The sequence below is a fragment of the Leisingera sp. CC-HEC093 genome (assembly GCF_059429195.1).
The window spans coordinates 2,835,529-2,892,644 of record NZ_JCAIJR010000001.1 but is presented as its reverse complement, the minus strand read 5'-3'; the positions used below and the strand labels follow the sequence as shown (position 1 = coordinate 2,892,644).

At 64.1% G+C, this 57,116-nt stretch carries 51 protein-coding genes, 2 tRNA genes and 1 riboswitch (1 of these 54 running past the window's edge); of the genes, 24 read left to right on the top strand and 29 right to left on the bottom strand.

What is annotated here, in order from left to right:
* The 15 genes from AC5STB_RS14125 to AC5STB_RS14055 form a co-directional block, all read left to right on the top strand.
* Positions 1-327: the final stretch of a pseudouridine synthase gene (locus tag AC5STB_RS14125; RefSeq protein ID WP_495443445.1), read on the top strand. It extends 687 nt beyond the left edge of the window; only the last 327 of its 1,014 coding nucleotides appear in the window; the start codon falls outside the window, past its left edge; it ends in the stop codon at positions 325-327.
* A gap of 175 nt (positions 328-502) precedes the next feature.
* The gene (locus AC5STB_RS14120; protein WP_495443444.1) at positions 503-1,396 is read left to right on the top strand and encodes a 5-bromo-4-chloroindolyl phosphate hydrolysis family protein; all 894 of its coding nucleotides are present in this window, start codon (positions 503-505) and stop codon (positions 1,394-1,396) included.
* 18 nt (positions 1,397-1,414) lie between these two features.
* Positions 1,415-2,605 carry a toxic anion resistance protein gene (locus tag AC5STB_RS14115; RefSeq protein WP_495443443.1) on the top strand — a complete coding sequence of 397 codons (1,191 nt, stop codon included), beginning with the start codon at positions 1,415-1,417 and terminating at the stop codon, positions 2,603-2,605.
* Positions 2,606-2,688: 83 nt separating this feature from the next.
* A complete protein-coding gene (locus AC5STB_RS14110) occupies positions 2,689-3,552 on the top strand; it encodes a DUF2927 domain-containing protein (RefSeq protein ID WP_495443442.1) in 864 nt (287 codons plus the stop codon).
* A 24-nt stretch (positions 3,553-3,576) separates the two neighbouring features.
* Positions 3,577-4,758: an SPFH domain-containing protein gene (locus AC5STB_RS14105; RefSeq protein ID WP_495443441.1), complete on the top strand. Its 1,182-nt coding sequence runs from the start codon at positions 3,577-3,579 to the stop codon at positions 4,756-4,758.
* 76 nt (positions 4,759-4,834) lie between these two features.
* Complete coding sequence (locus AC5STB_RS14100) at positions 4,835-5,956, top strand: TFIIB-type zinc finger domain-containing protein (RefSeq protein WP_495444607.1); 1,122 nt, start codon at positions 4,835-4,837, stop codon at positions 5,954-5,956.
* Between the two features lie 206 nt (positions 5,957-6,162).
* Positions 6,163-6,609: a D-aminoacyl-tRNA deacylase gene (dtd, locus tag AC5STB_RS14095; protein WP_495443440.1), complete on the top strand. Its 447-nt coding sequence runs from the start codon at positions 6,163-6,165 to the stop codon at positions 6,607-6,609.
* Between the two features lie 427 nt (positions 6,610-7,036).
* Positions 7,037-8,620: an ABC transporter substrate-binding protein gene (locus AC5STB_RS14090; protein WP_495443439.1), complete on the top strand. Its 1,584-nt coding sequence runs from the start codon at positions 7,037-7,039 to the stop codon at positions 8,618-8,620.
* Position 8,621: 1 nt separating this feature from the next.
* Positions 8,622-9,578 carry an ABC transporter permease gene (locus AC5STB_RS14085; protein WP_495443438.1) on the top strand — a complete coding sequence of 319 codons (957 nt, stop codon included), beginning with the start codon at positions 8,622-8,624 and terminating at the stop codon, positions 9,576-9,578.
* Positions 9,575-10,390: an ABC transporter permease gene (locus AC5STB_RS14080; RefSeq protein ID WP_495443437.1), complete on the top strand. Its 816-nt coding sequence runs from the start codon at positions 9,575-9,577 to the stop codon at positions 10,388-10,390. Before AC5STB_RS14085 ends, AC5STB_RS14080 begins: the two co-directional genes overlap by 4 nt.
* Positions 10,387-12,024, top strand: a complete 1,638-nt coding sequence (locus AC5STB_RS14075) for an ABC transporter ATP-binding protein (RefSeq protein ID WP_495443436.1) — start codon at positions 10,387-10,389, stop codon at positions 12,022-12,024. The genes AC5STB_RS14080 and AC5STB_RS14075 overlap by 4 nt, the downstream gene beginning before the upstream one ends.
* A 215-nt stretch (positions 12,025-12,239) precedes the next feature.
* Complete coding sequence (locus tag AC5STB_RS14070) at positions 12,240-12,881, top strand: DUF1326 domain-containing protein (protein WP_495443435.1); 642 nt, start codon at positions 12,240-12,242, stop codon at positions 12,879-12,881.
* Between the two features lie 6 nt (positions 12,882-12,887).
* Positions 12,888-13,712: a DUF2182 domain-containing protein gene (locus AC5STB_RS14065; RefSeq protein ID WP_495443434.1), complete on the top strand. Its 825-nt coding sequence runs from the start codon at positions 12,888-12,890 to the stop codon at positions 13,710-13,712.
* 143 nt (positions 13,713-13,855) lie between these two features.
* Entirely contained in the window at positions 13,856-14,692 is an 837-nt protein-coding gene (locus AC5STB_RS14060; protein WP_495443433.1) for an alkaline phosphatase family protein, read from the top strand.
* Between the two features lie 65 nt (positions 14,693-14,757).
* Complete coding sequence (locus tag AC5STB_RS14055; RefSeq protein WP_495443432.1) at positions 14,758-15,315, top strand: DUF4453 domain-containing protein; 558 nt, start codon at positions 14,758-14,760, stop codon at positions 15,313-15,315.
* 6 nt (positions 15,316-15,321) lie between these two features.
* On the opposite strand, the gene AC5STB_RS14050 is transcribed toward AC5STB_RS14055, so the two are convergent.
* The 4 genes from AC5STB_RS14050 to AC5STB_RS14035 form a co-directional block, all read right to left on the bottom strand.
* Positions 15,322-16,248: an alpha/beta hydrolase gene (locus tag AC5STB_RS14050; RefSeq protein ID WP_495443431.1), complete on the bottom strand. Its 927-nt coding sequence runs from the start codon at positions 16,246-16,248 to the stop codon at positions 15,322-15,324.
* Between the two features lie 119 nt (positions 16,249-16,367).
* On the bottom strand, positions 16,368-18,257 hold the full coding sequence (locus AC5STB_RS14045) for an acyl-CoA synthetase (protein ID WP_495443430.1): 1,890 nt from the start codon (positions 18,255-18,257) through the stop codon (positions 16,368-16,370).
* A 232-nt stretch (positions 18,258-18,489) separates the two neighbouring features.
* Positions 18,490-20,289, bottom strand: coding sequence for an ABC transporter transmembrane domain-containing protein (locus AC5STB_RS14040; RefSeq protein WP_495443429.1), 1,800 nt, complete (start codon positions 20,287-20,289; stop codon positions 18,490-18,492).
* A gap of 165 nt (positions 20,290-20,454) precedes the next feature.
* Positions 20,455-20,528, bottom strand: a tRNA-Gly gene (locus AC5STB_RS14035).
* Between the two features lie 172 nt (positions 20,529-20,700).
* Between AC5STB_RS14035 and AC5STB_RS14030 the strand changes: the two genes are divergently transcribed.
* Both AC5STB_RS14030 and AC5STB_RS14025 read left to right on the top strand, forming a co-directional pair.
* Positions 20,701-21,414, top strand: coding sequence for a CbiX/SirB N-terminal domain-containing protein (locus tag AC5STB_RS14030; protein WP_495443428.1), 714 nt, complete (start codon positions 20,701-20,703; stop codon positions 21,412-21,414).
* A 105-nt stretch (positions 21,415-21,519) separates the two neighbouring features.
* A tRNA-Cys gene (locus AC5STB_RS14025) sits at positions 21,520-21,593 on the top strand.
* Positions 21,594-21,734: 141 nt separating this feature from the next.
* On the opposite strand, the gene AC5STB_RS14020 is transcribed toward AC5STB_RS14025, so the two are convergent.
* From AC5STB_RS14020 to AC5STB_RS13965, 12 genes are all read right to left on the bottom strand, one after another.
* Complete coding sequence (locus AC5STB_RS14020) at positions 21,735-23,348, bottom strand: AMP-binding protein (RefSeq protein WP_495443427.1); 1,614 nt, start codon at positions 23,346-23,348, stop codon at positions 21,735-21,737.
* 1 nt (position 23,349) lies between these two features.
* On the bottom strand, positions 23,350-24,510 hold the full coding sequence (locus AC5STB_RS14015; protein WP_495443426.1) for an acyl-CoA dehydrogenase family protein: 1,161 nt from the start codon (positions 24,508-24,510) through the stop codon (positions 23,350-23,352).
* 125 nt (positions 24,511-24,635) lie between these two features.
* Positions 24,636-25,442 carry an enoyl-CoA hydratase family protein gene (locus AC5STB_RS14010; protein WP_495443425.1) on the bottom strand — a complete coding sequence of 269 codons (807 nt, stop codon included), beginning with the start codon at positions 25,440-25,442 and terminating at the stop codon, positions 24,636-24,638.
* A complete protein-coding gene (locus AC5STB_RS14005; RefSeq protein ID WP_495443424.1) occupies positions 25,439-25,891 on the bottom strand; it encodes a MarR family winged helix-turn-helix transcriptional regulator in 453 nt (150 codons plus the stop codon). The genes AC5STB_RS14010 and AC5STB_RS14005 overlap by 4 nt, the downstream gene beginning before the upstream one ends.
* Positions 25,888-26,613, bottom strand: a complete 726-nt coding sequence (locus AC5STB_RS14000; protein WP_495443423.1) for an SDR family NAD(P)-dependent oxidoreductase — start codon at positions 26,611-26,613, stop codon at positions 25,888-25,890. Before AC5STB_RS14000 ends, AC5STB_RS14005 begins: the two co-directional genes overlap by 4 nt.
* On the bottom strand, positions 26,610-28,904 hold the full coding sequence (locus AC5STB_RS13995; protein WP_495443422.1) for a bifunctional salicylyl-CoA 5-hydroxylase/oxidoreductase: 2,295 nt from the start codon (positions 28,902-28,904) through the stop codon (positions 26,610-26,612). The genes AC5STB_RS14000 and AC5STB_RS13995 overlap by 4 nt, the downstream gene beginning before the upstream one ends.
* A 159-nt stretch (positions 28,905-29,063) precedes the next feature.
* Positions 29,064-31,304, bottom strand: coding sequence for a phosphoenolpyruvate--protein phosphotransferase (gene ptsP, locus AC5STB_RS13990; RefSeq protein WP_495443421.1), 2,241 nt, complete (start codon positions 31,302-31,304; stop codon positions 29,064-29,066).
* A gap of 271 nt (positions 31,305-31,575) precedes the next feature.
* Positions 31,576-32,814: an aspartate kinase gene (locus AC5STB_RS13985; protein ID WP_495443420.1), complete on the bottom strand. Its 1,239-nt coding sequence runs from the start codon at positions 32,812-32,814 to the stop codon at positions 31,576-31,578.
* 208 nt (positions 32,815-33,022) lie between these two features.
* On the bottom strand, positions 33,023-34,471 hold the full coding sequence (locus AC5STB_RS13980; protein WP_495443419.1) for a TrkH family potassium uptake protein: 1,449 nt from the start codon (positions 34,469-34,471) through the stop codon (positions 33,023-33,025).
* Positions 34,472-34,518: 47 nt separating this feature from the next.
* Entirely contained in the window at positions 34,519-35,424 is a 906-nt protein-coding gene (locus AC5STB_RS13975) for a hypothetical protein (RefSeq protein ID WP_495443418.1), read from the bottom strand.
* A 302-nt stretch (positions 35,425-35,726) separates the two neighbouring features.
* Positions 35,727-36,830, bottom strand: a complete 1,104-nt coding sequence (gene folE2 / locus AC5STB_RS13970) for a GTP cyclohydrolase FolE2 (RefSeq protein WP_495443417.1) — start codon at positions 36,828-36,830, stop codon at positions 35,727-35,729.
* Positions 36,831-36,941: 111 nt separating this feature from the next.
* A complete protein-coding gene (locus AC5STB_RS13965; protein ID WP_495443416.1) occupies positions 36,942-37,793 on the bottom strand; it encodes a LysR substrate-binding domain-containing protein in 852 nt (283 codons plus the stop codon).
* A gap of 110 nt (positions 37,794-37,903) precedes the next feature.
* Between AC5STB_RS13965 and AC5STB_RS13960 the strand changes: the two genes are divergently transcribed.
* On the top strand, positions 37,904-38,692 hold the full coding sequence (locus tag AC5STB_RS13960) for a HalD/BesD family halogenase (RefSeq protein ID WP_495443415.1): 789 nt from the start codon (positions 37,904-37,906) through the stop codon (positions 38,690-38,692).
* Between the two features lie 106 nt (positions 38,693-38,798).
* Here the strand turns inward: AC5STB_RS13960 and metZ are convergent, their stop codons facing one another.
* The 5 genes from metZ to AC5STB_RS13935 all read right to left on the bottom strand — a co-directional run bounded on the left by metZ (position 38,799) and on the right by AC5STB_RS13935 (position 43,920).
* Positions 38,799-39,989: an O-succinylhomoserine sulfhydrylase gene (gene metZ, locus AC5STB_RS13955; protein ID WP_495443414.1), complete on the bottom strand. Its 1,191-nt coding sequence runs from the start codon at positions 39,987-39,989 to the stop codon at positions 38,799-38,801.
* A gap of 61 nt (positions 39,990-40,050) precedes the next feature.
* Positions 40,051-40,129: riboswitch (SAM riboswitch) on the bottom strand.
* A 274-nt stretch (positions 40,130-40,403) separates the two neighbouring features.
* On the bottom strand, positions 40,404-41,015 hold the full coding sequence (locus AC5STB_RS13950) for an inner membrane-spanning protein YciB (protein WP_495443413.1): 612 nt from the start codon (positions 41,013-41,015) through the stop codon (positions 40,404-40,406).
* A gap of 30 nt (positions 41,016-41,045) precedes the next feature.
* Entirely contained in the window at positions 41,046-41,948 is a 903-nt protein-coding gene (locus AC5STB_RS13945) for an EamA family transporter (protein ID WP_495443412.1), read from the bottom strand.
* Between the two features lie 86 nt (positions 41,949-42,034).
* Positions 42,035-43,201, bottom strand: coding sequence for a signal recognition particle-docking protein FtsY (gene ftsY, locus AC5STB_RS13940; RefSeq protein WP_495443411.1), 1,167 nt, complete (start codon positions 43,199-43,201; stop codon positions 42,035-42,037).
* A 77-nt stretch (positions 43,202-43,278) separates the two neighbouring features.
* Complete coding sequence (locus AC5STB_RS13935) at positions 43,279-43,920, bottom strand: lysoplasmalogenase (protein WP_495443410.1); 642 nt, start codon at positions 43,918-43,920, stop codon at positions 43,279-43,281.
* Positions 43,921-44,052: 132 nt separating this feature from the next.
* Here AC5STB_RS13935 and AC5STB_RS13930 point away from each other — a divergent pair, with 132 nt between their 5' ends.
* Positions 44,053-44,448, top strand: coding sequence for a hypothetical protein (locus AC5STB_RS13930; protein ID WP_495443409.1), 396 nt, complete (start codon positions 44,053-44,055; stop codon positions 44,446-44,448).
* A 55-nt stretch (positions 44,449-44,503) separates the two neighbouring features.
* Here AC5STB_RS13930 and xseA read toward each other — a convergent pair whose 3' ends face one another.
* Complete coding sequence (gene xseA / locus AC5STB_RS13925; protein WP_495443408.1) at positions 44,504-45,997, bottom strand: exodeoxyribonuclease VII large subunit; 1,494 nt, start codon at positions 45,995-45,997, stop codon at positions 44,504-44,506.
* Positions 45,998-46,129: 132 nt separating this feature from the next.
* Between xseA and purD the strand changes: the two genes are divergently transcribed.
* Complete coding sequence (gene purD, locus AC5STB_RS13920; protein ID WP_495443407.1) at positions 46,130-47,395, top strand: phosphoribosylamine--glycine ligase; 1,266 nt, start codon at positions 46,130-46,132, stop codon at positions 47,393-47,395.
* A 123-nt stretch (positions 47,396-47,518) separates the two neighbouring features.
* Here the strand turns inward: purD and AC5STB_RS13915 are convergent, their stop codons facing one another.
* Together AC5STB_RS13915 and AC5STB_RS13910 are read right to left on the bottom strand one after the other, a co-directional pair.
* Positions 47,519-48,397, bottom strand: a complete 879-nt coding sequence (locus tag AC5STB_RS13915; protein WP_495443406.1) for an FG-GAP repeat domain-containing protein — start codon at positions 48,395-48,397, stop codon at positions 47,519-47,521.
* Positions 48,397-48,720, bottom strand: a complete 324-nt coding sequence (locus tag AC5STB_RS13910; RefSeq protein WP_421054053.1) for a 2Fe-2S iron-sulfur cluster-binding protein — start codon at positions 48,718-48,720, stop codon at positions 48,397-48,399. The genes AC5STB_RS13915 and AC5STB_RS13910 overlap by 1 nt, the downstream gene beginning before the upstream one ends.
* A 166-nt stretch (positions 48,721-48,886) precedes the next feature.
* Between AC5STB_RS13910 and AC5STB_RS13905 the strand changes: the two genes are divergently transcribed.
* From AC5STB_RS13905 to AC5STB_RS13890, 4 genes are all read left to right on the top strand, one after another.
* Positions 48,887-49,330: an OB-fold nucleic acid binding domain-containing protein gene (locus tag AC5STB_RS13905; protein ID WP_495443405.1), complete on the top strand. Its 444-nt coding sequence runs from the start codon at positions 48,887-48,889 to the stop codon at positions 49,328-49,330.
* Between the two features lie 74 nt (positions 49,331-49,404).
* Positions 49,405-49,944 (top strand): peptidoglycan-binding domain-containing protein, encoded by a 540-nt coding sequence (locus AC5STB_RS13900; protein ID WP_495443404.1) that lies wholly within the window; start codon positions 49,405-49,407, stop codon positions 49,942-49,944.
* An 88-nt stretch (positions 49,945-50,032) separates the two neighbouring features.
* Positions 50,033-50,701, top strand: a complete 669-nt coding sequence (locus tag AC5STB_RS13895; protein ID WP_495443403.1) for a Crp/Fnr family transcriptional regulator — start codon at positions 50,033-50,035, stop codon at positions 50,699-50,701.
* 315 nt (positions 50,702-51,016) lie between these two features.
* Positions 51,017-51,532 (top strand): class I SAM-dependent methyltransferase, encoded by a 516-nt coding sequence (locus AC5STB_RS13890; RefSeq protein WP_495443402.1) that lies wholly within the window; start codon positions 51,017-51,019, stop codon positions 51,530-51,532.
* Positions 51,533-51,602: 70 nt separating this feature from the next.
* Here AC5STB_RS13890 and AC5STB_RS13885 read toward each other — a convergent pair whose 3' ends face one another.
* The 5 genes from AC5STB_RS13885 to gor form a co-directional block, all read right to left on the bottom strand.
* Entirely contained in the window at positions 51,603-53,045 is a 1,443-nt protein-coding gene (locus AC5STB_RS13885) for a Do family serine endopeptidase (protein ID WP_495444606.1), read from the bottom strand.
* Positions 53,046-53,338: 293 nt separating this feature from the next.
* Positions 53,339-53,524: a DUF2065 family protein gene (locus tag AC5STB_RS13880; RefSeq protein WP_495444605.1), complete on the bottom strand. Its 186-nt coding sequence runs from the start codon at positions 53,522-53,524 to the stop codon at positions 53,339-53,341.
* Between the two features lie 8 nt (positions 53,525-53,532).
* Positions 53,533-54,414, bottom strand: a complete 882-nt coding sequence (hflC, locus tag AC5STB_RS13875) for a protease modulator HflC (RefSeq protein WP_495443401.1) — start codon at positions 54,412-54,414, stop codon at positions 53,533-53,535.
* The gene (gene hflK / locus AC5STB_RS13870; protein WP_495443400.1) at positions 54,414-55,571 is read right to left on the bottom strand and encodes an FtsH protease activity modulator HflK; all 1,158 of its coding nucleotides are present in this window, start codon (positions 55,569-55,571) and stop codon (positions 54,414-54,416) included. The genes hflC and hflK overlap by 1 nt, the downstream gene beginning before the upstream one ends.
* A gap of 81 nt (positions 55,572-55,652) precedes the next feature.
* A complete protein-coding gene (gor, locus tag AC5STB_RS13865) occupies positions 55,653-57,008 on the bottom strand; it encodes a glutathione-disulfide reductase (RefSeq protein WP_495443399.1) in 1,356 nt (451 codons plus the stop codon).
* Positions 57,009-57,116 lie beyond the last annotated feature (108 nt).

Genomic DNA, 57,116 nt, shown 5'->3' with positions numbered 1-57,116 from the left:
TTCAGCGTGAACCGCCTCTTGCGGGTGTCTTACGGGCCGTTTCAGCTGGGTGACCTGAAACCCGGCGCGGTTGAGGAGCTGCGCCCGCGCGTGGTGCGCGACCAGCTGGGTCTGGAACCGGAAGAGGAAACGCCCTCAGCCCGCCCCGCCCGCTCCCGCAGCGGCAAGCCGGCAGGCAGGCCGATGGGCAAGCCGGGCGGAAAACCGCCAGCAAAGACACAGGGAAAAACCGGCAAACCGGGGGGCAGAACCGCCGCACCGCGCCAGGAACGCCCCGCCGGACACGGTGGCGGCAAGCGCCCGATCGGCAAGAATCCCCGGCGCTGAGCCGATTCCCGCAGACTTCCCCCTAGCAACAACGGCCGCTATCCCCTAGATTTCCAATCAGTTAATCTATGCTGGCGGTTTTAGGGGGGCTTTCGCGTGCAAAAACTTGCCTATGCTGCCCTGTTGATCCTGATGTTCGGCCTCAGCACCGGCTGGATCGTGGGGGGCTGAACGCATGGCACAGCGTTACGGCGGCAAACACAGCCCCGGCAGCGAAGCCGGGCCGCACAACTCCGAACCGCAGCAGTCATACCGCAATGCCCAGGTGGACCCGGTCGGAGTGCGCGCCAACGTGTTGTTTGTGCCGCCCGCCATCCTGACATTGATGTCCTTGAACGACGGAGCCACCGGGCTGGCGCTGGGGCTGATCGGGGCAGGCCTGTGGACCGGCGGCGCCTTCCTGCTGCGCGAAGGACTGAAGGCCGAAGCAGCCTATGCCGCCCGCAAGGTGGCGCGCAAACCCGCCCTGCCCCGCAAGATCCTGGCGGCGCTGCTAACCGGCGGCGGCGCGGCGCTGGCGGCGTGGAAGGCCGAACCCGGCATCCTGATTGCCGCCGTTTACGGCACCGCGGCAGCGGGATTGCACATCACCGCCTTCGGCATCGACCCGCTGCGCGACAAGGGCGTTAAAGGGGTCGACGATTTCCAGCAGTCCCGGGTGGCCCGCGCGGTGGATGAAGCAGAGCAAAGCCTGGCCGCCATGAAGGATGCCGCCCTGCGCGCCCGCGACCGCAAGATTGAAGCGCGGGTGGAGCAGTTCCAGTCCGTCGCCCGCGAGCTGTTCCGCACGGTGGAGGAAGATCCGCGCGACCTGACCGCTGCACGAAAGTATCTGACCGTCTATTTGCAGGGCGCCCGCGATGCGACAGTGAAATTCGCCGACATCTATGCCCGCAGCCAGGACGCCCAGGCCCGCACCGATTACCTGGCGCTGCTGGACGATCTGGAACAGAATTTTGCCGCGCGCACCCGCAAGATGCTGGTGGAAGACCGCACGGATCTGACCATTGAAATTGATGTGCTGCGCGACCGTTTGCAGCGTGAAGGGGTCCATCTGGACCGCAACTGATTAGCGAGGAAGCCTTTCATGTCCGACTCCATCCAACAAAAGGCCGCTGAGGCCGAAGCCCTGGTCAAAGAGGTCGCCGCCATCGAGCTGCCCGAACCCGTGGCAGACGTGCAGCCGCTGGAACAGGCTGATGAACCGACCAGCGAGGCGATCCGGCTGCGGATGGACCAAATCGACATGGGCGAAACCAATTCGATTATCCATTTCGGCTCAGCCGCGCAGGAAGAGCTTCAGACCATCAGCCAGGCCATGCTCGCCGATGTGCGCAACAAGGATGTGGGACCTGCGGGCGATTCCTTGCGCAATATCGTGGCCGCGATCCGCGGGTTTTCGGTCTCAGAACTCGACGTCCGCCGCAAGCCGACCTTCTGGGAGCGGCTCCTGGGCAAAGCCACCCCGTTTGTGAAATTCACCGCACGGTATGAAACCGTGCAGGGGCAGATCGACAGGATCACCGATGACCTGCTTGGACATGAACATACACTGTTGAAGGACATCAAGTCGCTCGACCTTCTGTATGAAAAGACACTGCAATTCTACGATGAACTGGCGCTCTACATCGCGGCTGGCGAAGCCAAGCTGGCAGAATTGGACGGCACCGCGATCCCGGCCAAGGAGGCCGAGGTGCAGGCCGCGCCCGAAGATGACCAGGTGATGAAGGCGCAGGAACTGCGCGACCTGCGCGCCGCCCGCGATGATCTGGAACGCCGGGTGCATGACCTGAAGCTGACCCGCCAGGTCACCATGCAGTCGCTGCCCTCAATCCGGCTGGTGCAGGAGAACGACAAATCGCTGGTGACCAAAATCAACTCGACCCTGGTGAACACCGTGCCGCTGTGGGAGACGCAGCTGGCGCAGGCACTGACCATCCAGCGTTCGGCCCAGGCCGCCGCTGCAGTGCGCGACGCCAATGACCTGACGAACGAACTGCTGACTTCCAACGCCGCGAACCTGCGCCAGTCGAATGAAATGATCCGCCAGGAGATGGAGCGCGGCGTCTTTGATATCGAAGCGGTGAAACAGGCCAATGCGGATCTGATCGGCACCATTCAGGACAGCCTGCGGATCGCCGACGAAGGCAAGGCCAAACGCGCCGCCGCCGAATCCGAGCTGCAGAAGATGGAAGCCGAGCTGCGCGACACGCTGGCCGCCGCCAAGGCGCGCCGTGACGGGGTGGGCGACACTGCCGGCACTGCGGTCCCGGGCTGAAAAAGGTGGCGGGGTTGCACGCATTCAGATCCGTTTGCAAAGCCGGGGCGGCCCTTGCCGGGCTGGCTGCGCTCACGGCCTGCTTGCCCTTTGATCAGGCGGAATCGCTGGTGCCCAGGGCGCGTCCCGCGGTACCGCAGCCTGCGGTTTACAAACCTTCTGCCGACAGCGCCCAGTTAGCCTACTATTACAACGCCCTGCAGCGCGACCTGCTGACCCGCGGGCTGCTGCGCACGGATGGCGGTGGACCGGACACGCCTTATGACGCCGAGGATCTGGCCAGAAGCTTCGAGGAACTGGCCTTTTACGACGAATACGGCGGCTCGGGCATCTCCGGCGGCCTGGGCCGGTGGGCCGGGCCGGTCAGGATCGCGGCAGAATTCGGCCCCTCGGTGCCTGCCGGTCGGCGCGGGACCGACCGCGACACAGTCACCGGATACGCGGCGCGGCTGGCTCGGATCACCGGCCATTCCATCAGCACCGTCAGCGGCAGGGCCAATTTCCATGTGATCTTTGCCAGCCTTGACGACAGCGCCTTTGTCGCCGAGCGGGTGCGCGAACTGCTGCCCGCGATCAGTGCCCGCGACCTGTCGCTGCTGGCCGCACCGCCGCGCAGCTTTTACTGCCTGGTGGTGGCCGGCGGCCCGCAAAGCGATCCGCTGTCTTACACCCGCGGGGTGGCCCTGATCCGCGCCGAACACCCCGACCTCGTACGCAAAAGCTGCGTGCATGAGGAAGTGGCGCAAGGTTTGGGCCTCAGGAACGACAGCCCGCGCGCGCGCCCCTCGATCTTCAACGACGACGACGAATTTGCGCTGCTGACCAGCTTTGACGAAAAGCTGCTGCAGATGCTGTATGATCCAAGACTGAAAGCAGGGATGCGCCTGGAAGAGGCCCGCCCCCTGATCCGCATTCTCGCCCGCGAGGCGATGGGCCAGGAACTATAGGCCGCCAAAAGAAGAGGACCGCACATGGGTATTTTCGATTTTCTCAAAGGCGAATTCATTGATGTCATTCACTGGGTGGACGACACCCGCGACACCATGGTCTGGCGGTTCGAGCGCGAGGGGCATGAGATCAAATACGGCGCCAAGCTAACGGTGCGCGAGGGCCAAGCGGCTGTGTTCGTACACGAGGGCCAGCTGGCCGATGTGTTTACCCCCGGTCTCTACATGCTCGAGACCAACAACATGCCGGTCATGACCACACTGCAGCACTGGGACCATGCCTTCCAGTCGCCGTTCAAGTCGGAAATCTACTTTGTCGACACGACCCGGTTCAGCGACCTGAAGTGGGGCACCAAGAACCCGATCATCTGTCGCGATCCGGAGTTCGGACCGGTCCGGCTGCGCGCATATGGCACCTACACGATCAAGGTAGCCGACCCGGCGCGCTTCCTGTCTGAGATTGTCGGCACCGATGGTGAATTCACTATGGACGAGATCTCCTATCAGATCCGCAACATCATCGTGCAGGAGTTCAGCCGCGTCATCGCAAACTCCGGCATTCCAGTGCTGGACATGGCGGCCAATACCGCCGACTTGGGCAAGCTGGTGGCGGCAGAGATTTCCGGCACGCTGGCGGACTACGGCCTGATGATGCCGGAGCTTTACATCGAGAACATCTCGCTGCCCGCCGCGGTGGAGGAAGCCATGGACAAGCGCACGCAGATGGGCGTGCTGGGCGACCTCGGCCGCTACACGCAGTTTTCAGTGGCGGAGGCAATGACCGCCGCGGCCAAGACCCCGAACAGCGGCATGGGCGCCGGTATGGGAATGGGCATGGGAATGGCGATGGCGCAGCAGATGGGCCAGGCGCTGCAGGGAGGCGGGGCTTCTAAGGCAGCGGGTCAGCCGTCCGGGCCATGGGGCACGCGGCCCGAACCCGCTGCGCCGCAGCCGGCGGCGCCCGTGGCACCGCCCCCGCCGCCGGTGGAGCACGTCTGGCACATCGCGGTGGACGGGCAGACCTCCGGCCCCTTTTCCAAAGCGCGGATGGGCCGGATGGCCCAGGATGGTACCCTGACCCGCGAGACGCACGTCTGGACCCCCGGCCAGGACGGCTGGAAACGCGCGGGCGAGGTGATGGAGCTGGCACAGCTTTTCACTATCCTGCCGCCGCCTCCGCCACCGCCCGCACCGCCAGCCGGGTAACACCGCCGCAGGGCAGCCGGTAGCTGCCCCGTCCCTTCCCGACTGACACTGCCCGACAGGTTGCCTCCCCGTGACGATGCCCCCGCCGCCGACCGCTGAAACTGTGCCTGCTCCCGCCGGCGAAACCCACCGCTTCCCATGCGAGAACTGCGGTGCGGATTACACCTATGACCCGGCTTCCGGCACGCTGGTCTGCGGCCATTGCGGCCATAGCGAAAACATCCGCAGCGGCCCCTGGAAAGGCAGCGCCCTGCAAGAGCTGGATTTCCGCGCGGCAGCGGCCGAGCAGCTGCCGGAAGCCGAGATTGAGGTTACCCGGGTCTCCACCTGCCCCAACTGTGCCGCGCAGGTGGAATTCGATCCGGACACCCACGCCAAAGAATGCCCGTTCTGCGCCACGCCCGTGGTGACCGGCACCGGCGTGAACCGGCATATCAAACCCAAGGGCGTGCTGCCCTTTGTGATGGAAGAACGCGCAGCGCACAAGGCGATGACGGACTGGTTGGGCGGCCTGTGGTTCGCCCCCAATGGCCTCAGGGAGTACGCCCGCAAGGGGCGGCGGATGCAGGGCATCTATGTGCCCTATTGGACCTATGACGCCCAGACCCGCAGCTCCTATTCCGGCCAGCGCGGCACCGTTTATTATGTGACCGAGACCTTCCAGCAGGACGGCAAAACCAAGACCCGGCAGGTTGCCAAGGTGCGCTGGACGCCGGTCTCGGGCCGGGTGCAGCGGTTCTTCGACGACGTTCTGGTGCTGGCGTCCCAAAGCCTGCCCAAGCGATACACCGAAGCGCTGGAGCCCTGGGACCTGGCGCAGCTGGAACCCTATCAGCCGCAGTATCTGGCAGGGTTCCGGGCGGAGGCCTACACGGTGGATCTGGAGGCAGGCTTTGCCGAGGCCGGACGGAAAATGGACCGGGTGATTGAGCGCGACGTGCGGTTCGATATCGGCGGCGACCGCCAGCGAATTGCCCATATCGACACAAAGGTTTCCGAGGTGACGTTCAAGCACATCCTGCTGCCGGTCTGGCTTGCCGCCTATAAATACCGCGGCAAGACGTATCGGTTCGTGGTCAACGGCCAGTCCGGCCGGGTGCAGGGTGAGCGGCCATATTCGGCATTCAAGATTGCAGCCGCTGCGCTGGCCGCGGCGGCGGTAATCGCGGCCATCGCCTATTTTGCCGGACAGCGGTAGCAGCTATGCGCAGAGTAGGAGCTTGCAGGGTCCTGCCTCGCACTCCCGGCGGCTAGCGCAGGTAAACTTGCGCAGGCAAAACTGGAGCCAGTCTTCTTCTGGCTGTAAATATCCTGGGGTGAATTGGCCTGGGGCCAAGAGGGGCAAAGCCCTTTCTTCAGGCGCAAGTTTTCTACCAAGCCGCCGCTGATGTAAGGAGAAAATACATGCGGGCACTCATTCAACGGGTCAGCGAGGCCTCGGTCACAGTTGACGGCGAGGTAGCCGGTGAAACCGGCCCCGGTCTGCTCGTGCTGATCTGCGCAATGGCCGGCGACAGCGAGGCGCAAGCTGACCAGCTGGCCGCCAAGATTTCCAAGATGCGGATCTTCAAGGACGAGGCCGGAAAAATGAACCTTTCGGTTCTGGATACCGGCGGCAGCGTGCTGGTGGTCAGCCAGTTTACCCTGGCGGCCGACACCCGCCGCGGCAACCGGCCCGGTTTTTCCACTGCCGCTGCCCCGGCCGAGGGAGAGCGGCTGTACGAATATTTTGCCGCCCGGCTGGCCGCACTTGGTTTGAAAACTGCAAAAGGTCGGTTTGGCGCCGACATGAAAGTCCGGCTGCTGAATGACGGTCCGGTGACCATCTGGATGGACACTGAACAGGCGTGACCCGCCGGTTCCGCCGCCGGCTGCAAGCATGCAGTGAACCGGCATTGGAACAGGTCTTGCAGTCGGCGCGCGGCGGCGCAGACTGCAAGGAAAACGGCGCTTTTGACCCGCAAAACACCGATTCTGTCACATGGCGGGCCAGCCACCTCCTTGCGGGCGGCAGATTCATAAATTTTCCGTCACGCCACCGCATTTTTATTTCCTGTCGCTTTCCAGTGGTTTTTTTGTTTCACACAGGACATAGAACGCAAAAGCGGCACCTTTCCCCAAAAAGGCGACGCCCGTTGTTCGCGCCCTGCCCGCCTGTGCAGGCGGCTTACCCGGTGTTGCGCTAATAGGGCTTGCGAGTTAGCGGTAAATACGCAAATCTTAAATCGTCAATCAAAAAAACAGGTGCCTCAGCGCCGTAATCAATCGGGAGAACTCAATGAACCGACATATGCAGTATCTGGCCACCCAGGCCGCGGCAGGAAAACTGTCGCGCCGCGACTTCCTGGGCAAGGCCGCCGCACTGGGCTTTACCGCCGTGTCCGCCAACCTGCTGCTGTCCACCGCTGCCAAGGCCGCCGGCCCGCAGAAGGGCGGCACCATCCGTCTCGGCCTGCAGGGCGGCTCAACCACCGACAGCCTGGACCCGGCGCTGGTCACCAACACCGTTGGCCTGATGGTCACCCGCCTGTGGGGTGAAACCCTGGTTGAGCTGGCCGACGACGGCGGCATCGAGGGCAAACTGGCCGAAAGCTACGAAGCCTCGGCAGACGCCAAGACCTGGACCTTCAAGCTGCGCTCCGGCGTGACCTACTCCAACGGCCAGAACGTCACTGCTGACGATGTGGTCAAAACCATGGAGCGCCACAGCGGCGAGGACACCAAGTCCGGCGCCCTGGGCATCATGCGCGGCATCAAGGACGTGCGCGCCGATGGCGACAGCGTTGTCTTTGAACTGGACAGCCCGAACGCCGACCTGCCCTACCTTCTGGCCGACTACCACCTGATCATCCAGCCGGGCGGCGGCAACGACGATCCGGCAGCCGCCATCGGCACCGGCCCCTATATCATGAAATCCTCCGACATGGGCGTGCGCTTCGTGGCCGAGAAGAACCCGAACTACTGGGGCGATCTGGGCAACGCGGACACCGTGGAAATCATCGTCATCAACGACGACACTGCCCGCGTCGCGGCGCTGCAGTCCGGCCAGGTGGATGTGATCGACCGGGTGCCGCCGCGCACCGCGAAACTGGTGGACCGCGCGCCGAACATCACCGTGCATTCGACCTCCGCGGCCGGCCACTATGTGTTCATCATGCATTGCAACACCGCGCCGTTCGACAACAACGACGTGCGTATGGCGTTGAAATACGGCATGAACCGGCAGGAAATGGTCGACAAGATCCTGAATGGTTACGGCACCGTGGGTAACGACACCCCGATCAACGCCTCTTATCCGATGTACACAGAGCTGGAACAGCGCCAGTTCGACCCGGACAAGGCGATGCACCACCTGAAGAAAGCCGGCCATGACGGCTCTATCCTGCTGCGCACCTCGGACAACTCCTTCCCGGGCGCACCGGACGCGGCGGCACTGTTCCAGCAGTCCCTGTCCAGCGCCGGCATCAAGCTGGACGTCAAGCGCGAGCCGAACGACGGTTACTGGTCGGAAGTCTGGAACGCCAAGCCGTTCTGCACCAGCTACTGGGGCGGCCGTCCGACCCAGGACCAGATGTTCACCACCGCCTACCTGTCCACCGCAGACTGGAATGACACCCGCTTCAACAACGAGCAATTCGACCAGATGCTGGTTGCCGCCCGCGGCGAACTGGACGTGGCCAAGCGGACGCAGATGTATGCCGACATGTCGACCATCCTGCGTGACGAAGGCGGCCTGATCTGCCCGATGTTCAATGACTTCGTTGAGGCGACCACCGACAACGTGGACGGCTTTGTCGAGGGCATCCCGGGCCAGGTTCTGATGAACGGCTATGCAGCCAGCAAGCTGTGGGTCAAAGCCTAATATGTCACCGATCGTAAAACTCCTGGCTCAGCGCATCGCGCTGAGCCTCCTTCTTTTGCTGCTCATCTCAATCGTGATCTTCGCCGGCACCATCGTTCTGCCCGGCGATGTTGCCCAATCGATCCTGGGGCAGTCGGCAACACCGGAGGCACTGGCCAACCTGCGGGCTGAGCTGGGCGTGAACGATCCTCCCCTAGAACGCTATTTTGCCTGGCTCTTCGGCGCCATGCAGGGCGACCTTGGCACCGCGCTGACCAGCGGCCAGGATATTGCCCAGGCTCTCAGCAGCCGTTTCTGGAACACCCTGTTCCTCGCCTTCTGGGCTGCCGTGGTTGCGGTTCCGCTGGCGATTTTCCTGGGCTTGCTTGCCGTCCGCTTCAAGGACCGCTGGCCTGACAAGCTGATCTCGGCCGTCACTCTGGCCTCGATCTCGATCCCCGAATTCCTCATCGGCTATGTGCTGATGTACTTCATCGCGGTGAAGCTGCGCTGGTTCCCATCGGTCGCGATGATCAACGACAGCATGAACCTCTTTGAAAAACTGGGCGCAATTGCGCTGCCGGTTGCGGTGCTGACCCTGGTGGTGCTGGCGCACATGATGCGCATGACCCGCGCCGCGATCCTGAACGTGATGCAGTCGGCCTATATCGAAACCGCCGAGCTGAAGGGCCTCAATGCCTTTCAGGTGATCTTCCGCCACGCCTTCCCCAACGCGATCGCGCCGATCGTCAACGTGGTGATGCTGAACCTCGCTTATCTGGTTGTCGGCGTCGTGGTGATCGAAGTGGTCTTTGTCTACCCCGGCATGGGCCAGTATCTGGTCGACCATGTGTCCAAGCGTGACGTGCCTGTTGTGCAGGCCTGCGGCCTGATCTTTGCCGCCGTCTATATCGGCCTCAACATGATCGCCGATATCGTCGCCATACTGAGCAACCCGCGCCTGAGGCATCCGAAATGAAGAATATCCCCATTTCCGCACTCATCGGGCTGTTCTTCACTGCCCTCTACTTCCTCGGCGCCATCTTTGCGCCGCTGCTGGCCCCCTACGGCGTCGGCGAAATCGTCGGCGATGTGTGGGAGCCCTCCAGCGCAGATTATCTGCTGGGCACCGACAACATCGGCCGCGACCTTCTCAGCCGGATGATCTACGGCGGCCGTACCACCATCTTCATCGCCACGGCTGCAACCGTGCTGTCCTTCACCCTCGGCTCCGTCCTCGGCTTCTTTGCCGCGGTGATAGGCGGTTGGGTCGACCAGGCGCTGTCGCGCTTTGTCGACCTGGTGATGTCGATCCCGACGCTGATCTTCGCGCTGGTTGTGCTGTCGGTTGCGCCGGTGACCATTCCGATGCTGATCATCGTGATGGGCCTCTTGGACGCCACCCGCGTCTACCGTCTGGCCCGGGCCGTTGCGGTCGATATCGAGGTGATGGATTACGTCGAGGCAGCCCGCCTGCGCGGCGAGAAAACCGCCTGGATCATCTTCCGCGAGATCCTGCCCAACGCGCTGTCCCCGCTGATCGCTGAAATGGGCCTGCGCTTCATCTTCGCGGTTCTGTTTGTCTCCACCCTGTCCTTCCTGGGCCTTGGCGTGCAGCCGCCCGAGGCTGACTGGGGCGGCATCGTGAAGGAAAACAAGGAAGGCATCGTCTACGGCATTCCTGCGGCCCTGATCCCGGCCTTTGCCATCGCCACCCTGGCGATCTCGGTCAACTTGGTCGCAGACTGGGTGCTGAACCGGACCACATCGCTGAAAGGAGGCCGCGGATGAGCGATGCCCTGTTGAAAGTCCGCGACCTGAAAATCGGCGCGACCGTCTATCCGCCCGGGGAACGCCCCCGCGACATCGAAATCGTGCACGGGGTCAGCTTTGACCTCGCGCCCGGCAAGGTCCTGGGACTGATCGGTGAATCCGGTGCCGGCAAATCCACCATCGGGCTGGCGTCCATGGCCTATGGCCGCGGCGGCGTGAAGATCACCGGTGGTGAAGTCTGGGTCAACGGCCGCGATGTCCTCAAGGGCAGCCACAAAGACATCCGCAAACTGCGCGGCGCCGAGGTGACCTATGTGTCGCAATCGGCGGCAGCCTCCTTCAACCCGGCCAAGAAGATCATGGACCAGGTGGTCGAGGCCGCGGTGGAGCAAAAGAAGTTCTCCCGCAAGGAGGCCGAGGCCCGCGCGCGGGTACTGTTTGCCAAGCTTGGCCTGCCGGATCCGGACAATATCGGCGAACGCTACCCGCACCAGGTGTCTGGCGGTCAGCTGCAGCGCTGCATGACCGCGCTGGCGCTGTGCCCGGAGCCGGATCTGGTGGTGTTCGACGAGCCGACCACCGCGCTCGACGTGACCACCCAGATCGACGTGCTGATGGCGATCAAGGAAGCGATCCGCGACACCGGCGTTGCCGCGCTCTACATCACCCACGACCTGGCGGTTGTGGCGCAGGTGAGCGACGACATCATGGTGCTGAAGATGGGCAACACGGTCGAATACGGCCATGTTGACCAGATCATCAACAACCCGCAGGAGGAGTACACCAAGGCGCTGGTCTCGGTCCGCTCCATCGAGCATGAGGAGAAGGCCCCCACCGCGGAGCCGGTGCTGAGCGTGCGCAACATCACCGCACGCTACAAGGGCACCCAGTTCGACGTGCTGCACAATGTGAACGTCGATCTGTATCCCGGCCAGACGCTGGCGGTGGTCGGCGAATCCGGCTCCGGTAAATCCACCCTCGCCCGCGTGATCACCGGCCTCCTGCCGCCGCGCGAGGGTGAGATCGAATTTGCCGGCCGCACTCTATCGCCCGACCTCAAGGGCCGCACCCGCGAGGACCTGCGCGAGCTGCAGATGATCTACCAGATGGCAGACGTGGCGATGAACCCGCGCCAGACCGTCGGCACCATCATCGGGCGCCCGCTGGAATTCTACTTCGGCATGCGCGGCGCGGAGAAGAAGAAGCGGATCATCGAACTGCTTGACGAGATCGAACTGGGCGAGAAATTCATGGACCGCTACCCGGCGGAGCTATCGGGCGGCCAGAAGCAGCGCGTCTGCATCGCCCGCTCGCTGGCGGCCAAGCCCAAGATGATTATCTGCGACGAGGTGACATCTGCGCTCGACCCGCTGGTGGCGGACGGCATTCTAAAACTGCTCCTGGATCTGCAGAAGATCGAGGATGTGGCCTATCTGTTCATCACCCACGATCTGGCAACCGTGCGCGCCATCTCCGACAATATCGCGGTGATGTATCAGGGCAAGGTGCAGCGCTACGGCGGCAAGTCCAAGGTGCTGAGCCCGCCGTTTGACGATTACACCGACCTGTTGCTCAGCTCCGTGCCGGAAATGAAGCTGGGCTGGCTGGAAGAAGTGATCGCCCACCGCAAAATGGAAAGCGCCGGCAACTGATTCCACCTTTGGATGTAAAGCCCCCGCTGCTCGCCAGCGGGGGCTTTTTCTTTTCAAAGATAGCAGATTTGTGTTATGTTATCGGTATCAGGGAGAATGCAGCGGCACCAGCTGCAAACAATAGATTAGCACTGAGCATGGCTGAACTGTGAGGCAAGCCAAACCGATTTTACCGGGCAGCATTGTTTTGACCTCGGTAACGGGAAGGACCCGCCATGACAGACTGGGCTATTCACGGCTTTGAAATAGCCAATTGCAACTGCGTCCCCGGCTGCCCTTGCCAATTCTCCCAGCTGCCCAATGACGGCACCTGCGAAGCAATGCTGACATTCCGCATCGACAAAGGCCACTATGGGGATACCGTACTGGACGGTCTGCTGGCAGCTGCAATCTACAAATGGCCAGGCCCGATCCACGAGGGTAACGGCGAGATGCAGATCATCATCGACGAAGGCGCCACGGCTGATCAAAAAGCAGCCCTCGAAGCAATTATGACCGGCCAGGACACCGAAGAATTTGCAACCATGTTCTTCGTCTTCAACGCCATGTGCACAACCAGGCACGAAACGCTCAGCGCTCCGGTTTCGCTGAGTTACGACGCAGAAACCGGGATTGGCCATGGCAAGGCAGGCAGCATAGGCGAAACCAAAGTCGAGCCGATTGCGCACATCGTGTCCGGAGCGCCGCATTCCGTGCAGATCAAGCTGCCGAACGGCTTCGAATACTCCGAGGCCTCCGTGTGCCAGGGCACGACCCGGACTCCCGGGTCCGCCATCCCCCTGGACAAGAACAACGGTACCCACGCCCATGTCGCCGAGCTGCACCTCACCGGCAAAGGCGTCGAGCGCGCGGCCTGACCTGCCATGGCCCAGGTGCAGCACATAAACGGCACAGCCGAACGCCTGGCCCGCAACGACCGCGCGGTGGTCCTGGGAGCTATTGGCTTTGTCGTGCTGCTCAGCGGGCTGTACACTGTTCTGGGCGTTGGCATGGACATGACCGCGGTTGAAATGACCCGTATGGCCCGCCCGATCGGAGATCCCATGGCGATGGGAACGGGAACGGCCTGGTCCCCTGGCTATGCGGTTCTGGTCTTCCTGATGTGGTGGGTAATGATGATCGCCATGATGACCCCCAGCGCAGCCCCGGTGCTGCTGCTGTTCACCGCCATCAAGAAGGCCGGGGCCGCGCCCGGCAGAGCGCCGCTTCTCAGCTTGCTGTTCCTAAGCGGCTACCTGCTCGTCTGGGCTTTCTTTTCTGCAATCGCCACTACGCTGCAGTGGCGGCTGGAAACAACGGGCCTGTCAAACGGCCCAATGATGTCGCTTAGCAGCCGTGCCCTCTGCGGTGCGGTCCTGCTGGCGGCGGGCGCCTATCAGCTTACCCCCTGCAAGCACGCCTGCCTAACCCACTGCCGTATGCCGGTGCAATTTCTGACCGCGCATAACCGCACAGGCTTGGATGGTGCTGTACTGATGGGCGCCCACCATGGAACATACTGTCTTGGCTGCTGCTGGGCCTTGATGCTCCTGCTGTTTGCCGGCGGGATCATGAACCTCTACTGGATCGCCGGGCTGGCGCTGTTTGTACTGGCCGAAAAGACCTTTCCCCACCCAAGGCTCTTTGCCTCAATATCCGGGGTTCTGCTCCTTGCAGCGGGCAGCTACGTGCTTTTGACCGCGTTCTGAGGCCGCAGCATGTGCCGGCAAATCCGCAACGCTGCCGTGAAAGTGCCGGTTTCCATCCGGTTCGCCGTTTTTTGAATGGCAATTCAAGAAACAGGCGCAAAGATACCCTCCCAAAGCCACCGCAAGGCAAAGGGATTCGGCATATGGACAACAAACTCCTCCTTATCATTCTGGACGGCGTGCCTTGGCGCAATTTCCGCCGCCTGTTCGGCAACCTAGAAGGCTGGATCGACAGCGGCGATGCCCGCGTCTGGAAACTGCGCAGCGTTCTGCCGTCGATCTCCGCCAGCTGCTATGCTTCGATCCACACTGGCGTGGCCCCTGCCATCCATGGCTGCACCGGCAATGCCAATGTGTTCCGCCTGAAGGAAAAGGATGTATTCAGCCAGGTCCGCGAGGCCGGCGGCGTGACTGGTGCTGTGGCGCACAGCTACTGGTCGTCTTTCTTCAACCGCCACCCGTTCGATTACGTGCGCGATATCGAATATGACGAGCCGGAAAGCAAGACAATCAACCATGGCCGGTTCCACACCATGACCGGCTACGGCAAGGACAACCAGATGACCCCGTCGGACGTCGATCTTTTCGGCACCCTGACCAACCTCTGTCTGCGCTTCGGCCTCGACTACGGCATGCTGCACACCTGCACGCTGGACAGCATGGGCCACCGGTATTTCCACGACTGCCAGGAAATGGACCACGCCTGTTTCGTGATGGACGAGATGCTGGCCCCCTTCATCACCCGCTGGCGCGATTTGGGTTATGAGGTGATCGTCACCGCCGACCACGGCCAGGACGAGCGCGGCCACCACGGCGGCCGCAGCCCGTTGCAGCAGGAAACTGCGCTGTATTACTTCGGCGAGGCTGACGGCCCCGATCATGGCGAGGTGATCGACCAGTGCCAGCTGGCCCCCACTATCCTCAACCGGCTGGGCGCGCCGATTGCCGCAACCATGAAGGCAGAGCCGTTCCTGAAATGACCTGAAACCGGCGGCAGTGTGCTAGTATGCACTCAGCCGCCGGTTTCAGATGTCAGGAATTTGCCATGAAATCCCTTGTTGCCCTGTTTTCGCTGCTCGCCGCTCCGGCGTTCGCCAGCGATGCCTGCCACGACCTGTGGTTCACCCGGAACGCAGTGATTGACCGCGCAGGATACTGTTTCGGCTCGCCCCTGGGCCAGGCGGTGTTCAACAACAGCGGCTGCATCGGCAAATCGGTCTCCCTGCCGCCGCAGGCCAAGCGCCTGGTCGCTGAGATCAAGCAGATGGAAACCCGCTTTGGCTGCCGGGTCAACAACAAGCAGACCTACCTGGATCTTGATGATCTGTTCCTGCGCTACCAGCTGTGGGATCTGCCAGTCCGGGATGAGTTCGAAGGCGCTTGCCTGGGCTGGCTGGGTCCGGTCCTAAGGCTGCGGGCGGGGCACAGGCCGGATGCCCCCCTGATCGGTCAGATCAGTCCGGGCGACTATGTGAAATTCTCCCACATCCCGGTGGGCAGCTGGACCTATGTCACGACCTCCGGCCCGGACTGGCGGGTTACCAGCGGCGGATGGCTGGACACATCGCGGTATCAGGAGCAGTGCCGGGACTTTGCCGGGTAGACAGCGCTACTCGTCGTAGGGCCAGATCCCCTGCCCCAGTGCCTCAATGGCGACCGAAATCCGCTCAAAACTGTCCCGCGCCCGGCCCACGGTGTGGCGCGCGCGCAGATAGCCGTGGATCAGGCCGGGCTCGTTGAGCCAGTACGCTTTGCCCCCATCCGCCAGGATGCGGTCGCGGTACTCGCGCGAGTCATCGCGGACGGGATCGCAATCCGCCGTCACCAGCACAGTCGGCGGAAGATTGGAAAAATCGCTGTCCGACAGCGGCGCAAACAGCGGATCCGCCATCGGCGGCGGCCCCTCGGTGCGGATCTCGGTATAGTACCGCACATCAACACTGGTCAGCATCGGCGCTTGCGCGTGTTCGATATATGACCCCTGTGTCATGTCGCCGCCAAAAACGCCGTAGATCAGCACTTGGCCCAGAATGGAATCGCAGCGGCCGCGTGCATAATGCGCCACAGCGGCGCAAAGATTGGCACCGGCGCTGTCGCCCACCAGGACAATGCCCTTGCCGTAACCGGCCTCCACCCAGCCCAGTACCACCCAGGCGTCCTCAAAGGCGGCGGGGTGCTTGTGCTCCGGTGCAAGCCGGTAATCCACCGCCACCACCCTATAGCCGGTCTGGACGCAGATCTCCGCGCAGACATCGTCGTGGCTGTCCAGCCCGCCGACGACAAAGCCGCCGCCGTGGCAGAACAGCACGGTGCGGGTCGGATCGCCCGCGGAGTAGACACGCACCGGCACGCCATTGGCCGACAGGTCCTCGACCGACACCACATCCGGCCGCGGCCCCCGGAACTCCAAAGCCATCGAATTGTAAATGCGGCGCTGCTCCTCGATGCTCATGTCAACGGCGTCATCGGGATAAAGCTCTCCGGTCTTCTGGATGAAGTCCCAGGTCTCCTCGTCGATTAGCCGTTCATAATCCATCTGCGAGCCTCCCTGCACGCTGGTTGTCCTGCGAGCCTAGGCAGAGTTTCCCGCAAATGGAATGCCTGAAAGAAAAAGCGCCCCGCAGGGCGCTTTATTTTCCACGCCATGCGGCGGGGTCACGCTGCCGCGGCAGCTTCCCAGGGGCGGATAAAGTTGTTCAGCACACCGCCGATATCCGCCTCCGTGCTGCCATTGGCGGCAACCTGCGCCACCAGCCCGCGCTTTTTGTCATCAATCACGCTGACAACACGCGCAGCCACCCCGGCCTGTTCCAGGGCGCCGTTGTAGACGCGGGTGATGGCCATCTTGCGGAGATCGGGCTTGAACACCTTGCCCACCGCGGTTTTCGGAAGTTCCTCCAGCACTGTCAGATGCTTGGGAATCGCCGCCCGCTCGTGCACATGCACCTTGCAGTATTCCAGCAGCTCCGCCTCGCTGACTGTGGCACCGTCCACCAGTTCGACAAAGGCGCAGGGCAGCTCGCCGGAATGGGCGTCCGGCTGGCCGATGGCACCGGCAAAGGCCACCGCATCATGGCCCAGCAGTGCTTCTTCGATCTCTGCCGGGTCGATGTTGTGGCCGCCGCGGATGATCAGGTCCTTGGCACGGCCGGTGATCCACAGGTAGCCGTCCTCGTCGATCCGCCCCAGATCGCCGGTGCGCAGATACTTCTCCTGATAGTAGAGATCCACGTTCTTTTCCGTCTCGGTATAGGTATTGCCGGCAAAGACCCCAGGGTTCGACACGCAGATCTCCCCCACTTCGTCGCGCCCGCATTCCAGCGCCCCGTCATTGGTCTGCTTGACGATCCGCACATCGGTATAGGGCAGCGGGATGCCGACCGATCCAACCTTTTTTTCGCCGCCCGGGGGATTGCAGGAAACCAGACAGGTCGCCTCAGTCAGGCCGTAGCCCTCGACGATGGTGACGCCGGACGCACTCTCGAACCGCTTGAACAGCTCCATCGGCATCGGCGCCGAGCCGGAAAACGCGGTTTTCACGGTTGAGATATCCGCATCCACCGGCCGTTGCATCAGCGCCGAAACTGCCGTGGGCACGGTGATGATAAAGGTGATCTTCCAGCGCTCGATCAGCTTCCAGAAGTTGTCGAATACGCCCTCGCCGCGATAGCCCTGCGGCGTCGGGAACACCACATGCGCGCCAGAAGCCACCGCCGCCATCATGATCACATGCACCGCAAAAACATGGAACAGCGGCAGCGGACAGATGATGTTGTCCTCTTCGGTGAACAAGAGCGTGCTGCCCAACCAGCCATTGTAGACCAAGCCGGAATACTTGTGCTGCGCCACTTTTGGCATGCCGGTTGTGCCGCCGGTGTGGAAATAGCACGCCACCCGGTCGCCCACGCTGTCGGCAAAGCTCAGCGTCTTAGGATGCTTCGCCATCTCTTTGGAAAAGCTCAGGTAATCCGCATGGCTGGGACGTGCGTCCATCTTGGGCCGCACCAGCGGAACAATCCAGGACTTGGGCGGCGTCAGATAGCGGTTCAGATCCACCTCCAGCACCGTGTTCACGCCCGGCGCATGGCGCACCGCCTCCGCCACCTTCTGCGCCACATCCGTTTTGGGGAAGGGCCGCAGGGTCACCACCACCTTGGCCTTGGTCTCCCGCAGGATCGACGCAATCTGCTCCGGTTCCAGCAGCGGGTTGATCGGGTTCACAATCCCCGCGACCGCGCCGCCCAGAACGGTGACCAGGGTCTCGGTGCAATTGGGCAGCACATAGGCCACCACGTCCTTTTCGCCGATCCCCAGCGCGCGGAACATGTTTGCCGCCTGGCACACCTGCTCCTTCAACGTGCTCCAGGTCAGCGTCTCTGCCTTGTCGCTGGCGCCAGAGAATATCTGATAGCTGACCGCCTTGCTGTTTGGGTACTTGTCCGCAGTGCGCGACAACATCTCATACAAAGTGTCCGGCAGATCCCGCGCTTCATACGGCAGTTCATTCTGCAGCGCGTCGCGGTCCGCGATTCCGGAAAAACCCATTAATCTCCTCCCCGTTCCTCCGGTGCACGGCCGGTGTAGGGCCGGTGTACGGAGTGTGTTCCTCTTTTTTGCCCAGACTATTGCAATCGCGCATTTGCGCAAGCGCCGGGGCAGGGTCACGCCAAGGCAGCTTTGGCCGTGACGTAGCGCCATTTACCCGCCTTTGCTGGTTTTCAACAAAAAACGCCCCGGAACGGGTCCGGGGCGCCTGCTCTGTCACGCTGCCTGGCGCTTATTCCGCCGCCAGCCCTTCGGTGAACTGCAGCTTGGCCAGGCGTGCATAAAGCCCGCCCTGCCCGACCAGTTCATCATGGGTGCCGGTGGCAACGATCCGGCCCTGATCCATCACCACAATCCGGTCGGCCTTTTTCACCGTTGCCAGCCTGTGCGCCACAATCAGCGTGGTGCGGCCCTGGCTCAACTCATCCACCGCGGCCTGTACCAGGCGTTCGCTTTCGGCATCCAGCGCCGAGGTCGCCTCATCCAGCAGCAGCACCGGCGCATCGCGCAGGATGGCGCGGGCAATGGCGATCCGCTGCTTCTGCCCGCCCGACAGCATCACCCCCCTTTCGCCGACAAAGCTGTCATAGCCTTCCGGCAATTTCGAGATGAAGTCATGTGCCGCCGCAGCCGCAGCGGCGGCCTCAACCTCGGCATCCGTGGCCCCTGGGCGGCCAAACCGGATGTTCTCGCGCGCCGAAGCGGCAAAGATCACCGGATCCTGCGGCACCAGCGCGATATGGCGGCGGAATTCATCCCGCTGAAGCTGCGTCAGCGCCACACCGTCCAGCTTTACCGCGCCTTGATTGGGGTCATAGAACCGCTGCAGCATCTGGATGATGGTGGTCTTGCCCGCACCGGAGGGGCCGACAAATGCCACTGTTTCACCGGGCTTCACCGTCAGCGACACCTCTTCCAGCGCTGAAACATCCGGGCGCGAAGGATAGCGGAAGGACACATTGTCAAACGCGATCTCCCCCCTGACTGGTGCCGGCAGCACCTGCGCCGCAACCGGGTCCAACACGGTATCCTCCGCGTTCAACAGCTCCACCAGACGTTCCGTTGCCCCGGCGGCCCGCTGCAACTCGCTCCAGATCTCCGACAGCGCCGCGACCGATCCCGCCACCAGCACCGCATAGATCACGAACTGGATCAGCGTGCCCTCGGACATGATGCCCGCGCGCACATCATTGGCACCCATCCACAAAACGCCCACGATACCGGAAAACACCAGGAAAATCACGATCACAGTCAGGTAAGCCCGCGTCTGGATACGCCGGCGCGAAACCTCATAGGACGTTTCCGTCAGCTCGGAAAACTTCTGTCGGCTGGCGCGCTCGTGGGTAAAGGCCTGCACCGTCTGCACCGCCCCCAGCGCCTCGCCCGCATTGCCGGAGGAAGCCGCAATCCAGTCCTGATTCTCCTTGCTGATGGCACGCAGGCGGCGTCCCAGCACCAGGATCGGCACGATCACCGCCGGCACGATCAGCAGCACCATCATCGTCAGCTTGGCTGAGGTCAGCAGCATCAGCACCATGCCGCCCAGGAAAATCAGCAAGTTGCGCAGCGCAATTGACACGGACGAGCCCAGCACCGACTGAATCAGCGTGGTGTCGGTGGTGATCCGGCTCAGCACCTCACCGGTCATAACGCGCTCATAAAACTCCGGGCTCATGCCGATCACCCGGTCGAACACCGCTTTGCGGATATCGGCCACCACCCGTTCACCCAGCCGCGTCACCAGCGCATAGCGAACACCAGTGCCCGCAGCCAGCAGCGCTGCGATCACAAGGGCCGCGCTGAAGTAGAGGTTCAGCAGCTCGGAATCAGAAATCCTGAAGTTATCCACCACCCGGCGCACCGCCAGCGGCAGGGTCAGCGACAGCGCCGCCGTCAGCACCAGCGCGCAGGTCGCAGCCAGCATCAAGAGGCGGTAAGGCCGCATGAACGGCCACAGGGCCGACAGCACACCGATCTTGCGGGACTTCTCCCGCTCTTGCTCCGCATTGGGGGCCGCATTATTCCGCGCCATTCCGGATCCTTCTGCACTTTGGCCTGGCGGGGCAGCCGCCCGCGCCTTCGCCAAGGTTCATGGCCCTGCAGCCCCTGCGCGTCAAGCGCTGAGCAGTTTCAAAAAGCATCTGAAAACAGCTTTGCCCTGCGTCAGAGCGTATCAGTCCGGCTGGTTGGGAAGGTCTGGAGCGGGTAGCGGGAATCGAACCCGCACCTTAAGCTTGGAAGGCTCTTATGATACCATTTCACCATACCCGCTCAGGACATTTGCTGATTTATGTGAACCGCCGGGGAAGGTCAACCAACTTGTTTTCGTAAAGGTTTGAAGTGGCGGAAAATTCACCGCGCCCCTTGCGGAAGCCCCGGCAAGCCCCCCAAATAACGGGCTAATCCGCTAGCCCGCCCGCGTTCAGAATTCCGGAAAACCGCCGTGACACATAGTTTGCAAACCGCCGTCATCACTGCGCATGGCCAGCCCTCTGCCCCTGGCCCCGCTGAGGCGGACCTGGCTGCCACAGCAGCAGCCGTGGCCGCGCATCTCCCCGGCTGGGATGTCCGCTCCGCCACCCTCGCAGCGCCGCACCGGCTGGAGGGGGTGATGGAAGACGGTGCCGTGGTCTATCCGGTTTTTATGTCGCGCGGCTATTTCACCAGCAAGGCGCTGCCTGCCCGCCTGCAGGGCCGCCCCTGCCGGATGGCCGCGCCGTTCGGTCTTGACGCAGGCCTGCCCGCCCTGGCCGCCGCTGCTGTGCGCCAGGTGTCCGGCGCCAAGGGCTGGGCCTTGCACGAAACTCATCTAATGCTGGCCGCCCACGGCTCAGCCCGCGGCCCGCGGGCCGCAGAAGCGGCTGAGGCCTTTGCCACCAGCCTCAGCCCCCTGCTGCCAGGCTGCAGCCTGACGCTGGGCTACGTTGAGCAGGACCCCCGTATTGCTGCGGCCGCCAAACCTATGCCTGCACAGTCCCTCTGCCTGCCCTTCTTTGCCCAGGCCGGCGACCATGTGAAACAGGATCTTCCGGACGCGCTGGAAGCCGCTGGATTTGGCGGCACCGTACTGCCGGTGGCCGGTGCCCTGCCGGGCGTCCCGGCGCTGATCGCCAAAGGCATCCTCGCCGCCAGCCTTGACGGGTACGCCGCCGGCTGAGAGTCCGACACGGCGGAAAGAAAAGCAAATTTTGGCCCTGGCGGAGGCAAATGGCCTCTTGCACCGGCGCCGGGCATGTGATTAATCACGGCTTACACCACGGATGGCGAGTTGGCGGAGTGGTGACGCAGCGGATTGCAAATCCGTGTACACCGGTTCGATTCCGGTACTCGCCTCCATCCTCTTCGTCAGGAAATCCGGGTCCAGTCAGACGCTTAACGATACCGCGGCGGCAGGTGCTTCAGGTCCATCAGCACAGCACCCGCAGCCTGGCGGCCATGCAGCCGCCAGCGTGTTCCTGTCTCCGTCAGCCTGAAAGATTACCCCTTCAGCTTGAAGCGCTGGATCTTGCCAGTCTCGGTTTTCGGCAATGCCCCGGTGAAGACCATGGACCGCGGATACTTGTAGGGGGCAATGGTGTCCTTCACATGGTCCTGCAGCAGCTTGACCAGCGTGTCTGACGGCACCTGGCCCTCAGCCAGAACCACATGCGCCTGCACGATCTCGCCGCGCGCCTCGTCCGCCACGCCGATCACCGCGCATTCCGCCACCGCCTCATGCGCCAGCAGTGCGGCCTCCACCTCCGGGCCCGCAATGTTGTAACCCGAGGAGACGATCATGTCGTCATTGCGGGCGGCAAAGTGCAAATAGCCATCCTTGTCCCGGATGAAACTGTCGCCGGTGATGTTCCAGCCGTCCCGCACGTAATCCGCCTGCCGCTCATCCGCCAGATAGCGGCAGCCGGTCGGACCCTTGACTGCCAGCCGCCCGGCCTCGCCGCGGGGCGCTTCGTTGCCATCGGCGTCCAGAACCTTCACCTGATAGCCCCCCACCGGCTTGCCGGTGCAAGCCGGGCGGTGATCGCTGAACCGGTTGGTGATGAAGATATGCAGCAGCTCCGTTGCGCCGATCCCGTCCAGCATCGGCTTGCCGGTCTTGTCCATCCACTCCTCATACACCGGTGCAGGCAGGGTTTCCCCGGCCGAGACCGCCGCCCGCAACGAGGACAGATCAGCCCCCTCCTCCATCGCCCGCAGCATGACGCGGTAGGCAGTAGGCGCGGTAAAGCAGACGGTGGCCTTGTATTTCTCGATGATCTCGATGAGGTTCGGCGGTGAAGCATTCTCCAACAGCGTCGCCGCAGCGCCAAAGCGCAGGGGGAAGATTGCCAGCCCGCCCAGGCCAAAGGTGAAGGCCAGCGGCGGCGAGCCGACAAACACATCCTCCGGCTGCACATCCAGCACTTCGCGCGCATAGCCGTCGGCGATGATCAGCAAATCGCGGTGGAAGTGCATCGTCGCCTTGGGCGATCCGGTGGTGCCGGAGGTGAACCCCAAGAGCGCCACATCATCGCGGCCCGTCTTCACCGCCTCATAGGCAACCGGTTTTTCCAGCGCCAGCCGGTCCAGCTCCGCATCGTGGTTGGAGGTGCCATCAAAACCCACCACGGTTTTCAGGAACGTCGACTCCTTGGCGCAGGCAACCAACTCATCCTTCAGCCTTGTGTCGCACAGCGCGTGGGAGACCTCAGCCTTGTCGACGATCTTGGCCAGTTCCCCCTTGCGCAACAGCGGCATGGTGTTGACAACCACGGCGCCCGCCTTGGTCGCCGCCAGCCAGCAGGCCACCATCGCCGGGTTATTGGCAGACCGGATCAGCACCCGGTTGCCGGGCTTCACGCCCAGGTCCTCGCTCAGAACATGCGCCAGCCGGTTGGTCCAGTCGGCCAGCTCCTTATAGGTGCGGTAACGGCCGTTGCCGATCAGGGCGGTATGGTCGCCAAAGCCCTTCTCGACCATCGCGTCGGTCAGCTCGACCGCGGCGTTCAGGTACTCAGGGTAGTCAAACCCCTCCAGCAGGAACTCCGGCCACTGGTCCTGCGGCGGCAGGTTGTCCCGGGCAAAGGTGTCCACATGCGCGGTTGGTCCCAGCATCTCAGTTCCCTCCCTGAAAGGCGCCCAGCGCCTGGCGCGCGATCACCACCCGCTGCACGTCCGAAGCACCCTCGTAGATGCGCAAGGCCCGGATATCGCGGTAGAGCTCCTCCACCTTCTGGCCCCGGCGCACGCCGTCGCCGCCGTGCAGCTGCACTGCCTTGTCGATGACCTGCTGTGCCTGATCGGTGGAAAACAGCTTGGCCATTGCCGCCTCGCGGGTGACCCGGGCGGCGCCCGCATCCTTGGCCCAGGCTGCGCGGTAGACCAGCAGTGCCGCGGCATCCACATCCAGGGCCATATCCGCGATATGGCCCTGTACCATCTGCAGATCAAACAGCCGCGCGCCCTGCACCTGCCGCTCTGTCACCCGCGCCAGCGACTCATCCAACGCTCGGCGGGCAAAGCCCAGGGCGGCGGCAGCCACGGTGGAGCGGAACACATCCAGCACCGACATCGCGATTTTGAAGCCCGCGCCCGACTGCCCCAGCAATGCGGATTTCGGGATCCGGCAATCTGTGAACCGCAGCGTCGCCAATGGATGCGGCGCGATGGTTTCCAGCCGCTCTGCCACCTCGAACCCGGGAAGGCCGGCTGGCACAACAAAAGCACTCAGCCCCTTGGCGCCCGGCGCCTCGCCAGTTCTGGCAAACAGCGTATAAACATCGGCAATCCCGCCATTGGAGATCCAGGTTTTCTCGCCATTCAGAACATATTCATCGCCGTCCAGCGTGGCAGTCATGGTGGAGTTTGCCACATCCGACCCGGATTGCGGCTCAGTCAGAGCAAAGGCCGAGATCGCCTTGCCCACCCGCGTCAGCGGCAGCCACTCCTGTTGCTGTGCCTCAGTGCCAAACAGCGAGATCGCCCCGGTGCCCAGCCCCTGCATGGCAAAGGCAAAATCCGCCAGCCCGTCATGGCGCGCCAGTGTTTCGCGGATCAGGCACAGCGTGCGCACGTCCAGCTGCTCGCCCGCCATGGCACCGGAATGCTGCGTCCAGCCGCCCTCACCCAGGGCTGTGACCAGCGCCCGGCAGGCAGCATCGGTATCCGAATGATCAATCCCTGCCAGATGCGCCCCGGCCCAAGCTTCCAGTTCTTCGGCCAGCTTCCGGTGCCGGTCCTCGAAAAACGGCCAGTTCAGAAACGTCCTGTCCGCCATCGCGCGGCCCTCCCAGTTTCATCTTTCCCAAAATACTCCCGTCCCGCTGCCCGGCAGGCGGCTTTGCCGCCGAGAGGGGGGGCTCCCGCGCCCTCCTCCGGCGCGGGCTCCAGTGGTTTCACACCTCAGTCGCCTTCGAACATCGGCTTTTCCTTGTTCACAAAGGCATGGTAGGCGCGCTCGAAATCCGCCGTCTGCATGCAGATCGCCTGCGCCTGCGCTTCGGCCTCGATCGCCTGTTCGATCGACATCGACCATTCCTGCGCCAGCATGGTCTTGGTCATCATGTGGCCGAAGTTCGGACCCGAGGCGATCCGCGCGGCCCAGCTTTGCGCCTCCGCTTCCAATTCATCCGCTGCAACCAGCTTGTTGTGGAAACCCCAGGTGTGGCCTTCTTCGGCGCTCATCGACCGCCCGGTGTACAAAAGCTCCGCCGCCCGTCCCTGGCCGATGATCCGCGGCAGGATCGCACAGGCGCCCATGTCACAGCCCGCGAGGCCCACACGTGTGAACAGAAACGCGGTTTTTGCCTCCGGCGTGGCGATCCGGATGTCGGAGGCCATGGCGATTATTGCGCCCGCGCCCGCGCAGATTCCGTCAATCGCCGCAATCACCGGCTTGCCGCAGTTCACCATCGCCTTGACCAGATCACCGGTCATCCGGGTGAAGGCCAGCAGTTCCTTCATGTTCATACCGACCAGCGGCCCGATGATGTCGTGCACATCGCCGCCGGAACAGAAGCTGCCGCCGTTGGAGGCAAAGACCACCGCCTTGACGCTGTCATCATAGTGCAGGTCGCGGAACCAGTCGCGCAACTCTGCGTAGCTGTCGAAGGTCAGCGGGTTCTTCCGTTCCGGCCGGTCCAAGGACACCGTGGCGATGCCCTCCTCGATCCGGCACCGAAAGTGCTTGGGTTCCCGTTTCACTTTCATGCCTTGCCTTCCTCCTCCAGCCGCCGCGCCACCGCCTCCAGGCTTTCGGCGATCCCTTGCGCCTCATCCGCTGTCAGCCCGTCGAAGGCCGCGTTGATCCAGCCCTCATGCGCCTCCGCCTGGCGGGAAAACTCAACCCGGCCCGCCTCCGTCAGCCGCACCAAATTGGCGCGCCGGTCGCCCTCAACCTTTTCGCGCCGCACGTGGCCGTCCTCGACCAACCGCTCGACAATGCCGGTCACATTGCCGTTGGAGACTTTCAAAACCCCCGACAACTCGCTCATCTTCAGGCCTTTTTCGTGCTGCATCAGCGCGGCCATCACATCAAACCGCGGCAAGGTCGTCGCAAAATCCCGCCGCAGGCTCTCGCGCACTTCGCTCTCCACCGCCTTGGTGGCTTTCAGCACCTTCAGCCACAACCGCAGCCGGTCTTTTGATGTCGTGCTCAAATTTCCCCTCCCGACACGCTCATCGCGTGCCCATTGACCGAAGCCGCGCCCTCAGATGCAAGGAAAGCCGTCGTGGCCGCCACTTCCTCCGGCGCAATCAGCCGTTGCATCGGATTGCCGCCAACCACCATCGCCAGCGCCTTGTCCCGCGGTATGCCGTGCCGGGCCATCAACCCGCTGACCGCAGCCTCCGCCATTTCGGTATCAACAAACCCGGGGCAGACCGCATTGCAGGTGATCCCGCGTTTCGCCACGCCTTGCGCCACCGACCGCACCAGCCCCAGCACCCCGTGTTTGGAGGCCGCATAGGCCGGGATCTGCGCCCCGCCCTGCAAGGACGCGGTGGAGGCGATGGCAATCAGCCGCCCGCCCGGTTCCATGCCCGCCCGCAGCGCTGCCCGGAAGGTCAGGAAGGTACCGGTCATGTTGACGGTCAATGTACGCTGCCAATCCTCCAGCTCTACGTCTTCGATGCGCGCTGCCGCACCGGTGCCGGCATTGGCGATCACCACGTCGAAAGGCGTATCGAACAGCGCCTCCACTTGCGCCTCATCCGCCACATCCGCCACGCGGATCTCCAGCCCCAACCCCTCTGCCGCCGCTTCCAGCGGTTCCCGGCGGCGCCCCGCGATGGTGACATCGCAGCCATCGGCAGCAAAAGCATGGGCAATTGCCTTGCCGATCCCTGTACCGCCGCCTGTGACCAGAACCCTGCGTGTCATGCCCGGATCACCTCCGCTTCGCGGTCTGCCAGGCGCCAGGCCTGATCGCGGCCTGCATGATATGGCAGCGGCCAATCGCCATGCCGGTCCCCGATCCGCGCCGCCTCATGCAGCGTCCAATAGGGATCAGCCAGATGCGGCCGGCCCACACAGACCAGATCGGCCCGCCCCGCCATCAGGATCGAATTGGCATGATCCGCCTCATAGATGTTGCCGACAGCCATGGTGGCAATCCCGGCCTCATTGCGGATGCGGTCGGAAAACGGCGTCTGGAACATACGCCCGTACACCGGCTGCGCGTCGGTGGAGGTCTGCCCCGCCGAGACATCAATGATATCCGCACCCGCCGCGGTGAAGGCTTTGGCGATCTCCACCGCCTCCTCCGGCGTCACGCCCTCGTCGCCGACCCAGTCGTTGGCAGAGATACGCACCGACATCGGCTTGTCCTCCGGCCAGACCGTGCGCATCGCCTGGAACACCTCCAGCGGATAGCGCAGGCGGTTCTCCAGGGAGCCGCCATAGTCATCGGTGCGGACGTTCGATTTCGGGGAAATGAAGGAGGAAATCAGATAGCCATGCGCCGCATGAAGTTCGATCATGTCAAACCCGGCGCGCTCCGCCATCTGCGCCGCGGCTACGAATTCCGCCTTGATCGCGTCCATTTCCGCCCGCGTGATCTCCCGCGGGGCCGGGTTGTTCGCCGACCACGGGATGGCCGAGGCCGAAACCGTCTCCCAGTTCCCCGCCGGCAGCGGTGCGTCCATCTCCTCCCATCCCAGCTGGGTGGAACCCTTGCGCCCTGAATGGCCGATCTGGCAGCAGATCTTCGCGCTGGTCTCCGTATGCACAAAATCCGTCAGCCGCTTCCACGCCGCCTCATGCTCCGGTGCATACAGGCCCGGGCAGCCCAGCGAAATCCGGCCCTCTGCAGACACACAGGTCATCTCGGTATAGACCAGCCCCGCCCCGCCCTTGGCCCGTTCGCCGTAATGGATCAGGTGCCAGTCTGTCGGGCAACCCTCCACGGCCTTGTACTGCGCCATCGGGGAGACCACGATGCGGTTCTTCAGCTCCATCCCGCGCGCACTGTAGGGCGCGAACATCGGCGGCCGCACCGGTGCATCGGCAGGCGCGCCGGCCTTGCCCTGAAACCACTTTTCGGCGCTTTGCAGCCAATCAGGGTCCCGCAGCCGCAAGTTTTCGTGGCTGATCCGCTGCGAGCGGGTCAGCAGCGAGTAGTTGAACTGCACCGGGTCCATATCCAGGTAGCGCTCGACCTCCTCGAACCACTCCAGCGAGTTGCGCGCCGCCGACTGCAGCCGCAGCACATCCAGCCGCCGCTCCTCCTGGTAGCGCTCAAACGCGCGCTCCAGCGTTGGCTCGGTGCTAACCAGCTCCGCCAGCGCTATGGCACTGTCAAACGCCAGCCGCGATCCCGACCCGATGGAGAAATGCGCCGTGGCGGAGGCATCCCCCAGCAGAACAACGTTCTCGTGATGCCACTTCTCGCACAGCACCCGCGGGAAGTTGATCCACACAGCCGCCCCGCGCAGGTGCGCCGCGTTGGACATCAGCGCGTGGCCATCCAGATGATCGGCAAAGATCTCCTCGCAGGTGCGGATGATCTCTTCCTTGCTCATCCCCTCAAAGCCCCAGTTCTCCCAGGTCTCGGCAGAACATTCGACGATCACCGTCGCGGTATCGGCATCAAACTGATAGGCGTGGATCCACATCCAGCCGTGCTGGGTTTTCTCGAAGATGAAGGTGAAGGCATCGTCGAACTTCTGATGGGTGCCCAGCCAGATGAACTTGCAGGGGCGCACGTCGATTTCTGGTTTAAAATGTTCCGCGAACTCATTGCGGACACTGGAATTCAGCCCGTCGCAGCCAACCACCAGATCATAGTCTTTCTGATACTCCGACGCGGGTTTGGCAACGGTTTCAAACTGAAGGTCCACCCCCAGTTCCCGCGCCCGGTCCTGCAGCAAGAGCAGCATCTGCTTGCGCCCGATCCCGGCAAACCCATGCCCGCCCGACACCGTGCGGGTGCCGTCATGCACCACCGCGATATCGTCCCAGTATGCAAAGCTCTCCCGGATCGCTTCGGCACTTTTGGGATCATTGGCGCTGAGGTTATCCAGGGCGTCATCCGACAGAACCACGCCCCAGCCGAAGGTATCATCAGGCTTGTTGCGCTCAACCACCGTGACCTCGGCCTCCGGCCGCCGCAGCTTCATCGAGATGGCAAAGTAGAGGCCCGCGGGCCCTCCTCCCAGACAGACGACTTTCATGATCATCCCTTCCCGCTCAGCACACGTCTCTGAGGATCAGGATAAGCAGGTGCAGAAAAACTTCAAGCCTAAAGTTTTAAGCTTGAAGCAATTGTGCAAGCAAAGCGTCACCGCCCGGCCAAGGGACCAGAACACAAACTGCCCGCCCAATAGTGCGGATCACAGCCCCCGCAGGTATTCCATCACTGCCGGGCGCACTGCCTGGTCGCCGCGATGGCGGGCGTCAGAGATGATCTTGCGCAGTTCGCCCAGATCCACCCGCAGCAGCAGCGACTTGACCGGCCCGATAGAGGCCGGGCGCATCGACAGCGTGCGGATCCCCATCGCCGCCAGGCAGACGGCTTCAACAGGGCGGCCCGCATCCTCGCCGCAGAAGCTCAAAGGCGTGCCGGAGATCGCACAGCGCTCCACGATCCGCTCGATGAAGCTCAGAAAGCTCACGTTCAGCGTATCATAGCGCCGCCGCACCCGTTCATTCTCGCGGTCGGCCGCAAAGAAGAACTGCTTGAGATCATTACCGCCGATCGAGATGAAAGCCACCTCGTCAAAGAACTTCTGCGGCGCATAAGCCAGCGACGGCGTCTCCAGCATCGCGCCGATCTCCAGATCGGCAGGCAGCACATGGCCCAGGATGCGCTCCCGTTCGATGGTCTTTTCCACTTCCGCACGGGCGGCACGGTATTCTTCGAACTGGGCGACAAAGGGGAACATGATCGACAGCGGCCGTCCTTCGGCAGAACGCAGCAGCGCCTGCAGCTGCATCCGCATCACGCCCGGCTTGTCCAGCCCCACCCGGATCGCCCGCCAGCCCAGCGCCGGGTTCGGCTCATCGGTCGGCTTCATGTAGGGCAGCACCTTGTCAGAGCCGATATCCAGCGTGCGGAACACCACCGGCTTGCCGTGGGCGGCATCCAGCACCCGTTTGTAAAGGGCCACCAGTTCCGACCGTTTCGGCATCTGGTTGCGGACCAGGAACTGCAGCTCAGTGCGGAACAGACCCACGCCTTCGGCGCCGGAGCCGTCCAGCGACGGCAGATCCGCCATCAGGCCGGCGTTCATCACCATGTTGATGCGCTGGCCATCGGTGGTGACAGCAGGCTTGTCCCGGATTGAGGCATAGCGCTCCTGCGCCTTGGTGTGCATCGCGATCTTGTCGCGGAAGGCACCAACCACTGTGTCCTCCGGGCGCAGATGCACCACGCCCTGGTCGCCGTCCACCATAATGTGGTCACCGTTCAGCGCCTCGGTGGTAACCCGTTTGGCATTGACCACCAGCGGAATCGCCAGCGCCCGCGCAACGATAGCAGCATGGGAGCCGACAGAGCCCTCTTCCAGCACGATCCCGCGCAAGCTGCGGCCGTATTCCAGCAGGTCGCCTGGGCCGATATTGCGGGCAATCAGGATAGGGTTTTCCGGAAGTTCCGCGCCGGTGTCGGCCCCCTGCCCGGTCAGGATCCGCAGCAGCCGGTTCGACAGATCGTCCAGATCGCTCAGCCGCTCGCGCAAGTAGGCATCCTGCACCTGGCTCATCCGGGCACGGGCCTGGGACTGCTCCTTCTCCACCGCCGCCTCGGCGCTCAGGCCGCGGGCGATGTCCTCTTCCATCCGCCGCATCCAGCCCTTGGAGTTGGCAAACATCCTATAGGCTTCCAGGACCTGCAGCTGTTCCTTGTCGCCGTTGCGGGACACCTCCAGCATCTTGTCGACACCGACCCGCAGTTCCTCCACCGCATCATTCAGCCGTTCCAGCTCACGCTGGGGATCATCGGCAATCGGGTTGGTCACGATCACCCGCGGCTCATGCAGCCAGACATGGCCTTCCGCCGCGCCTTCCTGCGCCGACACGCCGTGGATCAGAACCGCCTGCTGGTGCAGCGGCGACAGCGCCGCGCCCTCACCGACAAAGGCGCCCAGTTCGGTCATCTCGGCGATCACCATGGCCACGACTTCCAGCGCATAGACCGCGTCGGCGGAAAACTCGCGCGCATCCTTGGACTGCACCACCAGCACGCCCAGCATCTCGCCCAGCCGCTGCACCGGCACCCCGAGGAAGGAGGAGAACCGCTCCTCCCCGGTTTCCGGCATGTAGCGGAAGCCTTTGGCGTGCGGCGCATCCGGGGTGTTGACCACCTTGCCGAATCTGGCCACCCGGCCAACCAGACCCTCGCCGATCCGCATCCGGGTCTGGTGCACCGATTCGGTGTTCAGGCCCTGCGTCGCACACAGCTCCAGCGTCTCGTCATCACGGAACAAATAGACCGAGCACACCTCGGTCCCCATGCTGTCGGCGATCAGATGGGTGATCTTGTCGAGCCGCGCCTGGCCCGCATCATCCCCCGCCATCGCCTCGCGCAAGCGAACCAGAAGCTTCCTGCTTTCGGATTCCGTCGTATCGGACATTCTTACCCTCTCCCGAGGTTTCTTCCCTCTGCACTGCCGCCCCGGTTGACCGCCAGAAACGGGCACCGCTCAGAGTAGTACGTCAGCGCGTGCTCCTCCACCCACTTGTCCCACCCCGGCGGGAAAAGTCCAAGGGTTTTTGCGCCGTTGCCTGCATTCGCAGCGCTGCGCCAAAGGGCTGGGCAGAATACCGCCCGCGCGGCGGCACACATGGCAAGGGCGCCTGACCGGCGCCCCTGCAAATTCCAATATGCTGTTTCGGGTTCAGCGCTTAGCCGGCTTTCTCCAGCTCGAACGCATCGTGCAGCGCCTGCACCGCCAGTTCCATGTATTTGCGGTCGATCAGCACTGAGATTTTGATCTCAGAGGTGGTGATCACCTTGATGTTGATGCCCTCATCAGACAGCACCTTGAACATCTTGGCGGCCACACCGGACTGCGAGCGCATGCCGATGCCGACCACCGAAACCTTGGCGACATCCTTGTCGGCCAGCAGCTCGGCATAGTTCAGCTCGCCCTGCTCCTTGATCGCCAGCAGCGCCTTTTCGGCGCGCGCCACCTGATCGGTCGGGCAGGAGAAGGTCATGTCGGTACGGCCGTCTTCAGAGACGTCCTGCACGATCATGTCGACGTTCACACCCGCGTCGGAAAGCGTGGTAAAGATCGTCGCCGCGATGCCCGGGCGGTCGGCCACCGACTGCACGGTCAGCTTGGCTTCGTCGCGGGAGTAGGCAACGCCGTTTACAACATTGGATTCCATGATTTCCTCCTCGTCGCAGACCAGGGTTCCGGCCTCGTCGGACTGTTCCTCAAAGCTCGACAGAACGCGCAGCTTCACATTGTAGCGCATCGCCAGTTCAACCGAGCGGGTTTGCAGCACCTTGGCCCCCAGCGAGGCCAGCTCCAGCATTTCCTCAAACGCAATCTTGTCCAGCTTGCGCGCCTTGCCGCAGATCCGCGGGTCGGTGGTATAGACGCCGTCCACATCGGTGTAGATATCGCAGCGCTCCGCCTCAAACGACGCGGCAAACGCCACCGCAGTGGTGTCAGAGCCGCCGCGGCCCAGGGTGGTGATGCGGCCTTCGGGGCTGATGCCCTGGAAACCGGCGACAACCGCCACTTTCATGCCCTCGCCGAATTTGGCGCGGATGTTTTCCGGCGGGATCTCCTCGATCCGGGCCTGGCTGTGCGCCGAATTGGTCTTGAGCGGCACCTGCCAGCCCTGCCAGCTGCGCGCCGGGATATCCATCTCCTGCAGCGTCAGCGCCATCAGCCCCGCGGTCACGTTCTCGCCCGAGGACACAACCGCATCATATTCACGCGCGTCATACAGCGGCGAGGTCTCATCAACCCAGCCCACCAGCTCATTGGTCTTGCCGGACATGGCAGAGACGATGACGATCACGTCATAGCCCTTGGCCACCTCGACGCCGACGCGCTTGGCAGCGCGGCGGATGCGGTCCAGGTTGGCGACAGACGTGCCGCCGAATTTCATCACAAGTACGGGCATAAGGAACTTGTCTCCCTGCGCTTGCGGGTTTCGGTCCCGAGCCTCATAGGCGAGCCGCCCCCCAAGGGCAAGAGCACGCTGGCTTTCGGGGCAAGGAAGCTGCGGCCCTGGCCGGAAATTCAGCGCGGCAAAGCGCCACAAGGCGACGCGCGCGCAACTTCTGCCAAACCAGCCAAACCGCAGGCCGGGCAATCTGCCCGTCACCGTGTCAGGCGCGCCAGAACCGCACCGTCAGGATCGCATAGACCGCCATCAGCTCCAGCCGCCCGATCAGCATCGCCGCGCTCAGGATCCATTTGGCCGGATCGTTGAGGGTCGAAAAGTTGCCTGCAGGCCCGATGGTCGGCCCCAGTCCCGGACCGATATTGGCCACCGCCGTGGCCGCGCCGGAAACTGCAGTCACGAAATCCAGCCCGGTCAGCGCCAGCATCCAGGCGATAATCCCCAGCGTCACCACGAAAAACATGAAAAAGGAGATCACCGAGCTCAGCACGTCGGCGTCCACCGGGCGGCCTTCATAGCGCGTCAGGAAGACGCCATGCGGCGACCGGATGCGCTGAATCTGCACCTTGATGGAGGCAAACAGCAGCTGATAGCGGAAAATCTTGACCGAGCAGGCGGTGGAGCCCGCGCAGCCGCCGATCAGCCCGGCAAAGAAGAAGATCATCACCAGGAAACTGCCCCACTGCATATAATCCGCGCTGGCATAGCCAGTGCCGGACATGATCGAGGTGATGTTGAACAGGGCCGAGCGCAGCGCCTCCTCGCCGCCATGCGGACGCGAGTAGTAAAGAACCCCTGCCGCCACTGCGACCAGCAGCCCCAGCGTCATCATGAAACCGCGGATTTGGCTGTCGCGCAGCAGGGGGGTGCCATGGCCGTTGATCAGCTGCACATAGCGAACAAACGGCAGCGCCGCCAGGATCATAAAGACAGAGGCCGCGTATTCCACCGGCCCGGCAAAGGCGCCAAAGGAGGCATCGTAGTTGGCAAATCCGCCGGTGGCGATCGTGGTCATCGAATGCACCAGCGCATCAAAGGGGGCCATGCCCATCACCATGTAGACCAGCATGCAGGCCGCGGTCAGCGACACGTAAATCAAGGAGATCTGCTTGGCGATCGCCTGCGCCCGCGGCAGGATTTTCCCGAATGTGTCAAAGCTCTCGGATTTGAAGATCTGCATCCCGCCGACCCGCAGTTCCGGCAGGAACACCATCGCCACAACAATGATGCCGATGCCGCCCAGCCATTGCAGGATGCCGCGCCACAACAGCAGCCCGCGCGGCAGGTGATCCAGGCCTGAAATCACTGTCGAACCGGTGGTGGTCAGCCCCGACATCGCCTCGAAAAAGGCATCGACAAACCGCAGCTCGCTCGCCCCCAGCATCAGCGGCAGCGCGCCAAACAACGGCAGCGCCAGCCAGACCGTCGTGGTCAGAAGGAAGGTCTGGCGGATGCTCAGCCCCTCCTTCACCCCGTTGGCACAGCTCAAGGACAGCAGCCCGCCCACCAGGATCGTAAAGATGGCGCCTTCCAGGAACACATGCCATTCGCCCCGGCCGTCATACAGATCGACCAGCAGCGGGAACACCATCATGGCTCCCAGAATGACGACCAGCAGGCCGATGACATACCCAACCGGGCGGAGATCCAACATGCGGCGCAGCGTTGGCCCCCCGCGCAGTGAGTGTCAAGTGCGCGGCGTTATTCGCCGCGGCCGCTGCTGCCCGCAGCGTTGCGCTGCGGCATCTGCGGCGGCGAAGACGGCTTGCGCGGGCGCTTGGATGACGCGGTTTGCGCCTCTTGCTCCTTGGATGCGGCGGCGCCCCCGGCTTCCGGGGGCCTGGCTGCATTCTGCTTGGCCGCAGGCGCCGGCGCGGCCCCGCCAGTGGCCTGCGCGGCCTCACTGCGGCGGGCGGAGACGCTGCGGAACTCCGCAGGCTTCGCCTCCGCCTTCTCCCCGGCAGTTGTTCTGTGCTGGCTTGCCGCCTTGGCCGCGGGTGCAGACTGTGCTGCCTTTGCGGTCTCCTTGGCAGCCTCGGGCTTAGCGGCTGCCGGATTGGCCGCAACAGGTTTGGCAGTGTCCGGTTTGACGGCCGCTGGTTTCGCGGTTTCTGCTTTCGCTGCGGCAGGCTTGGCGGCTTCTGACTTGGATTTCGGAGCTTTGCCTGCCACTGGCTTGGCAGCCTCCGCCTTGGCCTTCACAGATTCAGCCGCCGGGCGCTTTGCCGCGGGCGCTTTACGGGACGCGGCCTTGCGGGCAGGAGTTTTGCGGGCGGCAGTTTTGCGGGCCGCAGGCTTGCGCGGCACCGGGGGCTTGGCCTCGGCCTTGGCGGCAGCCGGCGCTTCTGCCGGGGTTTTGACAGCGGTGTCCGCTTCCGGCGCTGCCTCAGGTCCGGAAGCGGCACCCCCTGCCACCGCCGGAACACCCGCCTGCCACAAGCGCCGCTGCGCTTCCATCATCGAATGCGCCAGCCGCATCTGGTCCAGCGGTGCCTGCATTGCAGCCTCTGCCGCCTGCCGCCACAGCTTCATCTGCAGCCCGGCCGCATAGCCCGCCCATTCATGCGTACTGACCGTCAGACCGGGAATCTTGTGAAAGCTCGTCATTTGTTACTCCTAAAGTCCTGCAACACACTTGCCCCGGCACTGCGCTGCGGCGTCCGGGCAAAGAAAAGCGGGAGCGGGCGCCGGATGTGCTCCGGGCCTGATGCAGCTGTATACGGGCCGTCAATTGCAGACACCTGCGCGCAATCTCCCCTCGCCCCCGGCAGGACGGCCGGGGGGATTCGACTTGACGCTACCATGAACTTCTGCGCTGCGGCGTAAAAAATGCGGCAATGCAGAAATTGCCGCGTTCCGAGCCATTGACCCAGCGGAAACCTGCCTGAAATTCAGGCGGGCTCCAGTTTTTACCCCTGGTGAATCAGGGTCGAGAACAATTTCGGGTCCAGGCTCATCGCCTTGAACAGCGGCCCCTGGGTCAGCACGCTGACGGCATCGTGGCTGTGCAGGCTTTCCTGGTGGCTGGCCACCACCCGGAAGTCGCCGATCCTGGAATCCCCCTGCAGCGCCTCACAGAACAACCGCGCCGCATCCTCGACAAAGATCGGGTTGGCGGCATTGAGCTCGGCAAAGGCCTGTTCGTCCTCGCGCTTGACCATCACCTGGGTCTCGGTCGGCACCGCCGTGCGGCACAGTTCGATCAGGTCCTCGAACCACAGGCAACCGCTGCCGGGCACCGACTGTACCGAAATCCGCGCGACAGAGCGCTGCGAATGCGGCGTCGCCAGCTGGCCGCGCGCCTGACGGGCGTGCTCCGACAGCTCCAGCGAGCACGGGCAGGTCGAGGAATAGACATAGTCCAGATGCATGATCTTCTCACGCACCCCGTCATGGTCCACCAATTCCAGCGCAAAGTCATAATACTGATAGCCGCTGAGGCCTGAACGCAGGCTTTGCACCCGCGCCGGGAAGGAAAACCGCATCTGGATGCGCGCATCCGGGCTGTCCAGATCGCTCAGGTAATCATCCAGAGCCGATGCCATCACCTCAAAGCTGAAGGTGCGCTCTGCGTGCTTGTAAAAGGTGCGCATGATCCGGGACATGTTGATGCCCTTCTTGCCCGCATCCAAGCTGACGGTGCCGGTCACGCTGGTCTCCAGCGTCAGATCGCCGTCATCGCGGGTGTGAAACCGGATCGGCAGCCGGAAGTTAGAGATCCCCACATGCTGGATCTGCTCCTTGGCGCCGCGGATCAGGCTGGTCGGCCCGTTCTGCAGGTCAGGCAGGGTGGCGCGGTAGGCCTCGTCCGACTTGAAATCCTTGGGGTACTGCCGCGACAGCTCAGGGTAGTTGCCAACCGCACGGCCCGGCAGCAGCCGCGCCACCGCCGGATCCAGCTCGGCAATCTCGGTCTCGGTCACGGTGCCGGCCCAGGCCCGCAGCACATCCAGCGCGGCGGCAGCCGCCTCGCGGTCCGGCGCCTCGGCAGCGTCGCGGTTGTGAATGTTCATCGGCGTTTCCCCCAAGTCATGCGGCCCATATAGGGTGCGGCAGGCCACCCTCATATACTGTTACGCGGCAATTTTCAAAACGGATCCGCCATTTGCGGCAGAACCGGCGCCTTAACGGACCCCAAGCACCGCTGCAAGCGCCCGCAAGCGGCGCGAGCGCGACTTATAATGGGGGGTGACCAGCACATAAGGCCGCAGCATCTCCAGCGCCGGGCCGTCCAGCCGGTGCAGCCTGCCCGTCCGGATTTCGCCGCCAACCACCTGCTCCGGCAGCAGCGCAATGCCCAGCCCCGCCTGCACCAGCGACACCACCGAGGGCACCGACTGCCCGATGGCCGCGGCCTGGCTGGCGCGCTCTATACCATGCTGCGTGAAATACTGCCGCCAGCCGGGTACAGAGGCGATGGTTTCCCCCCAGACGACCTCCACCAGCGGTGCAGTCCGCACATCCAGCTGGGGATCAGCTCCAACCGGCACCAAGCGGTCGCTGAACAGCTCCACTGTGCGGTGTTCGGGATGCTCGCCGCCATAGGTCAACCGTGCATCAATGCCCTCCGCCTCCAAATCGATCCTGTCATCCTCGATCCGCAGCCGCAGCGGCACATCGGGCCGCAGCTCCGCAAAGGCCTTCAGCCGCTCCGGCAGCCACAGCTGCGCCAGCGCCGGCGTGGCAGAGATCACCAGCGGACGCCGGGCGCTGCCTTCGGTCAGGGCCTCGGTGAAACTGGCGATCTCCGCCAGCGACATCGCCGCCTTCTGGTAATAGTCCCGCCCCGCATCGGTCAGCCGAACCCGGTTGGCCCGGCGGGTGAACAGCTTCAGCCCCAGCCAGTCCTCCAGGTTCTTCACCTGCATCGACACCGCCGCGGAACTGACCCCCAGCTCCGCCCCCGCAGCCGAAAAGCTCCCGGTCCGGGCAGCGCATTCAAAGGCACGCAGGGCATTGAGCGGCGGCAGTTTCATGGGCTGACAGTGCAAGAATATCTTATGCTCGCCAAGATATTTTATAGTGGTCAGATCCCCGCCCGTCGCGCAGGCTTGGGAAAAGCCCGAAAGCCCCCAAGGAACACCCCATGCGCGACATTCTTGATCTCGACCGTTACCCGCTCGACCGCCCCGGCACCCCGGACTGGCAGGCGCTGGTGGACCGCTGCCGCGCCGAACTGGCCGCCGACGGCATGTTCAGCCTGGAGGGGCTGATGAAGCCGGAGGTGGCCCAAGGCACCGCCGATGCTCTGAAGCACAAGTTTGAGACCGAAAGCTTCCACCACAAGCGCTGGCACAACATCTATTTCAAGGACAGTGTCGAGGGGCTGGCGCCGGACCACCCGGCGCTGCAGAAGGTCGAGACCTCGAACTTCACCCTCTGCGCTGACCAGTTCCCCGGCTCACCGGTTCTGCGCCTTTATGACTGGCCGCCCTTTGCCCGGTTCCTGGCCGCCACCATGGACAAGCCGGCGCTTTACACCATGGACGACCCGCTGGCGCGGCTGAACATCATGTCCTACGGCGCCGAACAGGCGCTGAACTGGCATTTCGACCGCTCCGAATTCACCACCACCATGCTGCTGCAGGCCCCTGATGAGGGCGGCGAGTTCATCTACAGCCCGGAACTGCGCAGCGATGACGACCCGAATTACAAAGGTGTGGAACGGCTGCTGCGGGGCGAAGACCCGAACATGCGCTCAATCACCCTGGCGCCGGGCACGCTCAATATCTTCCGCGGCAAAAACTCGCCGCACAGGGTCGGCACGGTGAAAGGGGGCAAGACGCGGGTGATCGCCGTCTTCACCTTCTACGAACGCCCCGGCGTCCGGTTCACCGATGCGGAGAATATCGGCTTTTATGGCCGAGCCTCCTGACCGGGCATCTGCCTAAAAAAAGAGAGGGGGCTGTCTGCCCCCTCTTGAGCCTGCGGCTCAATTCACCCCCGAGAGTATTTCGGGAAAGATGAAACCCTGCCCGGCCTCAAGCCTGCGAAGCCTCCAGCGCGGCCTTCAGATCGGCGATCAGATCATCGGCATCTTCCAGCCCGACCGAGAAGCGCACCAGGCCCGGGGTGATGCCCAGCTCGTCCTTCAGCTCGTCGGTCAGCCGCTGGTGGGTCGTGGTCGCCGGATGGGTGGCGATGGATTTTGCGTCGCCCAGGTTGTTGGAGATCACCGGGATGGTCATCGCATTCAGGAACTTGAACGCAGCCGCCTTGCCGCCCTTCAGGTCCAGCGACAGCACGGTGCCGCCCTTGCCGCCGAGCTGGGTTTGCACCAGCGCGTTCTGCGCGTGGCCCTTCAGGCCCGGGTAAATGGTGCGCTCCAGCGCCGGGTGGCCGTCCAAAGCTTCGGCAATTTTCAGCGCGGTCTCAGCCTGCGCATTCACCCGCAGCGACAACGTCTCCAGCCCCTTCAGCATAACCCAGGCATTGAACGGGCTGAGAGATCCGCCGGTATGCTTCATATAGGGTTCCAGCGTGCCGCGGATGTAGTCCTTGGTGCCCAGCACCACCCCGCCCAGCGCCCGGCCCTGACCGTCGATATGCTTGGTCGCAGAATAGATCACCACATCGGCGCCCTGTTCGATGGCGTTGGAGAACACCGGGGTCGAGAACACGTTATCCACCACCACCGTGGCGCCAACCGAATGGGCGGCTTCGGCAACCGCCTTGATATCGATAACCTCCAGCGTCGGGTTGGACATGCTCTCGAAAAACACTGCCTTGGTGTCGGGGCGCAGCGCAGCCTTCCAGGCCTCCAGATCGGTGCCGTCAATGAACGTCACCTCAACCCCGAAGCGGCCCAGCACATCCGCCAGGATATAGTTGCAGGAGCCGAACAGCGCCTTGGCCGAGACGATGTGGTCCCCCGCCTTCACCAGCGAGGTCAGCGCGCCGTTCACTGCCGCCATGCCGGAGGCGGTGGCAAAGGCGTCCTCGGCTCCTTCCAGCGCCGCGATGCGCTTTTCGAACATATCGACGGTGGGGTTGCCGTAGCGGGCATAGATGAACTCATCCGGACCGGTCTCGATGAACCGCGCTTCGGCCTGCTCGGCGCTGTCGTATACGAACCCTTGCGTCAGGAAGATCGCCTCGCTCACCTCGTTGTACTGGCTGCGGCGGGTACCGCCATGCACCAGCGTGGTGCGCTTGTTCCAGTTGTCGCTCATCTCTTCTGTCTCCTCGCGCCCATAGCGCACAAAAAACCCCCATTCGGCCAAGCGAAAGGGGGTCCTTCACGTCCTGACCTCTTTAGCGGGATTGTTTAACGTGGCCCGCAATCCGGTAACAAATCGCCACGATATGATGCAGCGGCTTTACGCATCTTGCGGGATTCGGTCAAGCGGCAGCATGCCCGGCAGCCACAGGCCGGGGTCACAGGCCGGGGTCACGGGGATGTGAGCACCGCCCCGCCCGGCCCCGCACCCCGTGCTTCCATGGCCAGGCGCTGCAGGCAGATCTGCGGCAGGACGATCCAGATAGTAAAGCGCAGCGCACCGCAGGTGCGCTGCTCGGCCCAAGGCTAGGAGCTTTATCTTTGATGAAGTGCCAAGGCGCGGGAGCGCGCGCCTGCTTGCGGGGGGCTACTCTGCGGGGCCGGCCTCTTCCTCGATCCCGTGTTTCTGGAACAGCTGCCCCTGAAACATGAAGAAGGCAAACATCGCCACCGGCAGGCCGAAGGTCTTGAAATAGACCCAGGTCTCGGTGGCCTGGGTGCGCCAGATCAGCTCATTCGCCACCGCCAGGCCAAAGAAGAAGGCGCACAACCGCCGGGTCAGGATCATCCAGCCCTCCTGCTTCAAGGGCATCAGCTCCTCCATCACCACCTTGAGCCAGCTTTGGCCGCGCATCAGGCCGATGCCCAGCAAGCCGCCGAACATCACATACAGCATCGTCGGCTTCATCTTGATGAAGCGGTCATCGTTGAACCACACCGACATGCCGCCGAACAGCACCACCAAGACCAGCGTCGCAAACTGCATCCGCGACAGATGGCCGGTCAGCTTCCACAAGGCGAGCGTTGACGCCACCATCAGCGGGATGAACGCGGCGGTGATGACGATGAAGCCCTTGTATTCGCTGCCGCCGATCAGAAATACCTCATCCTTCAGCTTCAAGTAGCCAATGAAGAACAGGACGACGGGGCCCAGCTCCAGCGCCATCTTCAGGGTCGGGTTGATCTTCTTTGCGGCCATGGGGCCTCCTGTCAGTTCTGCATGCGGGCGTTAGCCGCCCGCTTCCACTATCACGGCGCCCAGGGCGATCAAAGCCATCAAGGCGATCCGCCGCGGCCCCACGGTTTCCTTCAGCACCAGCCAGCCGATGAGGGCGGCAAACACGGTGGAGGTCTCGCGCAGCACCGCCGCCTCCCCCACCTTGTCCAGCCTGGTGGCCAGCATGATCCCGCCAAAGGACGCAAAGGCCACCAGCCCGCCGAAGAATCCCTTGACCATCAGCGGCCCGGGGGCCGGCGGTGCGGACATGTTCCGCCAGCGCGTGAAGGCAATCACCGGAAACACCAGCCCGTCGATCATGAAAAACCACGCGAGGAAGGTGAAGGGATCCGCCGTCGCCCGGATGCCATAGGCGTCATATGTGGTGTAGGCTGCCACAAACAACCCGGTCACCACCGCCAGCCCCAGCGCAATCCCCAGCGTGTCCCGGTTCACCGTCAGGTAGCGGTAATTGTATCCCGCGAGACCAAAGATCCCCGCCAAGAGCACCGCCACCCCCAGCCATTGCACCGGGGTGAACACCTCGCCGAACAGGAAGAAGGAGCCGATCACCGTGAACAGCGGCCCGGTGCCGCGCACCACCGGGTAGACCACCGTATAGCTGCCCTTGGTATAGGCCAGCGCCTGAAACAGCTTGTAGAAAACGTGGATCACCCAGGCGATACCGAAGATCAGCCACATATGCGGCTCCGGCCAGGGCACCACGAACAGCGCAAACGGCGCCGCCATCACGCAGTAGGAAAAATCAATCGCCCCGCGCGACAGCCAGGGATCGTGCCGCCCCTTTTGCAGCGCACCGAACACCGCATGCAGAAAGGCCGCCCAGATGGCCAGAAACAGCGCTGCCTGATGCCCCGCTTCAGTGCCTTCCAGGGAGATCAGCCAATCGCTCAAATCAAATGCCTTTGCGCGGGAGGAGAGCTCCGGGGGCTGCCTGCCCCCGGACCCCCGGGGATATTTCTAGCCAGAAGAAAAGCGGATCAGGTCTTTTCCAGGCCGGTCAGGGCCGCGGCAAATTCTTCCGGGTCGAAGGGGGCAAGGTCATCAATCTGCTCACCCACACCAATGGCGTGGATCGGCAGGCCGAATTTGTCGGCCAGTGCCACCAGCACGCCGCCCTTAGCGGTGCCGTCCAGCTTGGTCATCACCAGACCGGAGACATCCGCCAGTTTCTGGAACGTGCCCACCTGGCTCAGCGCGTTCTGGCCGGTGGTCGCATCCAGCACCAGCAGGGTGTTATGCGGTGCTGTTTCATCTTTCTTGCGGATCACGCGGACGATTTTCGACAGCTCTTCCATCAGGTCGGCGCGGTTCTGCAGGCGGCCCGCGGTGTCGATCATCAACAGGTCCGCGCCGTCTTCCTGCGCGCGTGTCATCGCATCAAACGCCAGCGAGGCCGGGTCGGAACCTTCCGGTGCGGTCAGCACAGGCACACCGGCCCGGTCGCCCCAGACCTGCAGCTGTTCGACAGCGGCGGCGCGGAAAGTGTCGCCCGCGGCAATCACCACCTTTTTTCCTGCGCCCTTGAACTGGCTGGCGAGCTTGCCGATGGTGGTCGTCTTGCCGGAGCCGTTGACCCCCACCACCAGCACCACCTGCGGGCGCTTTGCATAGATCGGCAGCGGTTTGGCCACCGGCTCCATAATGCGCGCAACTTCCTGCGCCAGCAGTTCCTTGATCTCGCGGCTGGAGACCTTCTTGCCCATCCGCCCCTCAGCCAGGTTGGCGGTCACCCGCAGCGCAGTGTCCACCCCCATGTCAGCGGCGATCAGCAGCTCTTCCAGCTGCTCCAGCATATCGTCATCCAGCGCCCGGCGCGGCTCGGCGGCGGCGGTGCGGCCCATCAGGCGGCCCAGCAGGCCCGGGGATTTCTTCTCCGGCTCCGGTGCGGGCTGCGGTGCCGGTGCAGGCTCGGGCGCCGCCACCGGCTGCGGTTCAGGCACAGGCTCGGGTTCGGGAACAGGCTCCGGCTGCGGAACCGGCACGGGCGCGGGCTGCTCTGGTGTCACTGCCGGGGACTCTGCCAGGGCCTGAACCGCCTCATCCGCAGCGCTCTCCGCGCCCTCCTCGACAATCGCATCGAGCCCCTGCTCGAGCTTGGAGGAGGATTTGAACAGCCGCTCCTTGAGCTTTGAGAAAAACGCCATCTTGGTCTCCGCAAAAGGGTCTGCACCCCACCTAATGCGGATTGGGCCGGAGTGCAAAGCGCAAGGCGCCGCTGAAATCAGGAAAATGCTGCCAGAAAGCCCGCTTGCGCCCCCCAGTACAGCGGCCAGACCGCATAAGGCGTGATCCGGCGCAGCGCGTGGTCCTCCGGCAGAACGAAAGTTTCCGCCGCCAGCACCATATCCGACAGCATGAAGGCGCAGGCAGCGGCAAAGACCCAATTGCCGAACGGCAGCGTCAGCGCCGCCGCCCCCATGCCAAGGATGATCGGGATATAGGCCAGCACAGGCCCCTTCAGCGCCCCGGCCCGCGGCGCCAGAATGCACGCCATCACCAAACCCAGCAACAGCAGGCTCGCTGCGATGGCCGCGCCAGGCATCTGCAGAAGCCGCAGCGGATCGCTGGCATCCCGCGTCAGGAACAGCACCGCATAGGCCAGATGCCCGGCAGCAAAGGCGCCAACGCCCGCCATGAACGCGCCATCGCCATCGCGCGACAGGAACAGATCGCCCAGCGCACACAGGCCCAGCGCAGCGGCCAGCAGCCAGGGCGCGCCCATCAGCAACGCCGCCAGCGCCAGCAGGGCAACCGAGGCGGTTTTTAACAGGCTGCGCAGCAGATCCGGCGGCTTTGCCGCCATCACAAGATAGAATACCGCACAGGTCCCAGCCCCCGCCCAAAGTGCCAGTTCTACCGTCATCACCTGCCTCCCCTTTGATTTTCCTGCACTTTGTCCCCACAGGCCGCGCGCGGTCAAAGGTGACCCCGCGGGAGCCTGACCGAAAGGACGCAACGCTTGGTGCCGGCCCTGGTCCTGAGGCACAGTGGCTTCATGCGTTTCTTGATGATTCTCCTGCTGGCAGCCCTGCCCGCCCCGCTGGCCGCGGGTGAGCCGCTGAGTGCGCGGGAATTCGACCGCTACACCCAGGGCCGCACACTGTTCTACGGCTTTGGCGGTGCCATGTACGGGGTCGAACGTTACCTGCCCAACCGCCGTGTGATCTGGTCCTTCCTGGACGGCAAATGCCAGGAAGGCCGCTGGTACGAGGAGGCAGGCCGGATCTGTTTCATCTATGAAAACCGCGGCGATCCGCAGTGCTGGACCTTTGAGCTGGCACCGGGCGGGCTGACGGCCCGGTTCGGGGACGACCCGGCCGCAACAGAACTTTACGAGGCCGAGGATATCGGCGAGGAAATGCTGTGCTACGGCCCCGACGTCGGGACCTGAGGCAGGCCGCAGCGCAGCGGGTATTTGGAACCAGAAAGAAACCGGAGACCGGCCCCTAGAACAGCGACCCCTGGCCACCCTCTGGCGGAGAGTCCGGCGTGTCCCTACCCGCAGCCTGGCCGGCGCCGCTCTCCAGATCCAGCGTGCCGTCTGCGAATTCGATCTGCAGGGCGCCAGCCTTGGCGGCGGCGGCCTTGGTGGTCAGGATCTCCGCGCCCGAACGCACCACCGCATAGCCGCGCTCCAAAGTCGCCTTGTAGCTGAGGATCTCCAGCTGGCGCCCCGCGGCCGTCAGGGCCTGGCGCTGGCGGTCGATGCGCGCGGACTGCGCCGCATCCAGCCGCTGCGCCAGTTGCCCAAGCCGGTCCTGCTGCTGTTTCACCTCCCTCTGGATCGGCCGCAGGCTCAGGCGCGAAGACAGGTTCTGCAGCCGGTTGCGCCGCGCCTCAACCAGCTGCCGCAGAGTGGCAGGGCGCAAGGACGCCGCAGTTTCGCTCAAATGCAGCCGGCGGCGCTGCACGCCTGAAATCAGCGCACCGGGCAGCCGGTCGGAAATCCGGTCCAGCCGCTGGCGCGGGGTTTCCAGCAGGGTGTCGGGCTTGGGCAGCGCGCGGGCCAGATCGTTCAACCGCTGACGCCTGAGCTGTACCGCCTGCCCCGCGGCACGGGCCAGCCGCGCGCCCTGGTTTTCAGACCACGCCAACAGCTCCAGCCGCACCGGCACCGCCAGCTCTGCCGCCGCCGTGGGCGTCGGCGCCCGGCGGTCAGAGACGAAGTCGATGAGCGTGGTATCCGTCTCGTGCCCCACCGCAGAAATCAGCGGGATCTGCGACGCGGCAGCAGCGCGGGCCACGATTTCTTCGTTAAAACCCCACAGGTCCTCGATCGAGCCGCCGCCGCGGGCGACGATGATCAGATCGGGCCGCGGCAGCGCGCCACCCGGCGTCAGCCGGTTGAAGCCCTCGATGGCGCGGGCCACCTCGGGCGCGCAAGTTTTCCCCTGCACCGCGACCGGCCACACCAGCACCTTGCGCGGAAACCGGTCGCGCAGCCGGTGCAGGATGTCGCGGATCACCGCGCCCGAGGGCGAGGTCACCACCCCGATGATCTGCGGCAGGTAGGGCAGCGGTTTCTTGCGCTCCGGCGCAAACAGGCCTTCCGCCTCCAGCTGCTTCTTGCGCTTCTCCAGCAGCGCCATCAGCGCCCCCTGGCCGGCAACCGCCACCTCATCCACGTTCATGTTGTACTTGGACTGGGCGCCGAACGCAGTCAGCCGGCCAGTCACCACCACCTCCAGCCCTTCCTCCGGCACCACCGACAAGCCGCTGATCTGCCCCTTCCACGTCGTGCAGGCCAGCACCGAACGGTCATCCTTGATGTCGTAGTAAAGATGCCCGGAGCGCGCCTTGAACACACGCCCCACTTCGCCCTTCACCCGGATGCGGCCAAAGGTTCCTTCCAGTGTGCGCTTCACCTCGCCGGAAATCTCGGAAACCGTGAACTCGGGGGCGTTCTGCCCTGGCTGCGGGTCGTCAAACAGGTCGGACATCGGGGGCTGCTCTCCTGCGGCCTTAGGCCGGTCTTGTTTTGAAGTCGCGCGCAGCATAGAACGCGCGGCAAGCAAGGCAAGCCCCGGGTGCCCCCGGGGCCTCAGGGCTCAGGCAGATCGGAGAATGCGCCAATGAACATCCTTATCCTCGGCAGCGGCGGGCGTGAACATGCACTGGCCTGGGCGGTGATGCAGAACCCCAAATGCGACAAGCTGATTGTGGCGCCGGGCAATGCCGGCATCGCCCAGATCGCCGATTGCGCCTCCTTTGATATCGAGGATGGCGGCGCGGTGGCCGCCTTTGCCGAGGAAAACGCCATTGACTTCGTGATTGTCGGACCCGAGGCACCGCTGGCCGCGGGCGTGGCCGACCGGCTGCGCGAGGCGGGCCTCTTGGTCTTCGGCCCCTCCGAAGCCGCCGCCCGGCTGGAAGCTTCCAAGAGCTTTACCAAGGAAATCTGCGACGCGGCAAACGCCCCCACCGCAGGCTACGGCCATTTCACCGATGCGAACGCCGCCAAGGCGCATGTGCGCGCCAACGGCGTTCCCACCGTGGTCAAGGCCGATGGTCTGGCCGCAGGCAAGGGCGTGATCATCGCCATGACCGAAGAGGAAGCCATGGCGGCCATCGACGATATGTTCGGCGGCGTCTTTGGCGGCGCCGGCGCCGAGGTGGTGATTGAGGAGTTCATGGAAGGCGAAGAGGCCTCCCTGTTTGTGCTGGTCGACGGCGAGGACGTGCTGGCGATCGGTTCCGCCCAGGACCACAAGCGCGTTGGCGAGGGCGACACTGGCCTCAACACCGGCGGCATGGGCGCCTATTCCCCCGCCCCGGTCTTGTCGGCCGAGGTCGAGGCCCGCGCGATGGAAGAGATCGTGAAACCAACCATGCGGGTGATGGCCGAACGCGGCATGCCTTATCAGGGCGTTCTGTACGCGGGCCTGATGATCAAGGACGGGCAGCCGCGGCTGGTGGAGTACAACGTCCGCTTCGGCGATCCGGAATGCCAGGTGCTGATGATGCGCCTCGGCGCCCAGGCGATGGATCTGATGCACGCCGCGGCTGAGGGCCGCCTGTCCGAGGCGCAGGTGAACTGGGGCGACGATCACGCGATCACCGTGGTGATGGCGGCTCAGGGCTACCCGGGATCCTACGAAAAGTTCTCCGAGATCCAGGGGCTGAACGCCCTGCCCGAGGACAGCAGCAACATGGTGTTCCACGCGGGCACCCAGGCGCAGGATGGCAAGGTTCTGGCCGTTGGCGGCCGGGTGCTGAACGTCACCGCCCGCGGCGATACCCTGCAGGAGGCCCGCGACCGCGCCTATGCGATGGTGGACGGGATCGACTGGCCGCAGGGCTTCTTCCGCCGCGACATCGGCTGGCGCGCGCTGAAGTAACCTCTGTTCACCAGGCAGGCGGATGCTCCCGTCTGTTCCAGCCCATCCCGGGATGGGCCTCGCAGTTGGGCCGGGCGCCGCGCAATGCGCGGCGCGGGCTGCACTCTCACCGCAGTTTTACGCTCAGCGGCAGGCCAGCGCCTCCGTCAGCCCGGTGCCGGGCTTGAAGGCGCCGATGTCCTTCGTGGCGATCTCTCCGCCCTGCAGGCGGGAGATGATGATCCGGCGCCAGTCGCCGCTGACCGTCACCAGCTCCGGACCCCGGCCGCAGTCGCGGATGCCGGAAGTGATGAACTCGTCGCCGATGCGGTGATTGGTGAGGCCGGGTTGGCTCGCCGTTTCGCGCAGCTCTCCGTCCTGGAACCGCCAGATGCGCAGGGTTTTCGCCAGATGCGGCCGGTCGATATAAGCGATCTCCACATGCCCGTCGCCGTCCAGATCAGCCGCTCCGATGGGCGCGAGCCAGCGGTTCTTTCTTCCGATGTAGGGCGTTGCGGCAACAAGCTGGAGATCAGTGCCGCCCCGGTCGGCATAGACCGCAAGCTGCGCGCCTTTCTCAGCGTGGCTGCGGACAGTGATGATTTCCGCGCTTTGATCGCGGTCCATATCCACGAGCCTCGGCGCGGTATCCTCGAACACATGGCGGCTGTCCAGAGATACCGATTTTGTGCCGCAGGAATCCGCGCCAGCGGCGCGCGAATAGACCGTCAGCTGAGTATACTCGATGGCATCCCCAAGAACGCCATGCGCGTAGCGGCTGGTTTCGCCGCTGTACCACGCTGCAGAGACGTTCTGGCCCGGGCAGAGCTCGAACTGGCTCCCCTTGCAACCGGGTGCAACGGCGTATGAGCCATTGGATACTCCGGAACCGCCGGGCGGCAAACGGCACGCCTCAGCCGTGCTCAGAAACCCCGCCCAAAGGCACACCGCCCACCATGCGCGGCGGGCGGAACCGGGCCGGGCGCGCATCCGCAGACGCCGCGCTGCCGGCCCGCTGATCATCAGATCTGCTTTTCGGGCATATGCACCACCAGCCCGTCCAGATCGTCGGTCACCTTGATCTGGCAGGTCAGGCGCGAGCGGGCCGGATCGGGCTCATAGGCGAAATCCAGCATGTCCTCTTCCATGTCATCCTTGGCGGGCAGCTTCTCAACCCAGTCCGGCGCGATGTAGACGTGGCAGGTCGAACAGGCGCAGGCGCCGCCGCAATCGGCCTCGATGCCCGGAATGTTGTTGTCGCGCGCGCCTTCCATCACAGTCAGCCCGCTGGCGACATCCACGACATGGCTGGTGCCGTTGTGCTCGATGTAAGTGATCTTTGCCATTAGTCAGCTCTCTTCCCTTTTCCGGTACTTGCGCGACTGTGTAGCCAAGCGCCTGCGCCGGTGCCAGCCCCAATTGCGACGCAGCCCTGCCGCTGCTGGACTTTCGCACCACATGTTCTTTGTTTGTTCGCACTCAAATATTCTCAACCCCAGGGCCGTTTTTCTCATGCCAGCTCCTGCTCCCGGCGCCGCCGTTCACGCAGCCCCCGCGCGCAGTCCGCACGCCGGCCCGCTCCCCCGGCCGCGCCCGCCCCATTGCCTGCCCGCTGCCCGGCTGCAGGAACCGCCGGAAAACGCCCGCATTACCGTCGCGGGCCTGGTGATTCTGCGCCAGCGCCCCGGCACCGCAAAGGGGGTGATCTTAGTCTCGCCTGAGGATGAGACCAGCATCGTTAACGTGATCGTCTGGCGCAGGATCTATGAGGCGTTCCGCCGCGCGGTGGTCTCCGGGCGGATGCTGCGGGTCACCGGGCGGCTGCAGCGGGCGCATTCGGTCCCCCATGTGACCGCCGAGACGGTCGAGGACATCTCGCCGATGCTCGACCTCTTGCTGGCGGAACAAAACCGGCAGGATGATCGCGCCTTTGCGCCAGGATCCGAACTCGGCTAGGCTGCCGCCAAAGCAACGGCGCCCGGCCCCCCGAAAGGGCCAGAGAGCAGGGGCGCGGCAAGAGGCAACCAGGCATGACGCCACCGATATCCCATCCCAGGCGGCGCCTTGCGCCCGCGCTGCTGCTGGCCATGCTCGCAGTGCTGCCCGCCTGCGTCCAGCCGCAGCCCGGCCGCCTTGATGACACAGCCTCCCGCGCGGGCCGCTATGCCCCGCCCGGCGCAGCCCCCGGCACCTGCTGGAGCAAGCACACCTCTCCCGCGGTGATCGAAACCGTCACCAGCCAGGTGCTGGCGGAACCGGCACAGACGGACAGCAGCGGCCAGGCGGTCCGCCCCGCCACCTTCCGCACCGAAACCCGGCAGGAGATCGTCACGCCGCGGCAGGAGCACTGGATCGAAATCCCCTGCCCCGCCATGATGACACGGGATTTCATCCGCACCGTGCAGCGGGCGCTGGCCGCCCGCGGGCTCTACCGCGGCCCGGTGCACGGCCGGATGGACGCTGCCACCCGCACCGCGGTGCAGCGCTACCAGGCGCCGCTGGGGCTGGACAGCGGCACCCTGACGCTGACCTCCGCCCGCAGGCTGGGGCTGATTGCCGTGGCGGGCTGAACCACGTGGTTCCGCTGCCCGGTTCCCAGCCGCCAAACCCTCTGCTAAGGTCCGCGCACCGGGCACAGACATAAATGAGACAAACACCATGCTGACCACCCGCCTGCCGGACACCGGCTTTCTCTCCGGTGCCTCCGGCCCGCTGCGCCGGATGCTGGAGAGCCAGGCCACGGAGGTGCGCCTGCGCCAGGGCGAGGTGCTGTTTGAGCAGGGCGATGCAGGCGATGCGCTCTATGCGATTGCCGAAGGCGCGCTGGAATTCTCGGTGCTCTCCGCCTCGGGCCGCAAGCTGTCGCTTGACATGATGCGCCCCGGCGCCGTGTTCGGCGAGATCACCCTGTTTGATCCCGGCGAGCGCACCGCCACCGCCATCGCCGCAGAGCCCAGCCGGGTGCTGCGCCTGCGCAGCGGCGACGTGCTGGCGCAGATCCGCCAATACCCCGATCTGGCTGCCGACCTTTTGCGGCTGGCCGGCCAGCGGATGCGCTGGATGAACACCCAGCTGAATGAGCAGGTGTTCCTGCCAATGCCGGTACGGCTGGCGCGCAAGCTGCTGTATCTGGCGCCCGAAAGCAGCGATGGCCGTGTGGCCTTGTCGCAGGCGGAGCTGGCGGAATTTGTCGGCGCCACCCGCGAGGCGGTGTCCAAGACCCTGGCCGCCTGGAAGCGCAGCCGCCTGGTCAGCATCAGCCGCGGCGGCGTGCAGATCCTCGACCGCACCGAACTGGCGGTGCTGGCCGAGCCGGATTCGATCTGACCCCGCCCGCGCCGCCGGACCCCTTGCTGTCCTGCAATAACATCCCCGCTCTGTAATCCCGGTCACAGAACCCGCCGCCGCCGCGCGTCATAAGGGAAGCATAGACAGCCGTTATTCCTTCCATTCCAATGGCTGCCTGTCCAACAAGAGCCATGTGCCCGCCAGCACATGGCTCTTCCCTATTGGCGCGAGGGCCTTGCCAGCCGCCGGAATCCGGCGCGGAGTCCGGCCCGCGAAACGGTTCCCTCCGGCAGCCCTCTTGTTCAAAAAATATTCACTTAGCCATCCTCGAACGCGACCGCTACGGTGCCTCGCATGGCTTATGACTACGACAAACTCTACCGTGAAACCCCGAACGCGCTCGGAGCACCCGCCCCCGCGTTCATCACCTTTTTCGGGCAGCTCGGCGCGCCAAGCCTGGACGTTCTGGATGCAGGCTGCGGCCAGGGCCGCGATGCTCTGTTTATCGCCCGGCTGGGCCACCGCGTTACTGGCGTCGACATCTCCCCGCACGGCATTCGCGATCTGCTGGCCGCTGCGCAGCGGGAAAACCTCAAGGTGACTGGCATCGCTGCTGACCTCACTGCATGGGTGCCGGACCAAGATTACGACATTCTGCTGTTCGACAGGACCCTGCACATGCTGGCCGCGCCGCAGCGGCGGGAGCTGCTGGCCCGGTGCCTGCCGCATGTGCGGCCCGGCGGCTGGGTGCTGATCTCGGATGAAAAGCACAATCTGGAGGGCTTCCGTCAAGTCTTCGCCGGGAAGCCCGGCGCCTGGCGCACGGAAAAGGACAGCCGCGGCCTCCTTTTCATGCAGCTGGCCAGCTAAGCAAAGCCAACAGAAAAGGCCGGGCAACTTGCCCGGCCTCCGCTTGTGTTTCAGCAGTCGCTGCCCCGGATCACTCCGACAGGTTCAGCGCCACAAAGCGCGGCTCGCCGCCGCGGCGCACCAGAAGCAGCAGCGACTTGCGCCCGGCCTCCTTGGCCTCGCTCACACGGGCCTCCAGATCGCTGATCGAGGCCACCTTTTGCTGGCCCGCCTCGGTGATCACGTCACCGGCGCGCATGCCCTTTTCCCAGGCTTCCGAGGTCTCATCGACCGACAGGATGACCAGGCCGTCGGTGCCTTCCGCCACATTCAGCTCAGCGCGCAGCTGGTCGGTCAGCACTCCGACCGTCAGACCCAGAAGCTCTTTCTCGGTGCTGCCCGGGGCGTCGCCCGAACCGTCCGGCCGGGACGGCGTGCGCTCGGCATCCTCGCGGCGGCCCAAAGTCACCCTCAAGGTTTCTGTCTTGCCCTCGCGGTAGACCACCAGCCGCACGGTCTTGCCGACCTCGGCGTTGCCGACCTGGCGCACCAGACTGCGGGTGTCCTTCACGTCGACCCCGTCAAAGCTGACGATCACGTCGCCCGCCAGCACGCCGGCCTCCTTGGCCGGACCGGTCGGCACATCCGTAACCAGGGCGCCGCGGGCCTTCTCCAGCCCCATCGCCTCTGCCAGGTCAGAGTCCACATCCTGGATCTTGACGCCCAGCCAGCCGCGGCGGGTCTCGCCGAATTCCTTCAGCTGCTCGACCACCTTGACCACCACGTTGGAGGCCATCGAAAAGCCGATGCCGATGGAGCCGCCGTTGGGCGACAGGATCGCGGTATTCACCCCGACCACGTCGCCGTCCATGTTGAACAGCGGGCCGCCGGAATTGCCCCGGTTGATTGCAGCATCGGTCTGGATGTAGTCGTCATAAGACCCCGACAGTTCACGGTTGCGCGCCGACACGATCCCCGCCGACAGCGAGAACCCCTGACCCAGCGGGTTGCCCATCGCCACCACCCAGTCGCCGACGCGGGCGGTGTCGCTGTCGCCGAATTTGACGTATTTCAGCGGCGCAGGCGCCTTGACTTTCAACAGCGCGATATCTGTGTTGGGATCGGTGCCGATCACCTCGGCCGGCAGCAGCTCCTTGGGCTGGCCTTCACCGGGGAAGAACTCAATCTCGATCTCGTCGGCCCCGTCGATCACATGGTTGTTGGTGACGATATAGCCGTCCTCAGAGATCACAAAGCCCGAGCCCAGTGCCGAGGAACGGCGCGGGCGGGTGCCGTTGCCATTGCCGTTGCGGTCCTGAAACTCGCGAAAGAAATCCTCAAAAGGCGAACCTTCCGGCACGATGCCCTGCGGACCGGTGCGCCCTTCGACAACGGTGCTGGTGGTGATGTTGACGACCGCCGGGCTCACCTGGCCGGCCAGCGGTGCCAGGCTTTCGGGCTTGGCCATTGCGGTCACTGCCTGCATCAGCAGGACCGCTGCGGTCAGCACCGCAAGCCAGGCCAGCCGGATCATCGCGCCGCTGCCGCCTGCCCGGCCGGGAATTGCAATTGCCTGTGGCTGCACGGATCTACTCCTTGTCTTATTCAATTCTTCTCTTCCGCCCGGGGCGGCGCAAACGCCGCACATGCCGGGCAAAGCCATGTGGACCCAATGTAGGAACTCTGCCCCGTCCCGCAACAAATGTTGCACGGAATAAAGCCGCTGTGATCCGGTTTTCGCCCCGGAACACCCGCAGAGCCCCCGCTGAGGCCACCCTAGCAGGGAAAGATTACGGTTTCGCTGAAAAATTGGGGGAAAGCCCGGCTTTAAATCCCCAGCTGGAACGCCAGCCAGACCAGAATAAGGCCCAGCGCCAGCGCCGCCAGCCCGGCATTACGGCGCTGCTCCTCCGTCAGGGCGCGCAGCATCTCCAGCAGGCGCTCCACAAGCGAAGGGGCCAGTGCGTACACCAGCCCCTCTGCAATCAGTACCAGCCCGAGGGCCAGGAGGATGACCCCCCTTACTGGCGGCCCGACTGGCCGTCCGAGGACTTCAGGTAATTGAAGAACTCGTTGTCCGGCGACAGCACCATCGAGGAATTCCCTGCCAGCAGCGAATTCGCATAGGCGTTCAGCGAGCGGTAGAACTCAAAGAACTCAGGGTCAGCCCCATACGCCCGCGCAAAGATCGCGTTACGCTCGGCGTCCGACTCACCGCGGATCACCTCAGCCTCGCGCTCGGCCTCCGACACCAGTTCGACCTCGGTCCGGTCGGCCTGGGCGCGGACGCGCTGCGCCGCCTCTTCACCGCGGGCGATCTCGTCCGCCGCTTCCCGTTCACGCTCGGCACGCATCCGGGCAAAGGTGGCTTCCAGGTTGGCCTGCGGCAGGTCGGTGCGCTTCAGCCGCACGTCGATCACCTCAAGACCCAGCTGGCGCGCCTGGGTGATGGCGCCATTGCGGATCCGCAGCATCAGCGCAAAACGGTCCGAGGACAGGATGTCGTTGGAGCTGACCGAACCCAGAACCTCACGGGTCTGCGCCCGCATGATCTTGTCCAAGCGCAGTTCCGCAGCCCCAATGCCGCCGCCGCCGACGGCCTGGCGGAAGGTATCCACATTGGCAATCCGGTAGCGCGAGAACGCATCCACGATCAGGCGGCGGTCATCCAGCGGGGTAACTTCCAGCGGGCCGACTTCCAGGCTCAGGATGCGGTCGTCGTAGCGCACGACGTTGTCGATGACCGGCAGCTTGAACGCGAGGCCCGGGGTTTCCTTGACATCGACCACCCGGCCAAAGCGCAGCACCAGCGCCTTTTCACGCTCGTCCACGATAAAGATCGCCGACAGCGCTGCAATGCCCAGAACCACCAGAATGGGCAGAAGAAGAGTAGATTTCCGCATCAGTTGCCCTCCTGCGGCTTGCGCAGTTCATTCAGCGGCAGGTACGGCACGACGCCCTGGCCTTCACCGCCTGCATTGTCATCCAGGATGATCTTGTCGACCCGGCTCAGAACCTCTTCCATGGTCTCCAGGTACAGGCGTTTGCGGGTCACTTCCGGCGCTTTCTGGTATTCCTCCAGAACCGCGGAAAAGCGGCTCGCCTCACCCTGAGCCTCGTTCACAACCTGCGCCCGGTAGGCCTCGGCCTCTTCCAGCGTCTGCGCAGCCTGGCCGCGGGCGCCAGCCAGCTTGCGGTTGGCATAGGCGTCGGCCTGTTTTTCCAGCCGGTCGCGTTCCTGGCCCGCGGACTGCACTTCGCGGAAGGCATCCTTCACCGGCTCTGGCGGGTCGGCACCGTCAAAGTTCACCCGGACGACATTCACGCCGCTGTCGTAGCTGTCCAATGTCTCCTGGATCAGCTCTTCCAGACGGGCGGTAATGGCGCCGCGGTCACGGTTCAGGATCGGCGCCAGCTCGGACTGGGCGATGATCTCGCGCATCGCCGATTCCGAGACCGCGTTGATGGTCGACCGCGGGTCGCGCAGGTTGAACAGGTAACGCGCCGGGTCGGAGATGTTCCAGACAACCTGGAAATCCACGTCGATGATATTTTCATCCCCGGTCAGCATCAGCCCGGCATCGGAGCCGCGCGCGCCGGAACCGATGTTCTCGGTCTGCTCCACCCGCACCGGGATCACCTCCTTGGTGACCAGCGGCCAGGGCGCAAAGTTCAGGCCCGGCTGGCCGGTCGAGGAGTATTCGCCCAGGAACAATTCCACCGACTGCTCTTCCGGCTTGACGGTATAAATACTGGCAAAGCCCCACAGCACCGCACCGGCGATAACCGCCAGCCCCAGGGTGCCCTTGGTGAACAGCGGTGCGCCGCCGCCCGGTCCGCCGCGCCCGCCGCGGCCGCCGCCGGAACCGCCGCGGCCGCCCATCAGGACGCGCAGCTGCTCCTGGCCTTTTTTCACCAGTTCATCGATCTCGGGGATCTGGGGGTCCTCCGGCTTGCGGCCGCCGCCGCCGCCATTGTTGCCGCCATTGTTGCCCCGGTTGCCGCCTCCGCCGCCGGAGGAGCCACCACCCCCCCATGGGCCACCGCTATTGCCCGCCATTTGTCTCCTATCCGTTTGCTGCCGCCCTTCCCCTCTTCGGAAAGAGCAGCATGTGTGTTCTGTTCTTGCCGGTCTGCCCGTTCAGGCCGAGCGCACCGGAGTTTTCAATGTCACCAACTCTTCCGACATTGTCGGGTGCACCGCAACCGTACGGTCGAAATCTTCTTTGGTTGCACCCATTTTTACGGCAATACCGGCCAGCTGGATCATCTCGCCCGCACCAGGTGCGACGATATGGCAGCCCAGCACCTTGCGGGATGCCTTCGAAACGATCAGCTTCATCAGCACTTTCTGGGCGCGGCCCGCAAAGCTCTGCTGCATCGGCTTGAAGGAAGTGGAATAAACCTCAACCGGTTCCTGCGCCGCCGCGTCTTCCTCGCTCAGGCCCACCGTGCCCATTTCCGGCTGGGTGAAGATCGCCGTCGGGATCAGCTCGTGGTCAGGGCTCGTCGGGTTGCCCTTGAACACGGTCTCGACAAAGGCCATGCCCTCGCGGATCGCCACCGGCGTCAGCGCCACCCGGTCAGTCACATCGCCGATGGCATAGACCGACGGCACCGAGGTCTGGCTGTATGCGTCCACGACGATCTCGCCGCTCTTGCCGCGCGCCACGCCGACTTCCTCCAAGCCGAGGTTATCGGCATTCGGCGCCCGGCCAGTGGCATACATCACCTTATCGAACAGCTGCTCTTCGCCATTGGTGTCGGTGACCCGGATCTTGCCGCCGTCCTGGCGCATTTCGGTGACATTGATATTGACCCGCAGATCGACCCCTGCTTCGCGCATGCCCTCGGCAATCACATTGCGTGCTTCCTCGTCAAAGCCGCGCAGGATCTGCTCACTGCGGTAGAACTGCGTGGTCTTGACGCCCAAGCCATTCATGATGCCCGCAAATTCACTGGCGATATAGCCGCCGCCAACAATCAGCAGCGTCTCCGGCAGCTTGTCCAGATGGAACATCTCGTTCGAGGTGACCGCCAGTTCCGAGCCCGGGAATTCCGGCACTGTCGGCCAGCCGCCGGTGGCGATCAGGATGTGCTTGGCGGTCTTGCGGGTGCCGTCGGCCAGCTCCACCGTGTGGGCATCGGCCAGTTTGGCGCGCTGGTCAAAGCTCTCAACGCCGTTGTTCTTCAAAATGTTGCGGTAGATGCCTTCCAGCCGGTCCAGCTCGCCATGCAGCTTGCCCTTGAAAGCATCCCAGTCAAAGGCGCCGGCCTGGATGTCCCAGCCATAGGCCCGGGCATCTTCGGCCATGGCGGAGTACTCGGACGCGAACACCATCAGCTTCTTCGGCACGCAGCCGCGGATCACGCAGGTGCCGCCATAGCGGTCCTCTTCGGCCAGCGCCACCTTGGCGCCTTCCTGCGCCGCAACCCGCGCCGCCCGCACCCCGCCGGAGCCGCCGCCGATGACAAACAGATCGTAATCAAAGCTCATGAAGTCCCGCCCTTTGCATTTCTTGATCAGGTGTATCCCATAACGGACCACCAAACGCCATATGCCGAAGTGGGCGTTCCTGCGCTGCATTCAACCTTTTGCAGAGGA

Coding starts and splice junctions, on each gene's coding strand:
- hflC (WP_495443401.1), bottom strand. CDS start 54,414: ATGCGGAAATCTACTCTTCTTCTGCCCATTCTGGTGGTTCTGGGCATT.
- AC5STB_RS14120 (WP_495443444.1), top strand. CDS start 503: ATGGCACAGCGTTACGGCGGCAAACACAGCCCCGGCAGCGAAGCCGGG.
- AC5STB_RS13905 (WP_495443405.1), top strand. CDS start 48,887: ATGCCAGCTCCTGCTCCCGGCGCCGCCGTTCACGCAGCCCCCGCGCGC.
- AC5STB_RS14080 (WP_495443437.1), top strand. CDS start 9,575: ATGAAGAATATCCCCATTTCCGCACTCATCGGGCTGTTCTTCACTGCC.
- AC5STB_RS13985 (WP_495443420.1), bottom strand. CDS start 32,814: ATGCCCGTACTTGTGATGAAATTCGGCGGCACGTCTGTCGCCAACCTG.
- AC5STB_RS14040 (WP_495443429.1), bottom strand. CDS start 20,289: ATGGCGCGGAATAATGCGGCCCCCAATGCGGAGCAAGAGCGGGAGAAG.
- AC5STB_RS14070 (WP_495443435.1), top strand. CDS start 12,240: ATGACAGACTGGGCTATTCACGGCTTTGAAATAGCCAATTGCAACTGC.
- purD (WP_495443407.1), top strand. CDS start 46,130: ATGAACATCCTTATCCTCGGCAGCGGCGGGCGTGAACATGCACTGGCC.
- AC5STB_RS14010 (WP_495443425.1), bottom strand. CDS start 25,442: ATGAAAGTGAAACGGGAACCCAAGCACTTTCGGTGCCGGATCGAGGAG.
- AC5STB_RS14090 (WP_495443439.1), top strand. CDS start 7,037: ATGAACCGACATATGCAGTATCTGGCCACCCAGGCCGCGGCAGGAAAA.
- AC5STB_RS14015 (WP_495443426.1), bottom strand. CDS start 24,510: ATGGCGGACAGGACGTTTCTGAACTGGCCGTTTTTCGAGGACCGGCAC.
- AC5STB_RS13885 (WP_495444606.1), bottom strand. CDS start 53,045: ATGATCCGGCTGGCCTGGCTTGCGGTGCTGACCGCAGCGGTCCTGCTG.
- AC5STB_RS13975 (WP_495443418.1), bottom strand. CDS start 35,424: ATGACGAGCTTTCACAAGATTCCCGGTCTGACGGTCAGTACGCATGAA.
- AC5STB_RS14020 (WP_495443427.1), bottom strand. CDS start 23,348: ATGCTGGGACCAACCGCGCATGTGGACACCTTTGCCCGGGACAACCTG.
- dtd (WP_495443440.1), top strand. CDS start 6,163: ATGCGGGCACTCATTCAACGGGTCAGCGAGGCCTCGGTCACAGTTGAC.
- AC5STB_RS13915 (WP_495443406.1), bottom strand. CDS start 48,397: ATGATCAGCGGGCCGGCAGCGCGGCGTCTGCGGATGCGCGCCCGGCCC.
- AC5STB_RS14115 (WP_495443443.1), top strand. CDS start 1,415: ATGTCCGACTCCATCCAACAAAAGGCCGCTGAGGCCGAAGCCCTGGTC.
- AC5STB_RS14060 (WP_495443433.1), top strand. CDS start 13,856: ATGGACAACAAACTCCTCCTTATCATTCTGGACGGCGTGCCTTGGCGC.
- AC5STB_RS14045 (WP_495443430.1), bottom strand. CDS start 18,257: ATGGGTTTTTCCGGAATCGCGGACCGCGACGCGCTGCAGAATGAACTG.
- AC5STB_RS14065 (WP_495443434.1), top strand. CDS start 12,888: ATGGCCCAGGTGCAGCACATAAACGGCACAGCCGAACGCCTGGCCCGC.
- xseA (WP_495443408.1), bottom strand. CDS start 45,997: ATGTCCGACCTGTTTGACGACCCGCAGCCAGGGCAGAACGCCCCCGAG.
- AC5STB_RS13900 (WP_495443404.1), top strand. CDS start 49,405: ATGACGCCACCGATATCCCATCCCAGGCGGCGCCTTGCGCCCGCGCTG.
- AC5STB_RS14000 (WP_495443423.1), bottom strand. CDS start 26,613: ATGACACGCAGGGTTCTGGTCACAGGCGGCGGTACAGGGATCGGCAAG.
- AC5STB_RS13930 (WP_495443409.1), top strand. CDS start 44,053: ATGCGTTTCTTGATGATTCTCCTGCTGGCAGCCCTGCCCGCCCCGCTG.
- AC5STB_RS14055 (WP_495443432.1), top strand. CDS start 14,758: ATGAAATCCCTTGTTGCCCTGTTTTCGCTGCTCGCCGCTCCGGCGTTC.
- AC5STB_RS13910 (WP_421054053.1), bottom strand. CDS start 48,720: ATGGCAAAGATCACTTACATCGAGCACAACGGCACCAGCCATGTCGTG.
- AC5STB_RS14050 (WP_495443431.1), bottom strand. CDS start 16,248: ATGGATTATGAACGGCTAATCGACGAGGAGACCTGGGACTTCATCCAG.
- metZ (WP_495443414.1), bottom strand. CDS start 39,989: ATGAGCGACAACTGGAACAAGCGCACCACGCTGGTGCATGGCGGTACC.
- AC5STB_RS13965 (WP_495443416.1), bottom strand. CDS start 37,793: ATGAAACTGCCGCCGCTCAATGCCCTGCGTGCCTTTGAATGCGCTGCC.
- AC5STB_RS14075 (WP_495443436.1), top strand. CDS start 10,387: ATGAGCGATGCCCTGTTGAAAGTCCGCGACCTGAAAATCGGCGCGACC.
- AC5STB_RS13960 (WP_495443415.1), top strand. CDS start 37,904: ATGCGCGACATTCTTGATCTCGACCGTTACCCGCTCGACCGCCCCGGC.
- hflK (WP_495443400.1), bottom strand. CDS start 55,571: ATGGCGGGCAATAGCGGTGGCCCATGGGGGGGTGGTGGCTCCTCCGGC.
- AC5STB_RS14105 (WP_495443441.1), top strand. CDS start 3,577: ATGGGTATTTTCGATTTTCTCAAAGGCGAATTCATTGATGTCATTCAC.
- AC5STB_RS13935 (WP_495443410.1), bottom strand. CDS start 43,920: ATGACGGTAGAACTGGCACTTTGGGCGGGGGCTGGGACCTGTGCGGTA.
- ftsY (WP_495443411.1), bottom strand. CDS start 43,201: ATGGCGTTTTTCTCAAAGCTCAAGGAGCGGCTGTTCAAATCCTCCTCC.
- AC5STB_RS13950 (WP_495443413.1), bottom strand. CDS start 41,015: ATGGCCGCAAAGAAGATCAACCCGACCCTGAAGATGGCGCTGGAGCTG.
- ptsP (WP_495443421.1), bottom strand. CDS start 31,304: ATGTCCGATACGACGGAATCCGAAAGCAGGAAGCTTCTGGTTCGCTTG.
- AC5STB_RS14100 (WP_495444607.1), top strand. CDS start 4,835: ATGCCCCCGCCGCCGACCGCTGAAACTGTGCCTGCTCCCGCCGGCGAA.
- AC5STB_RS13890 (WP_495443402.1), top strand. CDS start 51,017: ATGGCTTATGACTACGACAAACTCTACCGTGAAACCCCGAACGCGCTC.
- AC5STB_RS14085 (WP_495443438.1), top strand. CDS start 8,622: ATGTCACCGATCGTAAAACTCCTGGCTCAGCGCATCGCGCTGAGCCTC.
- gor (WP_495443399.1), bottom strand. CDS start 57,008: ATGAGCTTTGATTACGATCTGTTTGTCATCGGCGGCGGCTCCGGCGGG.
- folE2 (WP_495443417.1), bottom strand. CDS start 36,830: ATGAACATTCACAACCGCGACGCTGCCGAGGCGCCGGACCGCGAGGCG.
- AC5STB_RS13980 (WP_495443419.1), bottom strand. CDS start 34,471: ATGTTGGATCTCCGCCCGGTTGGGTATGTCATCGGCCTGCTGGTCGTC.
- AC5STB_RS13895 (WP_495443403.1), top strand. CDS start 50,033: ATGCTGACCACCCGCCTGCCGGACACCGGCTTTCTCTCCGGTGCCTCC.
- AC5STB_RS13995 (WP_495443422.1), bottom strand. CDS start 28,904: ATGAAAGTCGTCTGTCTGGGAGGAGGGCCCGCGGGCCTCTACTTTGCC.